50 protein-coding genes (1 of these 50 cut by a window edge) are annotated in these 47,892 nt (G+C 72.4%); 23 read left to right on the top strand and 27 right to left on the bottom strand.

The window, feature by feature from the left end; translation table 11 throughout:
* Positions 1-191: 191 nt before the first annotated feature.
* From ACH4MY_RS35250 to ACH4MY_RS35220, 7 genes are all read right to left on the bottom strand, one after another.
* Positions 192-1,832, bottom strand: coding sequence for a dipeptide ABC transporter ATP-binding protein (locus ACH4MY_RS35250; RefSeq protein ID WP_398008504.1), 1,641 nt, complete (start codon positions 1,830-1,832; stop codon positions 192-194).
* Positions 1,829-2,818, bottom strand: coding sequence for an ABC transporter permease (locus ACH4MY_RS35245; RefSeq protein ID WP_398008502.1), 990 nt, complete (start codon positions 2,816-2,818; stop codon positions 1,829-1,831). The genes ACH4MY_RS35250 and ACH4MY_RS35245 overlap by 4 nt, the downstream gene beginning before the upstream one ends.
* Entirely contained in the window at positions 2,815-3,816 is a 1,002-nt protein-coding gene (locus ACH4MY_RS35240; RefSeq protein ID WP_398008500.1) for an ABC transporter permease, read from the bottom strand. Before ACH4MY_RS35240 ends, ACH4MY_RS35245 begins: the two co-directional genes overlap by 4 nt.
* Positions 3,813-5,543, bottom strand: coding sequence for an ABC transporter substrate-binding protein (locus ACH4MY_RS35235; RefSeq protein ID WP_398008498.1), 1,731 nt, complete (start codon positions 5,541-5,543; stop codon positions 3,813-3,815). The genes ACH4MY_RS35240 and ACH4MY_RS35235 overlap by 4 nt, the downstream gene beginning before the upstream one ends.
* Before the next feature lie 198 nt (positions 5,544-5,741).
* Positions 5,742-5,837 carry an Ms4533A family Cys-rich leader peptide gene (locus ACH4MY_RS35230; protein WP_398008496.1) on the bottom strand — a complete coding sequence of 32 codons (96 nt, stop codon included), beginning with the start codon at positions 5,835-5,837 and terminating at the stop codon, positions 5,742-5,744.
* A gap of 101 nt (positions 5,838-5,938) precedes the next feature.
* Positions 5,939-7,369 (bottom strand): DUF3152 domain-containing protein, encoded by a 1,431-nt coding sequence (locus ACH4MY_RS35225; RefSeq protein ID WP_398008494.1) that lies wholly within the window; start codon positions 7,367-7,369, stop codon positions 5,939-5,941.
* Between the two features lie 8 nt (positions 7,370-7,377).
* On the bottom strand, positions 7,378-8,346 hold the full coding sequence (locus ACH4MY_RS35220) for an alpha/beta fold hydrolase (protein WP_398008492.1): 969 nt from the start codon (positions 8,344-8,346) through the stop codon (positions 7,378-7,380).
* A gap of 142 nt (positions 8,347-8,488) precedes the next feature.
* On the opposite strand from ACH4MY_RS35220, the gene ACH4MY_RS35215 reads away from it, so the two are divergent.
* The 4 genes from ACH4MY_RS35215 (at position 8,489) to ACH4MY_RS35200 (ending at position 10,318) form a co-directional block, all read left to right on the top strand.
* Positions 8,489-8,704: a hypothetical protein gene (locus tag ACH4MY_RS35215; protein ID WP_398008491.1), complete on the top strand. Its 216-nt coding sequence runs from the start codon at positions 8,489-8,491 to the stop codon at positions 8,702-8,704.
* 145 nt (positions 8,705-8,849) lie between these two features.
* Positions 8,850-9,509, top strand: a complete 660-nt coding sequence (locus ACH4MY_RS35210) for a TetR/AcrR family transcriptional regulator (RefSeq protein ID WP_030320731.1) — start codon at positions 8,850-8,852, stop codon at positions 9,507-9,509.
* A 142-nt stretch (positions 9,510-9,651) separates the two neighbouring features.
* Positions 9,652-9,879: a DUF3107 domain-containing protein gene (locus ACH4MY_RS35205; protein WP_015036001.1), complete on the top strand. Its 228-nt coding sequence runs from the start codon at positions 9,652-9,654 to the stop codon at positions 9,877-9,879.
* A 166-nt stretch (positions 9,880-10,045) separates the two neighbouring features.
* Positions 10,046-10,318 carry a hypothetical protein gene (locus ACH4MY_RS35200; protein ID WP_398008488.1) on the top strand — a complete coding sequence of 91 codons (273 nt, stop codon included), beginning with the start codon at positions 10,046-10,048 and terminating at the stop codon, positions 10,316-10,318.
* Between the two features lie 36 nt (positions 10,319-10,354).
* Here the strand turns inward: ACH4MY_RS35200 and ACH4MY_RS35195 are convergent, their stop codons facing one another.
* A complete protein-coding gene (locus tag ACH4MY_RS35195) occupies positions 10,355-11,077 on the bottom strand; it encodes a ferritin-like fold-containing protein (protein WP_398008486.1) in 723 nt (240 codons plus the stop codon).
* Positions 11,078-11,560: 483 nt separating this feature from the next.
* Between ACH4MY_RS35195 and ACH4MY_RS35190 the strand changes: the two genes are divergently transcribed.
* Positions 11,561-14,119: a DEAD/DEAH box helicase gene (locus ACH4MY_RS35190; protein ID WP_398008484.1), complete on the top strand. Its 2,559-nt coding sequence runs from the start codon at positions 11,561-11,563 to the stop codon at positions 14,117-14,119.
* 129 nt (positions 14,120-14,248) lie between these two features.
* Positions 14,249-15,136 (top strand): alpha/beta fold hydrolase, encoded by an 888-nt coding sequence (locus tag ACH4MY_RS35185; protein ID WP_398008482.1) that lies wholly within the window; start codon positions 14,249-14,251, stop codon positions 15,134-15,136.
* A 9-nt stretch (positions 15,137-15,145) separates the two neighbouring features.
* On the opposite strand, the gene ACH4MY_RS35180 is transcribed toward ACH4MY_RS35185, so the two are convergent.
* Positions 15,146-16,075, bottom strand: a complete 930-nt coding sequence (locus tag ACH4MY_RS35180) for an NYN domain-containing protein (protein WP_398008480.1) — start codon at positions 16,073-16,075, stop codon at positions 15,146-15,148.
* Between the two features lie 175 nt (positions 16,076-16,250).
* Here ACH4MY_RS35180 and ACH4MY_RS35175 point away from each other — a divergent pair, with 175 nt between their 5' ends.
* The gene (locus ACH4MY_RS35175; RefSeq protein WP_362524569.1) at positions 16,251-16,403 is read left to right on the top strand and encodes a hypothetical protein; all 153 of its coding nucleotides are present in this window, start codon (positions 16,251-16,253) and stop codon (positions 16,401-16,403) included.
* A 133-nt stretch (positions 16,404-16,536) separates the two neighbouring features.
* Here the strand turns inward: ACH4MY_RS35175 and ACH4MY_RS35170 are convergent, their stop codons facing one another.
* The 3 genes from ACH4MY_RS35170 to ACH4MY_RS35160 all read right to left on the bottom strand — a co-directional run bounded on the left by ACH4MY_RS35170 (position 16,537) and on the right by ACH4MY_RS35160 (position 19,199).
* Positions 16,537-17,142 carry a MarC family protein gene (locus ACH4MY_RS35170; RefSeq protein ID WP_328942701.1) on the bottom strand — a complete coding sequence of 202 codons (606 nt, stop codon included), beginning with the start codon at positions 17,140-17,142 and terminating at the stop codon, positions 16,537-16,539.
* Between the two features lie 346 nt (positions 17,143-17,488).
* Positions 17,489-18,352 (bottom strand): PHP domain-containing protein, encoded by an 864-nt coding sequence (locus tag ACH4MY_RS35165; protein ID WP_398008477.1) that lies wholly within the window; start codon positions 18,350-18,352, stop codon positions 17,489-17,491.
* Positions 18,353-18,560: 208 nt separating this feature from the next.
* Positions 18,561-19,199 carry a DUF6758 family protein gene (locus tag ACH4MY_RS35160; RefSeq protein ID WP_398008475.1) on the bottom strand — a complete coding sequence of 213 codons (639 nt, stop codon included), beginning with the start codon at positions 19,197-19,199 and terminating at the stop codon, positions 18,561-18,563.
* A 179-nt stretch (positions 19,200-19,378) separates the two neighbouring features.
* Between ACH4MY_RS35160 and ACH4MY_RS35155 the strand changes: the two genes are divergently transcribed.
* The gene (locus ACH4MY_RS35155; protein WP_398008473.1) at positions 19,379-20,608 is read left to right on the top strand and encodes an MFS transporter; all 1,230 of its coding nucleotides are present in this window, start codon (positions 19,379-19,381) and stop codon (positions 20,606-20,608) included.
* A gap of 108 nt (positions 20,609-20,716) precedes the next feature.
* Positions 20,717-20,959 (top strand): hypothetical protein, encoded by a 243-nt coding sequence (locus ACH4MY_RS35150; RefSeq protein WP_398008471.1) that lies wholly within the window; start codon positions 20,717-20,719, stop codon positions 20,957-20,959.
* Between the two features lie 87 nt (positions 20,960-21,046).
* On the opposite strand, the gene ACH4MY_RS35145 is transcribed toward ACH4MY_RS35150, so the two are convergent.
* Complete coding sequence (locus tag ACH4MY_RS35145; RefSeq protein WP_398008470.1) at positions 21,047-21,631, bottom strand: suppressor of fused domain protein; 585 nt, start codon at positions 21,629-21,631, stop codon at positions 21,047-21,049.
* Positions 21,632-22,058: 427 nt separating this feature from the next.
* Here ACH4MY_RS35145 and ACH4MY_RS35140 point away from each other — a divergent pair, with 427 nt between their 5' ends.
* The gene (locus tag ACH4MY_RS35140; protein WP_398008468.1) at positions 22,059-23,186 is read left to right on the top strand and encodes a magnesium and cobalt transport protein CorA; all 1,128 of its coding nucleotides are present in this window, start codon (positions 22,059-22,061) and stop codon (positions 23,184-23,186) included.
* 24 nt (positions 23,187-23,210) lie between these two features.
* A complete protein-coding gene (locus ACH4MY_RS35135) occupies positions 23,211-23,720 on the top strand; it encodes a hypothetical protein (protein ID WP_398008466.1) in 510 nt (169 codons plus the stop codon).
* A gap of 105 nt (positions 23,721-23,825) precedes the next feature.
* Here ACH4MY_RS35135 and ACH4MY_RS35130 read toward each other — a convergent pair whose 3' ends face one another.
* On the bottom strand, positions 23,826-24,542 hold the full coding sequence (locus tag ACH4MY_RS35130) for a hypothetical protein (protein WP_398008554.1): 717 nt from the start codon (positions 24,540-24,542) through the stop codon (positions 23,826-23,828).
* A gap of 404 nt (positions 24,543-24,946) precedes the next feature.
* Between ACH4MY_RS35130 and ACH4MY_RS35125 the strand changes: the two genes are divergently transcribed.
* Genes ACH4MY_RS35125 through ACH4MY_RS35115 form a run of 3 tightly spaced genes read left to right on the top strand, consistent with a single transcriptional unit; the run spans position 24,947 to position 27,961 of the window.
* On the top strand, positions 24,947-26,230 hold the full coding sequence (locus tag ACH4MY_RS35125) for a magnesium transporter MgtE N-terminal domain-containing protein (protein WP_398008464.1): 1,284 nt from the start codon (positions 24,947-24,949) through the stop codon (positions 26,228-26,230).
* Positions 26,220-26,783 (top strand): DUF1003 domain-containing protein, encoded by a 564-nt coding sequence (locus ACH4MY_RS35120; RefSeq protein ID WP_398008462.1) that lies wholly within the window; start codon positions 26,220-26,222, stop codon positions 26,781-26,783. Before ACH4MY_RS35125 ends, ACH4MY_RS35120 begins: the two co-directional genes overlap by 11 nt.
* 44 nt (positions 26,784-26,827) lie before the next feature.
* On the top strand, positions 26,828-27,961 hold the full coding sequence (locus ACH4MY_RS35115) for an Mrp/NBP35 family ATP-binding protein (RefSeq protein WP_398008460.1): 1,134 nt from the start codon (positions 26,828-26,830) through the stop codon (positions 27,959-27,961).
* Positions 27,962-28,088: 127 nt separating this feature from the next.
* Here the strand turns inward: ACH4MY_RS35115 and ACH4MY_RS35110 are convergent, their stop codons facing one another.
* The 5 genes from ACH4MY_RS35110 to sigE form a co-directional block, all read right to left on the bottom strand.
* Positions 28,089-28,715: a hypothetical protein gene (locus tag ACH4MY_RS35110; RefSeq protein WP_398008459.1), complete on the bottom strand. Its 627-nt coding sequence runs from the start codon at positions 28,713-28,715 to the stop codon at positions 28,089-28,091.
* Between the two features lie 74 nt (positions 28,716-28,789).
* Positions 28,790-29,242 carry a sec-independent translocase gene (locus tag ACH4MY_RS35105; protein ID WP_398008457.1) on the bottom strand — a complete coding sequence of 151 codons (453 nt, stop codon included), beginning with the start codon at positions 29,240-29,242 and terminating at the stop codon, positions 28,790-28,792.
* Positions 29,243-29,333: 91 nt separating this feature from the next.
* Positions 29,334-31,160 carry a S1C family serine protease gene (locus tag ACH4MY_RS35100; RefSeq protein WP_398008455.1) on the bottom strand — a complete coding sequence of 609 codons (1,827 nt, stop codon included), beginning with the start codon at positions 31,158-31,160 and terminating at the stop codon, positions 29,334-29,336.
* A 79-nt stretch (positions 31,161-31,239) separates the two neighbouring features.
* Entirely contained in the window at positions 31,240-32,178 is a 939-nt protein-coding gene (locus ACH4MY_RS35095) for an anti-sigma factor family protein (protein WP_398008453.1), read from the bottom strand.
* Entirely contained in the window at positions 32,175-32,933 is a 759-nt protein-coding gene (gene sigE, locus ACH4MY_RS35090; protein WP_078623434.1) for an RNA polymerase sigma factor SigE, read from the bottom strand. Before sigE ends, ACH4MY_RS35095 begins: the two co-directional genes overlap by 4 nt.
* A gap of 142 nt (positions 32,934-33,075) precedes the next feature.
* On the opposite strand from sigE, the gene ACH4MY_RS35085 reads away from it, so the two are divergent.
* Complete coding sequence (locus tag ACH4MY_RS35085) at positions 33,076-33,741, top strand: O-methyltransferase (protein ID WP_398008451.1); 666 nt, start codon at positions 33,076-33,078, stop codon at positions 33,739-33,741.
* Between the two features lie 116 nt (positions 33,742-33,857).
* Here ACH4MY_RS35085 and ACH4MY_RS35080 read toward each other — a convergent pair whose 3' ends face one another.
* Positions 33,858-34,025 carry a DUF3117 domain-containing protein gene (locus ACH4MY_RS35080; RefSeq protein ID WP_009997451.1) on the bottom strand — a complete coding sequence of 56 codons (168 nt, stop codon included), beginning with the start codon at positions 34,023-34,025 and terminating at the stop codon, positions 33,858-33,860.
* Positions 34,026-34,337: 312 nt separating this feature from the next.
* On the opposite strand from ACH4MY_RS35080, the gene ACH4MY_RS35075 reads away from it, so the two are divergent.
* From ACH4MY_RS35075 to ACH4MY_RS35065, 3 genes are all read left to right on the top strand, one after another.
* Positions 34,338-35,141, top strand: a complete 804-nt coding sequence (locus ACH4MY_RS35075) for an enoyl-CoA hydratase/isomerase family protein (protein ID WP_398008448.1) — start codon at positions 34,338-34,340, stop codon at positions 35,139-35,141.
* A 151-nt stretch (positions 35,142-35,292) separates the two neighbouring features.
* Positions 35,293-36,486 (top strand): FG-GAP-like repeat-containing protein, encoded by a 1,194-nt coding sequence (locus ACH4MY_RS35070; RefSeq protein WP_398008446.1) that lies wholly within the window; start codon positions 35,293-35,295, stop codon positions 36,484-36,486.
* 26 nt (positions 36,487-36,512) lie between these two features.
* The gene (locus ACH4MY_RS35065; RefSeq protein WP_398008444.1) at positions 36,513-37,739 is read left to right on the top strand and encodes an FG-GAP-like repeat-containing protein; all 1,227 of its coding nucleotides are present in this window, start codon (positions 36,513-36,515) and stop codon (positions 37,737-37,739) included.
* Between the two features lie 31 nt (positions 37,740-37,770).
* Here the strand turns inward: ACH4MY_RS35065 and ACH4MY_RS35060 are convergent, their stop codons facing one another.
* Both ACH4MY_RS35060 and ACH4MY_RS35055 read right to left on the bottom strand, forming a co-directional pair.
* Positions 37,771-38,373, bottom strand: coding sequence for a DNA-3-methyladenine glycosylase I (locus tag ACH4MY_RS35060; RefSeq protein ID WP_398008442.1), 603 nt, complete (start codon positions 38,371-38,373; stop codon positions 37,771-37,773).
* Positions 38,370-38,696: a hypothetical protein gene (locus tag ACH4MY_RS35055; RefSeq protein ID WP_398008440.1), complete on the bottom strand. Its 327-nt coding sequence runs from the start codon at positions 38,694-38,696 to the stop codon at positions 38,370-38,372. The genes ACH4MY_RS35060 and ACH4MY_RS35055 overlap by 4 nt, the downstream gene beginning before the upstream one ends.
* Before the next feature lie 103 nt (positions 38,697-38,799).
* On the opposite strand from ACH4MY_RS35055, the gene folP reads away from it, so the two are divergent.
* Positions 38,800-39,660 (top strand): dihydropteroate synthase, encoded by an 861-nt coding sequence (gene folP / locus ACH4MY_RS35050; protein ID WP_398008438.1) that lies wholly within the window; start codon positions 38,800-38,802, stop codon positions 39,658-39,660.
* A gap of 99 nt (positions 39,661-39,759) precedes the next feature.
* Here folP and ACH4MY_RS35045 read toward each other — a convergent pair whose 3' ends face one another.
* Complete coding sequence (locus ACH4MY_RS35045; protein ID WP_189835782.1) at positions 39,760-40,509, bottom strand: TIGR00730 family Rossman fold protein; 750 nt, start codon at positions 40,507-40,509, stop codon at positions 39,760-39,762.
* Positions 40,510-40,637: 128 nt separating this feature from the next.
* Positions 40,638-41,732 carry a succinyl-diaminopimelate desuccinylase gene (dapE, locus tag ACH4MY_RS35040; RefSeq protein ID WP_398008436.1) on the bottom strand — a complete coding sequence of 365 codons (1,095 nt, stop codon included), beginning with the start codon at positions 41,730-41,732 and terminating at the stop codon, positions 40,638-40,640.
* Positions 41,733-41,769: 37 nt separating this feature from the next.
* Between dapE and ACH4MY_RS35035 the strand changes: the two genes are divergently transcribed.
* Both ACH4MY_RS35035 and ACH4MY_RS35030 read left to right on the top strand, forming a co-directional pair.
* The gene (locus ACH4MY_RS35035) at positions 41,770-42,753 is read left to right on the top strand and encodes a hypothetical protein (protein WP_398008434.1); all 984 of its coding nucleotides are present in this window, start codon (positions 41,770-41,772) and stop codon (positions 42,751-42,753) included.
* Positions 42,754-43,054: 301 nt separating this feature from the next.
* Positions 43,055-43,516 (top strand): ATP-binding protein, encoded by a 462-nt coding sequence (locus ACH4MY_RS35030; RefSeq protein ID WP_398008432.1) that lies wholly within the window; start codon positions 43,055-43,057, stop codon positions 43,514-43,516.
* A gap of 142 nt (positions 43,517-43,658) precedes the next feature.
* Here ACH4MY_RS35030 and ACH4MY_RS35025 read toward each other — a convergent pair whose 3' ends face one another.
* Together ACH4MY_RS35025 and fdxA are read right to left on the bottom strand one after the other, a co-directional pair.
* On the bottom strand, positions 43,659-44,753 hold the full coding sequence (locus tag ACH4MY_RS35025; RefSeq protein WP_398008430.1) for a bifunctional succinyldiaminopimelate transaminase/glutamate-prephenate aminotransferase: 1,095 nt from the start codon (positions 44,751-44,753) through the stop codon (positions 43,659-43,661).
* A 108-nt stretch (positions 44,754-44,861) separates the two neighbouring features.
* Complete coding sequence (fdxA, locus tag ACH4MY_RS35020; protein ID WP_015035968.1) at positions 44,862-45,182, bottom strand: ferredoxin; 321 nt, start codon at positions 45,180-45,182, stop codon at positions 44,862-44,864.
* Positions 45,183-45,294: 112 nt separating this feature from the next.
* On the opposite strand from fdxA, the gene ACH4MY_RS35015 reads away from it, so the two are divergent.
* Positions 45,295-46,296 (top strand): GNAT family N-acetyltransferase, encoded by a 1,002-nt coding sequence (locus ACH4MY_RS35015; RefSeq protein WP_398008428.1) that lies wholly within the window; start codon positions 45,295-45,297, stop codon positions 46,294-46,296.
* Positions 46,293-47,282 (top strand): tetratricopeptide repeat protein, encoded by a 990-nt coding sequence (locus ACH4MY_RS35010; RefSeq protein WP_398008426.1) that lies wholly within the window; start codon positions 46,293-46,295, stop codon positions 47,280-47,282. Before ACH4MY_RS35015 ends, ACH4MY_RS35010 begins: the two co-directional genes overlap by 4 nt.
* A gap of 168 nt (positions 47,283-47,450) precedes the next feature.
* Here the strand turns inward: ACH4MY_RS35010 and ACH4MY_RS35005 are convergent, their stop codons facing one another.
* On the bottom strand, positions 47,451-47,892 hold the 3' portion of the coding sequence (locus ACH4MY_RS35005; protein WP_398008553.1) for a DNA alkylation repair protein. It continues 197 nt past the right edge of the window; 442 of the gene's 639 nt are visible here — the last part of the coding sequence; its start codon lies off the right edge, out of view — the gene reads right to left on this strand; the stop codon is at positions 47,451-47,453.

The following is a 47,892-nucleotide window of genomic DNA, read 5'->3' as shown; positions in this document are numbered from 1 at the left end:
GCGCCCCCCCACGACCGCGGGGGGGCGGGTTCCGGTGTGGGGGTTGGATGCGCCGGTTGAACCCCGTAAGCTCCTACCCGGGTGGGGGGGGGGGGGCCCCCCCCCCCCCACCACCGGAAGGGGTGAATGCACGTAACTTTCCCACCCCGGTCGCGTTCTGTCGCGCTAAGCGTCAGATCGGTCACGGAGCGTCAGGCGACGGCCAGCTCCTGGCGCCGTTCCCGGCGTTCCGCCGCGCGGAGCGGGTCGAGCGAGGGCACCGCCGCGAGCAGCTGCCGGGTGTACGGGTCCGTGGGCGCGCCGTACACCTCCGCGACCGTGCCCTGCTCGACGATCCGGCCGCCCCGCATGACGGCGACGCGGTCGCTGACCTGCCGGACCACGGCGAGGTCGTGGGCGATGAAGACGAGGCCGAGGCCCAGTTCGGCCTGGAGTTCGGCGAGCAGCGCGGTCACCTGGGCCTGGGTGGTGACGTCGAGCGCGGAGACGGGTTCGTCGCAGACGATCAGCCGGGGCTCGGCGGCGAGCGCCCGGGCGATGCCGACGCGCTGGCGCTGGCCGCCGCTGAACTCGTGCGGGTAGGCCTCGTACCGGTCGGGTTCGAGCCCCACCCGGTCGAGCAGCTCCCGCACCCTCGCCCGGATCCGGGTCTCGTCGCGCTCCCCCGCCACCCGCAGCGGGTCGGCGATCGACTCACCGACGGAGCGGCGCGGGTTGAGGGAGGCGACCGGGTCCTGGAAGACCATCTGGAGCTCGCGGCGGTACGGGCGCAGTTCCCGTTCCGACAGGGAGCCGATGTCCGTGTCCCCGTAGCGGAGCAGGCCGCTCGTGGGGTCGAGGAGCCGCACCAGCATGCGGCCGAGGGTGGTCTTGCCGCTGCCGGACTCCCCGACCAGGCCGAGGGTCTCCCCGGCGTGGACGGTGAGCGAGGCTCCCTGGACGGCGACCGTCGACTTCTTCCCCCTCCCGAACTCCCGCCGCAGGTCGCGCGCCTCCAGCAGCACCTCTCCCCGCGCCGGGCCGTCCACGGACTCGCGGACCGGCCCGTCGAGCCGGGGCACGGCGGCGAGCAGCCTCCGCGTGTACGGCTCGACCGGCGTCCCCAGCACCCCGTCCACGGGACCGCGTTCGACCTCCCGGCCGGCGCGCATGACGAGCACCTCGTCGACGCTCTCGGCGGCCACGCCCACGTCGTGGGTGACCAGGAGCAGCGCGGTGCCGGTCTCGCGCCGCAGCTCGTGCAGCAGGTCGAGGATCTGGGCCTGCACGGTGACGTCGAGGGCGGTGGTCGGTTCGTCGGCGACCAGGAGGCGGGGCTCGCAGGCGAGGGCCATCGCGAGCAGGGCGCGCTGCCGCATGCCGCCGCTGAACTCGTGCGGGCGGGAGCGGGAGCGGCGTGCCGCGTCGGGGATGCCGACCCGGCCGAGGACCTCGACGGCGCGGGCGCGGGCGGCGCGGCGCGAGCCTCCGGCGTGGACGCGGTACACCTCGGCGATCTGGTCGCCGACGGCGTAGTAGGGGTCGAGCGCGGACAGCGGGTCCTGGAAGACCATGGCGGCGACTCCGCCGCGCAGTCGCCGCAGCTCGGCCGGTCCGGCGGCGCCGACGTCGATGCCGCCGACCCGTACGGTGCCGCCGACCTTCGCTCCCGTACCCCGGTGGAGGCCGAGGAGAGCGCCGGCGACGGTGGACTTGCCGCTGCCGGACTCGCCGACGAGCGCGAGGGCGCGGCCCTCCTCCAGGGTGAGGGAGAGGCCGTCGACGGCCTTCACCGGGTCGCCGGAGCGGGCGAACTCGACCGTGAGGTCAAGGACTTCGACGAGCGGGGTCACGTCAGGACCACCCTTCGGTCGGCGACGGCGTAGAGCAGGTCGGCGACGACGTTGGCGAGGACGACGAAGGTGCCGGTCACCATGACGACGCCCACCACCACGGGCAGGTCGATCTCGCGCACCCCGTCGATGAGGGTCTTGCCGAGGCCGGGGATGCCGAAGAGGGACTCGGTGAGGACGGCCCCGCCGAACATCGAGCCGAGGTCGACGGCGCTGACCGCGATCACCGGCGGGACGGCGCCGCGCAGCGCGTGGCGGGTGACGACGGACCGCTCCCCCACCCCGTAGGCGCGGAAGGTCCGGATGTGGTCCTCGGCGAGCGTCTCCAGGGTGGAACCGCGGGTGAGGCGGGCGTACTTGGCGGATTCGAAGAAGCCGAGGGTGAGCCAGGGAAGCAGCATGTTCCAGGCCCACTGCTCGGGGTCCTCGCCGAGCGGTACGTAGCTGGGGAAGGGCAGCCACTGGAGGTAGGCGCAGACGGCCATGAGGAGCAGCAGCCCGAGGATGAAGACGGGGGTGCCGGTTCCGGCGAGGGTGATCAGGGTCAGGATCCGCTCGGTGGGGCCGCCCCGGCGCAGCGCCGAGAGCAGTCCGGTGCCGACGCCGACGACGAGCCAGACGGCCATGGCGCCGAGGGTGAGCGAGGCCGTGGCGGGGAGCCGTTCCAGGACGAGCCGGGTGACCTGCTGGTCACTCTGGTACGAGAGGCCGAGGCAGGGCGCGTCGCAGTGCACGACGGAGGTGCCGGTCGAGTAGTCGCGGCCGGCGAAGACGCCCTGGAGGAAGTGCAGGTACTGGGTGAACATGCCGTCGTTCAGGCCGAGTTGTTCACGGACCTGGGCGATCTGCTGAGGGTTGCAGCGCTCGCCGCAGGCGAGCCGCGCGGGGTCGCCCGGCGCCAGGTAGAACAGCGCGTACACGAGGACCGAGAGCGCCAGCAGGACGAGCACGGCACCCGCGAGCCGCTTGAGGACGAAGCGGGTCATCGGGAGGCCTCCTTACGGGAGTCCCGACGGGACTCCTTACGGGTGCCCACGCCCAGCCGGCTCGCCTCGCGCGGGTCGAGGGCCGTGCGGACCGCGTCGCCGAGGACGGTGAAGGCGAGGACGGTGACGAAGAGCAGTCCCGCGGGCAGCAGGACGTACGAGGGGTCGGCCCGGAACCAGGTCTGCGCGGTCGACAGCATCTGCCCCCAGGACGGGGTCGGCGGGGTGACGCCCACCCCGAGGAAGGAGAGCGAGGCCTCGACGACGATGTTGGTGGGGACGAGGATCGCCGCGTAGGTGATGACGGGGGCGGCCAGGGAGGGCAGGAGTTCGCGGCGGGCGGTCCGCCACGGCCCGGAGCCCGCGAGCCGGGAGGCGGCGACGAAGTCGAGACTCTTCAGGGTGAGGGTCTGGGCGCGCACGATCCGGGAGGTCCCGGCCCAGCCGAGGAAGCCGATGACGAGGATCAGCAGCAGGGGCCGGGGGAAGCCGTGCGGGACGACGGCGGTCAGCGCGACGGCGAGGACCAGCATGGGGAGGGCGACGAGGACGTCGGTGACCCGGCCGAGGACGCCGTCGACCCAGCGGTTGCCGAGTCCGGCGGCGAGTCCGACGAGGACACCGATGAGGACCTGGACGGCGGTCGCGCCGACGGCGACGAGGAGCGAGATCCGGGCGCCGTAGAGGAGCCGGACGAACAGGTCGCGGCCGGTGCCGGGTTCGACGCCGAGCCAGTGGTCGGCGCTCGCCCCGCCGAAGGAGCCGTACGGGACGCCGCCGCGGGCCGAGTCGACGAGGTCGTCGTGGTAGGTGGTCGCGTCCTGGCCCTCCAGGGCGGCGAGCAGCGGTGCGGCGAGGGCGAGGAGGACGAGCAGGAGGAGGACGGCGGCGGAGACGAGGGCGGCGGGGCGGGTGCGGAGCCGTCGCCACACCTGCCGGGCGGCGCCCGTGGCGGGGATGCCCGCCACGGGCGCCGTCGTGTCGGTCAGGGCGGTCACTTGACCGAGACCTGCGAGATGTCGAGGACGCCGGTCCAGTCGCTGATCACGACGTTCTTGACGTTCTTGCCGACGAGCCGCTTGTAGACGGGGTGGAAGAGCGGCACGTCGAGCGCCTGCTCGCCGATCTTCTTGTCGAGGGCGCCCCAGCGGGCCGCGGCGGCCTTGAGGTCGGTCAGCTTGTTGATCTCGTCGATCTCCTTGTTGACCGCGGGGTCGTTCAGCTGCGCGTGGTTGTAGTTGGAGCCGTTGGCGACGATCTGGCGGCCGTCGAAGATCGGCGCGAGGAACGGGCCGCCGGCCGGCCAGTCGGCACCCCAGCGGGAGAGGAAGAAGCCGGGCGCGTCCTTGACGCTCCAGCGCTTCTCGTTGAAGGCGTTGGGCTCCTGGCCGTCGAGCTCGACGGTGATGCCGGCCTTGCCGAGCGCCTCCTGGACGGCGGTGGCGATCTCGGGGCTGGTGGCGCGGTTCTGGGCGGTGGAGTGCAGCAGGGTGACCTTGAGGCCGTCGGGGAAGCCGGCCTCCTTCAGGAGCTGCCTGGCCTTCTCCGGGTTGCCCGTCCGGCCGGCCGGGAAGTGGTCGTACGGCGCGAAGCCGAAGGACTTCTGCTCGGGCAGGAAGGTGGTGGCGGGCTCGGCGAGGGCGGAGCCGCCGGCGGCGTTGACGACGCTGGTGCGGTTGATCGCGTACGAGATCGCCTGGCGCACCTTCGGGTTGTCGAAGGGCTTCACCTTGGGGTTGAAGGCGATGTAGTTGGTGAAGCCGAAGTGGCCGGTGCCGACGCGGGCGGCGAGGGCCTTGTCGGAGCCGACCTGGGCGAGTTCGGCCGGGCCGAGGTTGGTGTCGGTGGTGACGGCGGCGGCGTCGACGCCGGAGGAGGTGGCGAGGCGCTGGTTGATGACGGCCTCGTCGAGGCCGGACCTGACGTCGATCCTGTCGGGGTAGGCCTTGCGCTCCTCGTCGGTCCCGGGGTCCCAGTGCTCGTTGCGTTCCAGGACGAGGCGTTCGCCGTCGTTCTCGTTCTTGACGACCTTGTACGGGCCGGAGGAGACGGGGTGCTCCTCGTACTTCGCGCCGTCGTCCTTGGCCTTGGGGACGGGGGTGAACTGGGTCTGGGTGGCGACGAAGGGGAACTCGCCCTCGGGCTTCCTCAGCTTGAAGACGATGGTCCTCGCGTCGGGCGTGACGATGGACGCGAGACCCTTCTTGTCCTTGTACGGGCCCTGGTACGTGTCGCCGCCGATCAGCCAGTCACGCAGGTACGGGGCTCCGCCGGAGAGTTCGGCGGCGAAGGAGCGCTCGATGCCGTACTTGACGTCGGCGCTGGTGATGGGCGTGCCGTCCTCGAACTTCAGGCCCTCCTTCAGCGTGTACGTCCACTCCGTGGCGTCCTTGTTGGGGCGGCCGGTGTCGGTGGCGAGATCGGGGACGACCTCGGTGCCGGCGGCGCCCGCCTCGCGGTTGCGGGTGGTGAGCGTACGGAAGACGAGGGAGGGGACGTTGCCGCCGCCGGAGGTGTAGAGGCGGGCGGGGTCGAAGTCGGTCTGGGCGTCGGCGTTGAGGACGGTGAGCGTGCCGCCCTTCCGCGGGGCGCCCGCGGCCTTGCCGGAGGTTCCGCCCTTGGCGCCGGTGTCCTCGGGTCCCGCGCAGGCGGCGGCGCCCGAGGCCAGGACGAGACTGACGGCGGCCGCTGCCACGCGGCGCGAAATGACGGACGATCGACGCATCGGAAAAGACCTCTCGGAGGACTGCGGTGGCGGGAAGGGAATTCCACGCAGGCAGCGGCGAGTGGCGGCATCCGTAGGGAATGGCCGTGCACGGAGAAGCAGAGGAGAAAGCCGCGCCTGCGGGGGTGCGAAACACCCGGGCGCGGAAATGCGTCGGCGGTACGGAAAAGAAAAGGCCGACGTGCGCTCGGGCAGGCGTCAGCTACAGAGAATGTCGGCGACGGAATGTCCGGCCACGCCGATGAGCGCCAGCTCGAAGGCGGCGCGATCGGAGGTGACATGACGGTTCGACATGCCGAGAAATATGAACGAACGCGCGAACGATGTCAACGCGGTTCGACGTTTTCCTGAGACACGGATCTCAGGATGTGATCACTCGGCGAACGGAGGCGCCGTCAACTGCCCGGGTACACCCAGGGGTTGGGGCGGCACTTGATTCCGTCGATGTTCAGGGACTTCGTCTGCTGCTGCATCACGGGCGCGAGCGCGCCGGGAGTGCCACAGATCACATGGCCGTGCCCCAGCCGGTGTCCGACCTCGTGATTGATGAGCATCTGGCGATAGGCGAACATCGCCTTGGGTCCGAAGGTCTCCGACCCCTGCGCCCAGCGGAATGCGTTGATCATCACGCGGTCCGTCTGGGCCGAGTCGCAGGAGACGTTCTCTTCGGTCGTGTCGAGTCCCGACTTCGCACACCACACTCCGGTGGTGCCGGGACTCGCGAGCGTGATGACGAACTCGGGTTCCCCGCTGGAGACCCGCTCGAAGGTCATCTCACCCTTGCCCGCCCAACTGCGCCGGTCGTTCAGGGTCTTGAAGACGGTCGCGGCGAACAGGTCGTGGTCGAGACCGAGCCCCTCCTCGACGTCGATCCGGTACCGGATCAGACGCCCCTTGCCGGGCGCCTTCTGGAAGCCGGGGACCGCCTTGAACTTCCCGGAGCCCCTGAGCTTCGGATCGATCGGGTACTGGCGGGCGATCAGCTGCTCGTACGTCGGCGGCGGCGGAGTGGTGGCGGGCGCCGGGCTCGACGGGGCCTCCCGCTCGTCGGAGCGGGAGGCGGAGGTGTCGTCCGCGGCCCGGTCTGCGGGCTGTTCCGCGGCGTGGGCGGCGGCCGGGGACTCGCCGCCCTCGGTGACCTGTCCGGCGACGACGAAGGCGAGGACGGTGGCGACGGCGGCGGCCGCGACACCGGTCAGGGTCCGGCCGAGACCGCTCCGGCCGCCCGGAGTGTCGCCCTCGGGCTCGCTCTCGCGACGCTGTCCGGGGATGAACGGCCCCTGGGGAGAGGCCTGTTCGGTCTCGTCGGTCCGGGGAGAACCGTGCCGGGGCCCGGGCCGGGTGCCGTACCGCTCGGGCCGGGGCGCGAGGCCCTCGTCGTGCTGCGGATGGCCGCCCCGTACGGGAGTCCCGTAGACGGGGACACCGTGCGCCGGGGTCCCGGGAGTGCCGTGCGCCGGGGTGTCGTAGGCCCCGCCGCCGAACCCGGAGGGACGGTACGAGGGGGTGCCGTGCGCGGGAGTCCCGTAGCCGGGGGTGCCGTGCGCGGGAGTCCCGTACAGCGGAGTGCCGTGGGCCGGGGTGCCCTGGGCGGCAGTCCCGTAGCCGGGTGCGCCGTGGACGGGGATCCCGTGCGCCGGGGTGCCGGCCGGGTCCTGGCCGTCGCCCCTGCGGCGGCGCCCCGTGCCGGGCGCACGCCCGGCCGGCGGCCCCTGCTGTGTCTGTGCCCCCGGGGCCCCCGGCGCCCCCGGTGTCTGTTTCGCTGCCGCCTGCGGCCCGGTGTCCGCCACCGAGGACGCGGAGCCCTTACGACTGTGCCGTCCCACGCCCCGGATCAGCTCCCACCGTGATCGACGATCAGGTCCCGGGCGGCCTGGGCGACCGTCTCGGGGTACTCCATCATCGCCACGTGCCCCGCGTCGGGAAGGGTCAGCAGGCGCGAGCCGCGGAAGGCGGCGGCGGCCCTCCTGGCCATCCGGTACGAGACGAGCCGGTCGCGCCCGCCGTACACGAGCAACGTCGGGGCGAGGACCCGTTCGGCCTGCCGCCAGAGCCCGTGCTGGCCGCCGAGCGTATACGCGTCGACGATGCCGCGCGAGGAGCGGGCCATGGCGTCCCAGAAGTAAGGGAGCTCCAGACGGCGCTCCATCTCCTCGACGGCGTGCCGCAGCCCCTCGTCGGAGACCCGGCCGGGGTCTCCGTAACAGAGCGAGAGGACACCGCGGACCCGCTGCTCGGCCGTCCAGTCCTTGCTGAGCTTCGCGAAGGCCGAGGCGACGCCCGGCACGGCGAGCAGCACCGTGGGCCAGGCCGTGCGCTGGGCGCGCAGCTCGGGGAGGGCCGGTGAGACGAGGGTGAGGGTGCGGACCAGGTCGGGCCTGGCCGCGGCGACCCGGGTGGCGACGGCGCCGCCCAGCGAGTTGCCGAAGAGATGGACCGGACCGCGCTCCGTGGAGTCGAGGAACCGGATGACGGCGCGGGCGTGCCCGGTGACCGAGTAGTTGCCGTCGTCGGGCGGCGGGGAGTCGCCGAAGCCGGGCAGGTCGACGGCCTCGCCGTCGACGAGGTCCGCGAGCAGCGGCATCAGGGCGGACCAGTTCTGCGAGGAACCGCCGAGGCCGTGGACGTACAGCGCGGGCGGCAGGCCGGGCTCGGCGCCCGGCCGGGAGCGCACGGTGAGGGTGAGCCCGGGCAGCGACACGGAGCGGAGCTCCTCGCCGTCGGCGACCCGTACGGCGCGGGTGGTGCGCGACGCCGGTGGCGCGGCGGCGGTCCGGGTTTCCGGCAGCTCGGTCGACGACATGGCCGCAATATTACGAGACGATCACGCGGCGACGCGTGTGGGTGCCGTCACAGGTGCGTGTGCGGCGAGGCGCGTGTGCTCCTAGGCTCGGAGAGAGGGCCATCGGAGACGACCGCGACCCGCATGCTCCGGAAGGAACCTCATGACTGTCGATCCGACCGAGCCGGACACATTCGCCGAGGAAGAGGACGTCGTGCTGGACCAGGAAATCCCGGAGGCCGACGCCGCCGAGCAGCACACCGAACTGCGGCAACGCGAGGACGAGCCGCTCACCCATGTCGAGCGCGACTCGGCGAACGAGGCCGACTCGTCCGAACAGGCCCGTGTGGTCACCCTGGACGAGGACGACTACCGCTGATTTGTTCGGTTTAATCTTGAATCGACTGTCGACCCGGACGTCCGGTCCGTGAAATTCTGCGTTCGCACCGCGCACAGCCGGGTTACCCAAAAGTACGATGGCGACGCGGGCGACAGCGCGCATGGATCGATTTTTGGGAGGCCGCGTGAGCGCCATCGAGCAGACAGAGGCAGCACGCCCTCGGGGCACGCGCCTGCCGCGACGTGCCCGACGGAACCAGCTCCTCGGCGCGGCCCAGGAGGTCTTCGTCGCCCAGGGGTACCACTCCGCCGCGATGGACGACATCGCCGAGCGCGCGGGAGTCAGCAAGCCGGTGCTCTACCAGCACTTCCCCGGGAAGCTGGAGCTGTACCTGGCCCTGCTCGACCAGCACTGCGAGTCCCTCCTGCTGGCGGTGCGCACGGCCCTGGCCTCCACCACGGACAACAAGCTCCGGGTCGCGGCCACGATGGACGCCTACTTCGCGTACGTCGAGGACGAGGGCGGCGCCTTCCGGCTCGTCTTCGAGTCCGACCTGACCAACGAGCCCGCCGTACGCGAGCGCGTGGACCGGGTCAGCCTCCAGTGCGCCGAGGCGATCTCCGACGTGATCGCCGAGGACACCGGCCTGTCCAAGGACGAGTCGATGCTGCTCGCCGTGGGTCTCGGCGGCGTCTCCCAGGTCGTCGCCCGCTACTGGCTGTCGAGCGGATCCGCCATCCCGCGCGACAAGGCCGTCGGCCTGCTGACCTCGCTCGCCTGGCGCGGCATCGCCGGCTTCCCGCTGCACGCGGTGGACGGCCAGCTGAGCGCCGAGGGCCACTGACCGGGGGTCCGTACCGGACCTACGGCGCGTGTTCGCTCCTGGCGTGCCGCCGCTGAGCCGTACGCGTCCCCTCACCGGGCTAATGTGTGCAGCGTACGGCGCGGGTAATCGCGCAACGCTGACCGTTCGGAGGGACATAGCCGTGGAGGTCAAGATCGGCGTGCAGCACGCACCCCGGGAGATCGTTCTGGAGAGCGGGCAGTCCGCCGAGGAGGTGGAGCGCGCCGTGGCCGACGCTCTGGCCGGCAAGGCGCAGCTGCTCAGCCTCTCGGACGAGAAGGGCCGCAAGGTCCTGATCCCGGCCGAGAAGATCGCGTACGTGGAGCTCGGCGAGCCTGCCGTTCGCCGCGTGGGTTTCGGCGCGCTCTGAGCCCAGGATCTACGGGAGAGGCCCGGTGGACCGTCTCGGTCCACCGGGCCTTTCGTATGCCCGTATGTCCACGTCAGGGCGTACGGGAGGATTGCGTTCCGCGGGCCTGGGGTAGGAGGGTCCTCGACCGCACCGCCCGCCCCGCACCCCTCGCGAGGTGATCCGCTTGTTCCTGGAAGCCCTCGGTTCAGCCCTGCTCGGTTTCGCCCTGGCCTGGGCCGCCGTGCACCGGCTGCCCGACCGCCTCCCCGTCCGGGTGCTCGTCCTCGCCACCGGCACGCTGGGCGGCGTCTTCGGCGCACTCGTCACCCACGGGGCGCTCGGCCCCGGTCACTTCCTCGCCACCCTGATCGGTGCGGTGGCGGTGGCGGCGGTGCTGCTCTCGCTGCTGATCCGGCCGGCCTCGCGACGACGGCTGCGGCGATCAGCGGCGGCGTGAACAGCGCCGCTCACCCCCTCCTCGTACGGAAGATCCTCAGGCGGCCAGGCCCAGCGCGGCCATGCGCTTGGTGTGCGCCTCGGTGATCCGGGAGAACATCCGGCCGACCTCCGCGAGGTCGAAGCCGTCCGCGACACCGCCGACCAGCATGGTCGACAGGGCGTCGCGCTCGGCGACCACACGCTGGGCCTGCGAGAGCGCCTCGCCCATCAGACGGCGCGCCCAGAGCGCGAGCCGGCCGCCGACCCGCGGGTCGGCGTCGATCGCCGCGCGGACCTTCTCCACGGCGAAGTTGCCGTGGCCGGTGTCGTCGAGCACCGAGAGGACGAGCCCGCGCGTGTCGGAGTCCAGACGGGCCGCGACCTCACGGTAGAAGTCACTGGCGATCGAGTCGCCGACGTACGCCTTGACCAGACCCTCCAGCCAGTCCGACGGCGCGGTCAGGCGGTGGAAGTCGTCGAGCGCCTTGGCGAAGGGCTCCATGGCCGCGGTCGGCTCGGCGTCGACGGCGGCCAGGCGGTCCCGCAGCCGCTCGAAGTGCTGGAACTCGGCCGAGGCCATCTTCGCCAGCTCCGCCTTGTCCGCGAGGGTCGGCGCCAGCTTGGCGTCCTCGGCGAGCCGCTCGAAGGCCGCGAGCTCTCCGTAGGCGAGGGCGCCGAGGAGGTCGATCACGGCGGCGCGGTACTGCGGCTCGGCGGAAGCCGTCGCCCAGTCCTTGGCGGCGATCCCGGTGGGCGTGGCGTTGTCAGGCGTCTCCATGGAGCGCACAATAGCCCGCTCGCGCACCCGGGGAAGGCGCTGGTCAGTCAGTGTGACCGTGCCCTCATCACCATTTCTCCCAACACACATGCGCGATTCCGGGGTACAGTGATAAGGCGCCTGCTGAGTATGCGGACATGTTTTCGCACGTTCGGACGTATTCGGTGGGCCGACTCATGAATGAGGATGCCCGGTCGGTGGCCCGATCGGCTCCGGCCCGACAGCCCTTCCGGCGGACCCGCGGAAGGGTCACCTCAGCGGTACGACGCTCGAGCGACGGCAGTGGTCCCGCGCCACCCGGCAGCGATCTTTCCGATCCCGCCGGCAGTTCCCGGCACGGTACGACCCCCTTCGTTCGCCTCGGACCGCGTCCACAGAAGAGGCAGCACCCTGACTACGACTTTCCGAGACCTCGGAATCCTTCCCGAGACGGCCGAAGCCCTTGAGGCCGTCGGCATCGTCACCCCCTTCCCCATCCAGGAGATGACCCTCCCGGTAGCCCTGACCGGCACCGATGTCATCGGCCAGGCCAAGACCGGCACGGGCAAGACCCTCGGTTTCGGTCTGCCGATCCTGGAGCGCGTCACCGTCCCCATGGACGTCGAGGCCGGCCGGGCGAAGCCCGAGCAGCTGACCGACACCCCGCAGGCGCTCGTCGTCGTCCCCACCCGCGAGCTGTGCCAGCAGGTCACCAACGACCTGCTCACCGCCGGCAAGGTGCGTAACGTCCGCGTGCTCGCCATCTACGGCGGCCGGGCGTACGAGCCCCAGGTCGAGGCGCTGAAGAAGGGCGTCGACGTCGTCGTCGGCACCCCCGGCCGTCTGCTCGACCTGGCCGGCCAGCGCAAGCTCGACCTGTCGCACGTGAAGGTCCTCGTCCTCGACGAGGCCGACGAGATGCTCGACCTGGGCTTCCTGCCCGACGTCGAGAAGATCATCAACATGCTTCCGGCGTCCCGCCAGACCATGCTGTTCTCGGCGACCATGCCGGGAGCGGTCATCGGCCTGGCCCGCCGCTACATGTCGCAGCCGACGCACATCCGCGCCACCTCGCCCGACGGCGAGGGCGTGACCGTCGCCAACATCAAGCAGCACGTCTACCGTGCGCACAACATGGACAAGCCGGAGATGGTCTCCCGCATCCTGCAGGCCAACGGCCGCGGGCTCGCGATGATCTTCTGCCGCACCAAGCGCACGGCGGCCGACATCGCCGAGCAGCTGGAGCGTCGCGGCTTCGCCTCCGGCGCGGTCCACGGCGACCTCGGCCAGGGCGCCCGCGAGCAGGCGCTGCGCGCCTTCCGCAACGGCAAGGTCGACGTGCTCGTCTGCACCGACGTCGCCGCGCGCGGCATCGACGTCGAGGGCGTCACCCACGTCATCAACTACCAGTCCCCCGAGGACGAGAAGACCTTCCTCCACCGTGTGGGCCGCACCGGCCGCGCGGGGAACAAGGGCACGGCGGTGACGCTGGTCGACTGGGACGACATCCCGCGCTGGCAGCTCATCAACAAGGCCCTGGAGCTGGACTTCCACGAGCCGGTCGAGACGTACTCCTCGTCCCCGCACCTCTTCGAGGAGCTGGACATCCCGGTGGGCACCAAGGGCATCCTGCCCCGCGCCGAGCGGACCCGTGCGGGTCTGGGCGCGGAGGAGCTGGAGGACCTGGGCGAGCCCGGCGGACGTCGTGGCCGCGGCCCGAAGACCGACAAGGTCGAGCGGACCGAGGAGCGCCCGGAGCGGACGCGGACCCCGCGTCAGCGCCGGCGTACCCGTGGCGGCGACGCCGAAGCCCCGGTGTCGGCGGCCCCGGCCGTCGAGACGGTGACGGACGAGGCACAGGCCGAGTCCGGCCCGCGCACCCCGCGCCGTCGTCGTCGCACCCGTGTCGGCGTCCCCGGCTCCGCGCCGGTCGCCCAGACGGCTCCGGTCGCCCAGACGGCGGCCCCGGTGGCCCAGGCCGCTCCGGTCGCCCAGGCGACCCGGGTCGTGGTCGAGGCCGCGCCCGCCCCCGTCGTCGCGGCGCCCGTCGTCGAGGCCCCGGTGGCCGAGCCGAAGGCCCCGCGCCGCCGTAGCCGTACCGCCGCCCGTCCGGAGGCCGTGAAGGCCGCGCCCGTCTCCCCGGCCCCCGCGGTCCAGGAGTCGGCTCCGGCGCCGCGTCGCCGCCGTGCCCGTATCCGTCCGGTCGAGGACGGCGTCTCGTTCCAGACGGTCGAGACCGCCGCCGCCGCCCTGCGTGCCGCGCCGGTCGCTCCGGTCGTCGAGGCCGCTCCGGCGCCCGTCGCCGAGGCCCCGGTCGAGGAGCCCAGGAAGGCCCCCCGCCGCCGGGCGCCCAGGAAGGCCGTCGCGGAGCCGGTCGCCGAGACCGTCGTCGCCGCTCCGGTGGTGGCCGAGCCGGTCGTGGCCGTCGCTCCGGTCGTGACCGAGCCGGTCGCGCCCGTCGCCGAGGCCCCGGCCACGGTCGAGGTTCCCGCGCCGCGTCGTCGCCGTGTGGTGCGCAAGGCCGCCGGTTCGCCGGTGACCTCCACCCCGGTCGTCGAGGCGATCGTCGAGCCGGCGCCCGCGCCGGTCGTCGAGGAGGAGCCCAAGAAGCCCGCGCGTCGCCGTGTGGTCCGCAAGGCCGCCGGTTCGCCGGCGACCTCCACCTCGGCCGAGACCGTGATCGTCACGGCGCCCGTCGCCGCCGCCCCGGTCGTCGAGGCCGCGCCGGCCCCGGTCGTCGAGGCCCCGGTCTCCGAGGTCCCGGTCGAGGAGCCCAAGAAGGCTCCCCGCCGCCGGGCGGCCAAGAAGGCCGTCGCGGAGCCGGTCGCCGAGACCGTCGAGGCTCCGGCCGCCGAGGAGGCCCCGAAGGCTCCCCGTCGCCGCGCGGCCAAGAAGACGGTCGCCGCCGAGGCCCCCGACGCCTCGGAGCCGAAGACGCCGACGCGTCGCCGTACGACGAAGAAGGCCGCCGCCGAGCCGGTCGCCGAGGCCGCCGAGGCCGAGGCCCCGAAGGCCCCGCGCCGTCGCACCACCAAGAAGGCGGCGGCTCAGCCGGAGAGCTGATCCCGTCCCCCTCACGACCGCGGCCCGACCCCTCCCCGGGGCCGGGCCGCGGTCGTGTCGTCGACCGGTGCGGACGGCCCCGCGGGGAGCGCCCGAGCCGCCTCCGGTCCGCGCGGTTACAGTCCAGACATGAGCAAGCCCCGGTCCCTCGTCCTGCCTCCCGGCACCCGTGCCCGCCTCCTGGTGACCGCGCGGGGCGACTTCGCCGTACTCGACACGGAGCCGCGCGGCGAGCGGCGCGGGACGGTCCTGCTGCTGCCCGGGTACACCGGCAGCAAGGAGGACTTCCTGGCCCTGCTGGGGCCGCTGAGCGAGGCCGGGTACCGGGCCGTGGCGGTGGACGGGCGCGGTCAGTACCAGTCGCCGGGCCCCCGGGGCCGGGCCGGCTACCGGCGCAGGGCGCTGGCGCTGGACGCGGTGGCGCAGGCCTCGGCCCTCGGGGACGGTCCGGTCCATCTGCTCGGGCACTCGTTCGGGGGCCTGGTGGCCCGTGCGGCGGCGTCGCTCGCCCCGGCCGCGTTCCGTTCCCTCACCCTGCTCTCCTCGGGCCCCGGCCGGGTCGCCCGGCCGCAGCGGATCCGGGTGCGGGTGCTGCGCGGCGCGCTCGCGCTGCTGCCGAAGGAGCGCGTGTGGCAGGCGATGTGCTGGCTGGACAGCCGGGGCGAGGAGCCGGACACGGACGACGCTCCGCAGCTCGCGGGTTTTCTGCGGCGGCGCTGGATGCGGACCCGGATCGCGCAACTGGCGGGCGCGGGGAGGCTGCTGCTCAGCCGTCAGGACGGTACGGCGGAGCTGGCCGGGCTGCGGATGCCGCTGCACATCGCGTACGGGGCGGACGAGATGGTCTGGCCCACGGCGGCCCTCGCCGCGGCGGCCGCGAGCACCGGCGCGCACCACACCGTGGTGGCGGGCGCCGGCCACTCCCCCAATGTCTCGCACCCGAGGGAGCTGACGGACCGGCTCACCGGCTTCTGGGAGCGGGCGGCCGCCCCGACCGGGGTCGGGACGGCCCGGTGAGACCCGGGGTCAGAACTGCGCCTTGAGGTGCTGCCAGAAGCCGTCCCGCAGGGCGCGCCGGAGCGAGGCGTGGCCGCGCAGGGAGCGGCTGAGCAGGCGCTCCGCGTCGACGAGCAGGTCCTGGTCGACCGGCCCCGGCAGATAGGGCGCGCCGGGCAGGAGCTCGGAGAGCCGGTCGCGGCCGCGCTCGCCGAGCCAGGTCGCCGCGATCTGGGCGCCGACGAAGCGCACCTCCTCGCGGGAGGGCGGCGGCTCGCCCTCGTTCTCGTACGTGGTGACGGGGCGGCGGGTCACGTAGGGGCGGCAGAACTCGAGCTCGAAGGTGCGCTGGCTGTCGACCTCCCAGAGGAGCGCCTCGGCCTGGTTGCGTCCCTCGGCCGCCTCGATGCCCCAGAGGTGGACGCGGGCGCCGTAGCCCTGGGCGGCCTCGACGGCCGAGACGAGGTCCTCGTCGCCGCCGACGAGGGCGGCGTCGCTGATGGCGCGGTGGCGGGCGAGTGACTCCAGGTCCGTGCGGATGAGGGAGTCGACGCCCTTCTGCTGGTTGTTGGCGTTGAGGTTGCCGAGGCGCACCTTGACGTCGGGGAGTTCGGCGATGGCCTGCTGCTCGGGCGTGTGGATACGGCGTCTGGCCCCGTCGTACCAGTAGACGCGGAGCAGTCTGCTGTCGGCGAAGATCGTGCGGGCCTTGTCGATGAAGGCCTCGATGAGCCCTTCGGCGTCGAGGTCGAAGGAGCGCCGGTCCTCGGTTCCCGTCACCAGCAACCCGGCCGCAGCATGGACGTAACCTGCGTCGACGAAGATGGCGTGGGTGGAGGGCGTCTTGGCGACCTCGGCCAGCATCCGCTGGAGGAGCTCATTGGTGCGCTCCAGGCGCGCGTCGAGGGCGCGCATGCGGGAGTCGGTCTCGGTCACCTGAGTGGTGTCTGCGTCGTTCATACGGGGCTCATTGTCCGCCGCTCCGGGCCCGGCCGCCACACCCTCCTACCGGTCAGTAGTTAGACATCCGAAAATTTTCCTTAGCGTAAGGAATGTTTGCAGGATGCATGTCGTTGGACCCATACGTAACGCAGTTCTCCACCAGGAGGATCAACTCAGACGAAGGGAGAAGCCTGTGCGCTTCGAAATCCTGCGACTCGACGACATCGACGGTACGCCCGTCGACCGGACCGTCGTGGACGCCGCCTCCGTCAACCGGATCGTGCAGCAGGCCGCCTCGATCGGCCAGCGCATCTGGATCCGCCCCGCCGAGAGCTCGGCCTCGTAACAGGTCGGGTCCACACCACGCACCGCGCCCCCGCACGGACTTCGCAAGAGCGGAATCCGTACGGGGGCGCAGTGGCGTCCGGGCACCCCCCGGGCGCGGCGGGGCACTGCCCGGCGCGGGGACCCCCGGCGCGTCAGGCGTTCTGGATCACCTGGGTGATGCCGTTGATGATCTGCTGCACCGCGATGGCGGAGAGCATCATGCCGGCGAGCCGGGTCACCAGGACCACGCCGCCGTCCTTGATGACCCGGATGATCAGCAGCGAGTACCGCATGGTCAGCCAGAGCACGACGTGCATGGCGACGATGGCGGCCCAGACGGAGACCTGCGCGGCCGCGCCGTCGGCGTTCTGCACGGCGAGGATGACCGAGACGATCGCACCGGGTCCCGCGAGCAGCGGCATGCCGAGCGGGACGAGGGCGACGTTCACGTCCTTGGTCTGCTTGGGCTCGTCGGTCTTGCCGGTGAGCAGGTCGAGCGCGATGAGCAGCAGCAGGAGACCGCCCGCGATCATCAGCGCGGGGACGGAGACATGCAGATAGTCCAGGATCTGCTGGCCGAGCAGACCGAAGACGGTGATGACGCCGAAGGCCACGGCGACGGCCTGCCAGGCCATCCGGCGCTGCACCTTGGCCGGACGGCCGGAGGTGAGGGCGAGGAAGATCGGGGTGATCCCGGGGGGATCCATGATCACGAAGAGGGTCAGGAACAGCGAGCCGAAGACGGCGACGTCGAACACGGTGAGGTGCCTTGCGGGAGATGCGAACGGTGGGGTGTGGCCCGTGCGGGGCGGAATGTGGAATTCCGGAGGCAGGGCAGGAAGAGCGCCGCCCCGCGCACGGCTCGGAGCCGTACGGCGGCGGACCAGGAGGAAGAGGACCCGGCGGGCGGGCGCGGGACAGACCGCGCGTCCGCGTCGGCGAACCGGGGCGCGGAGCGGGCGGACGGACCGGCCGACCGGGGAACGGCCGGGAGACGGGTCCCGCGAGAGGTCCGACCCGCGAGGGGCCGGAGGCCGGGGCCTAGGGTCTGTCGTCACATTCCCGTCGTCGCCCGCGGGGCAGACGGGAATGTGACGACAGGCCCTAGGCGGCGGGTCCCCCCGCGCCGGGGACCGGGAAGGCCCCCGCGGCACGGCGGGTGATCTCGCCGAAGATCTCGGGGTCGGTCGTGTACTCGCCGAGGCGGCAGGTCTTGCGGCTGCCGTGGTAGTCGCTGGACCCCGTGGTCAGCAGACCGAGCTCCTTCGCGAGACCGCGCAGCCGCGCCCGCGTCGCCTCGTCGTGGTCCATGTGGTCGACCTCGATGCCGTCGAGTCCGGCCTCGGCGAGCCGGGCTATCGAAGCCTCGGGCAGCACCTGTCCGCGCTTGACGGCGAGCGGGTGCGCGAAGACCGTGACCCCACCGGCCGCCTTGACCAGGCGGATCGCGTCGATCGGGTCCAGCTCGTGCTTCTCGACGTACGCCCGGCCGCCGTCGGCGAGCCACTCGGGCGTGAACGCCCCCGACACGTCCGGCACGACCCCGAGCTCGACGAGCGCCTCGGCGATGTGGGGGCGGCCCAGGGAGCCGTCGCCCGCGATCCTGGCCACCTGCTCCCAGGTGACGGGAACGCCCAGCTCCTGGAGCTTGCCGACCATGGCCCGCGCGCGCGGCACCCGGTCGTCCCGGACGAGCTCGCGCTCGGCGAGGAGCGCGGGCTCCTCGGGGTCGAAGAGGTACGCGAGCATGTGCAGGCCGATGCCGTCGACGCGGCAGGACAGCTCGGCGCCGGTGACGAGGGTCAGCCCCTCGGGGAGCGCCGCGATCGCCTCGGCGTGGCCGCGGGTGGTGTCGTGGTCCGTCAGGGCGACGACGTCGAGCCCGGCGGCGGCCGCGTTGCGGACGAGCTCGGCCGGGGAGTCCGTACCGTCGGAGGCCGTGGAGTGGGTGTGCAGGTCGATGCGCACGACGCGTTGCTCCAGGAACTCGGCACGGACGAGGGACGCTCCAGCATAACGGGCGAATCGAACACGCCCGTACGGAACGAGCGGGCCCGCACCCCCTGACACCGGGTCACGGAAGCCGGCTCACCGGCGCACGGGACGCGGGCCTCGGCGACGCGCGGAACCCCGCGCACCGGGGCGCGGGACCCGGCCCACCGGGGCACGGCACTCCTCAGCTCAGCAGCCTCGGCGTCAGCGCTCCGCACGGCAGCAGTTCGACCTCGGCCCCGGCGTCCCGGAGATCCGTCAGGACCAGCTCGTCGTACATCAGCAGGCCGGACTGCTCGGGCCAGACGATCGCCCACAGCCAGAGGCCGCGCGCCTCCCCCGCGAAGACCGCGCGGTCCTGCGGGGCGCCGTTGACATGCCAGAGCGGGGTGGGGCGTCCGGCGGCGAGCACCTTCGTCTGCGGAGGTTTCTCGATGGCCATGCCGGCGCCGGGGTCGGGGCCGTCGATGCCGGCGTACCGGGCGCCGAGACCGACGCCGAGTTCCTCGGCGATCAGGAGCAGCTCGCCGATGCCGCCGAGCGGTCCGGGGCCCGAGCAGGCGACGGCGGTCGCACGTCCACCACTGCGGTCGTCCCCGGCGTACGCGACGCCGGTGAAGAGCCAGCCGACGGGCAGGGGCCACGGCATCCACACCGGCACCTGGGACCGGTGCACCACGACACCGAGGGCCTCGACGCTGGGCGGGATCACGGGCTGGAGCGGGTGCACCGAGCCGTGCACATCACACTGCCAGGAGTCGGCGAACAGACCGGGCGCCCTGACCCGGCCACCGCACTTCGGACAACTGGGTTCGCCCCTCATAGGGCTCAACGGTCCTACCCCCGGGGCCCCGCGTCAAGGACGATCACCGACGATCACCCGTCCGGCCCGTGCCGTTCGTCCGGAGCCCCACGCACCATATAGATGTAGCTTGCACTTATTAGTGCGTCTAACTTATTCTGTGTATATCGCAACCATCTCGACGCGGAGGAGCGGCACCCATGGAGAGAGCAGAAGAGAACGGCGGCGGAGGCGGCATCCCGCGTCAGCCGCCGGCCGTCTGGGCCACGGCCGGCGCCTCCGTCGTCGCCTTCATGGGCATCGGCCTCGTCGACCCGATCCTGCCGTCGATCGCCCAGGGCCTGGACGCGACGGCCGGCCAGGTGTCGCTGCTCTTCACCTCGTACTTCCTCATCACCGCCGTCGCGATGCTGGTGACCGGCTTCGTCTCCAGCCGCATCGGCGGACGCAGGACCCTGCTCGCCGGACTCGCGCTCGTCGTCGTCTTCGCCGCCCTCGCCGGCACCTCCGACACGGTCGGCCAGCTCGTCGGCTTCCGGGCCGGCTGGGGGCTCGGCAACGCGCTCTTCGTCTCGACCTCGCTCGCCGTGATCGTCGGCGCCGCGGCCGGCGGCAGCGCGGCGGCGATCCTGCTGTACGAGTCGGCGCTCGGCCTCGGCATGGCCTGCGGACCGCTCCTCGGCGCCGTGCTCGGCAACGCCAGCTGGCGCTACCCCTTCTTCGGCACGGCGGCGCTGATGGCGATCGGCTTCCTGTGCATCGCGGTCTTCCTCGAGGAACAGCCGAAGCCGGCCCGCAGGACCTCGCTGCTCGACCCCATCAGGGCCCTCGGCCACGGCGGTCTCGCCTCGGCCGCGGCCGCCGCGTTCTTCTACAACTACGCGTTCTTCACGGTGCTCGCCTTCACCCCGTTCGTGCTGGACATGACGCCCTACAAGTCCGGCGCGGTGTTCTTCGGGTGGGGCCTGCTGCTCGCCGTCTTCTCGGTCCTGGTCGCACCCCGGCTCCAGCGGCGCCTCGGCTCGCTCACGGTGCTCGGCGGCTCGCTGGTGCTGCTCGCGGCCGACGTGGTGGTGCTCGGTTACGGCGACCACACCACCGCGATCGTCTGCACGGTCCTGTCGGGCGCGTTCATCGGCGTCAACAACACCGTCTTCACCGAGCTGGCCCTCGGCGTCTCGGACGCCCCGCGCCCGGTGGCGAGCGCGGGCTACAACTTCGTCCGCTGGTTCGCCGCGGCGGCCGCCCCGTACCTCGCCCCGAAGATCGAGGAGTGGAGCGACGTCCACATGCCGTTCGTGGTGGCGGGCGCGGCCGCGCTGATCGGCGCCGCCATCGTCCGGGTCCGCCGCACCTCCCTCACCCACGAGGCCGAGGAACTGGCCCCGCGGCACGCGACGGAGGACGGCGTCGGCGTCCTCGCCGGCTGAGGGTCCCGAACCGGTCCGCGGAGGGGACGGACCCGCCGCGGCCGGTTTCACCCCTGGGGCTCGGGCAACACGGAGTGCATGAGAGGCATCGACTCCGTCATAAGAACCGTGGCCCACGCCCTCGCGGGCGTCCTGGTCCTGTGGATCGTCCTGGACCTGCTCGACGCCAATCGGGGAAACACCGTCGTCAGCTGGTTCCACAGCGCCGCCGACTGGCTCGCCGGCTGGTCGATCGGGCTCTTCAGCGTCTCCCAGCACACCCTTCAGGTGCTGCTCGACTACGGCATTCCGGCGATCGTCTACGTGGTGATGGCCAACCTCGTCGCCGCCCGGACCGTCGCCCGGACCTGAACCGGAGCACCCCCGGCGAACGGAACGCCCTCCGGGAGCCCGGCGAACGGGACGCCTCCGGCGCCGCGGATGCCGCCCGGAGTCCCGTCAGTCCAGGTTCACGGACCTGCGCAGCGGATCGCGCAGGTCCGTGCCCTGCGTCAGCCAGCGTTCCTCCAGGGCCTGCGCCCCGTGCACCCGCTTCCACGCGGCCTCGTTCGAGGTCATCGGGAGCAGCGGCAGAAAGCGCACCGGGTCCATCGGCTCGCCGAGCTCCAGGTCCTCGACCAGGCCGCCGGACTCGGCGACCAGGACCGAGCTGAAGGACGCGCCCGGCCAGAGCGGGTCGCCGACGTCCAGCGAGGCGCCCGCGGCCACGATCACCCCCTCGACCTGCGGGGTCGCGGCGAGGACGGCGAGCGGACGCAGCACCTTGTCGGTGTCGGCGAGTCCGGCCCGTACGGTCAGGACGAGCTCCGCGCGCGGGCCCTTGACGGGGTCGGCGAGCGCGGCGGTCGGGTCCGCCATCGGCTGCGCGGACATGCCGAGGGTCGCGTACCGCACGAGGTCCCCGTCAATGAAGCGGAGTACCTCGATCCGGTCCGTGCCGAGGAACGTCACCGCGGCGCGCGCGTCCGGTTCTCCGAGAGCCGTCCGCAGACGGGCCTCGACCAGAGCAAGAACTTCTCCCATGGGTTGAGCATAAAGCGCGTATGGAACGGGCAAAGGAAGGGATTGACCCTCTGTCGGCTGATAGTCTTGGCCGCTGGTCGGGAGTCCCGAACTCCCGACTACTCGTCACAAGTCATCCCTCACGAGGGACCGGCCGGAGGAGGTGGGGCTGCGATGGACCGAAGTCGATCGGGCAGTACCAGCCGCTCTTCCGCCCCGCACCCGAGCCCGGTGCGTACGTACCTCCGGTGATTCCCGGCCCGTATCGCTACGGACCCGCCTCCCCGGCATCTCGCACGACGGAAGAGCATCTCGCCTTTGCCTGTCTGTAGCGAACGCCGTCACCGCGACCTCTCGGTGCCGCCCGCTTTGTGGACGACTCAGCTCCACGTCCCCATTCCGGGCTGTGCCACGCTCGCCGACGGCCTCTCCGTGAAGGAGCATGCCCATGTCGATGATCCGTGACCTGCGCGCCGCCGTCCGCCCGAGCCTTCGGCACCCCCTGCGCAAGACGCCGACCACGTACACCTCGTACGACCCCACCCGCGACCACACGGCCTCCAGCGCCGTGGTCGACTGCGCCGTCTACCGCGATGGACGCCGCGTCGACGACCGCGAATGCCTCACCCCGCGCGGCGCCATGAGCCAGGTGCGGGAGAGCGGCGGCTTCGCCTGGATCGGACTGCACGAGCCGACCGAGGCCGAATTCGCCGGTATCGCCGCCGAGTTCGGGCTGCACCCGCTCGCCGTCGAGGACGCCGTCCACGCCCACCAGCGGCCCAAGCTGGAGCGGTACGACGACACCCTCTTCACCGTCTTCAAGACGATCCACTACGTCGAGCACGCCGCACTCACCGCGACCAGCGAGGTCGTCGAGACCGGCGAGGTGATGTGCTTCACCGGCCCCGACTTCGTCATCACCGTCCGGCACGGCGGCCAGGGCTCCCTGCGCAACCTCCGGCACCGCCTCCAGGGCGAGCCGGAGCTGCTCGCCAAGGGCCCCTCGGCCGTGCTGCACGCCCTCTCCGACCATGTCGTCGACGGCTACATCGCGGTCGCCGACGCGGTCGAACTCGACATCGACCAGCTGGAGATCGACGTCTTCTCGCCGGCCGCGAAGGGTTCGACGCGCGGTACGGACACCGGCCGGATCTACCAGCTGAAGCGTGAGGTACTGGAGTTCAAGCGGGCCGTCACACCGCTGCTCCGTCCGATGCAGCTGCTCTCCGAGCGGCCGATGCGGCTCGTCGACCCCGACATCCAGAAGTACTTCCGGGACGTCGCCGACCACCTCGCCCGCGTCCAGGAGCAGGTCGTCGGCTTCGACGAACTCCTCAACTCGATCCTCCAGGCCAACCTGGCGCAGGCGACCGTCGCGCAGAACGAGGACATGCGCAAGATCACCTCGTGGGCGGCGATCGTCGCCGTCCCCACGGCGGTCTGCGGCGTGTACGGCATGAACTTCGACCACATGCCCGAGCTGCACTGGAAGTACGGCTACCCGATGGTGCTGACCGGCATCGTCGCGATCTGCTTCACCATCCACCGCACGCTCAAGCGCAACGGCTGGCTGTGACGGCCTGCGGCTAGGCTTCGGGCCATGACTGAAGAGCTGCTCGGGTCCGCCCTCGTCGAGGAGGCCACCAAGAAGTCCGGCCTGGTGTGGGTCCGCGGCACCGGCCCGGCGCGCGCGCTCTGGCACGTCTGGTCCGACGGCGCCGCGTTCGTCGTCGGCGACGGCCCCGGCGAGCAGCCGCTGCCCGGCCTGGTGGACGGCGGGACGGCCGAGGTGACCGTCCGCAGCAAGGACAAGGGCGGCCGGCTCGTCGTCTGGACGGCCGCCGTGCGCGAGCTCGCCCACGGCACCGAGGAGTGGGACACGGCGGTCGCCGAACTGAAGGGCAAGCGGCTCAACGCGCCCGACGGCGAGGCCATGACGGGCCGCTGGGGGCGCGAGTGCCGCGTCCTGCGGCTCGACCCCCGGTCGTCGACCACGGAGCTGCCGGACGGCTCCCTGGCGGCCGTACCGCTGCCCTCGGGGGCCACGACCCGCGACCCCGTGCCGTCCGGCCTCCCGAAGCTGCTGCTCAAGCGCCGCAAGCGCCGCTGAATCCGGGACCGGACCCCGGGCGCCCGCCCGCCGTACCGGGTCGGACCCCGGGCGCCCGCCCGCCGTACCGGACCCGGATCCCGGGCGCCCGCTCGCCGTACCGGCTCAGGTCCGGGGCAGCTGCTTTCCGTAGTCGAGCGTCTCCTCCTTGGACGGCGCGACGAGCGGGAAGTCCTTGTTCCACTCGGAGAGCACCACGATGCCCGCGCCTCCGCCCCGCGCGAACTGCAGCGGGTACGGGATGCCCTCCAGGGCCACGTCGAGCGTGCCGCCCTCGCCGTCCGCGCCGCCCCTGACCTTGACCGTCTTGACCCCGCCGATCTGGTCCCGGTCGCCCTTGACCTTCTCGCCGTGCAGACCGATCAGCCCGCCGAGCAGCGGTCCCATGTCGGTGAAGCCGCGCAGCTGCTTGTACGAGGGGTCGCCCTGCGGCACCTTCACGTACATGTCGTCGAGCTTGTCGGCGGCCTCGGCGTCCGCCTCCGTCGGCTTGTCGCTGCCCTGTGTGTCGTGGGACCAGAAGCCCGCGTCGGCCTTCAGATAGAGCGCGTCGCCGATCCGCAGCAGCTCGAAGGTGCTGTTCTTCGTGGTCACCGAGCCGGTGGCGCCGTCCTGCTTGAGGCGCATGTTCAGCTTGAAGGTGCCGCCCTTGCTGACCAGGGTGCCGGAGAGCCGTACCGCCTTCGCCGTGTCCGCGACGGACCGCGCCTTGCCCTCGATCTCGGGCGCGGAGAGCCTCCCGACCCCGTTCGTCCCCTCGTCCGGGTCGGCGGCGCAGGCGGTGAGGCCGACGGCGAGACCGGCGCAGAGCGCGAGCGGCAGGACGACTCCGCGGAGGCGGGCGGCCGGAGTGCGGTGGACCGCAGCCGTACGGGCCGACGACGGCGTACGGGCCTCCTCGGGCGTACGGGGCGACGGGACACGTGCTGCTGACGGAGTACGCGATGACGGGGTGCGAACGGTCACCTGCGATGCCTCTCGGGATCGTGGGGGCTGCCGGGCCGCGGCCCGACCGTGAGGGCGGGGCGGCGGCCGTCTGTTCTGCCGGGCGGGAGGGCCGGCGTGCCGGTGGGGACGGCAGACCGCAGCGTACCCGGCACGCGTGACGGACCCGGCGGCAGCCGTACGGAGGCGCTGCCGGGGCGGGGCGGAACGGCACGGGCTAGCCTGAACCCGGCAAAGCTCTGCAATGACTCGAATCGTGCGACACCGAGGAGGCGCGTGGCATGGCGGCAGGCGCCCCCCGGATCTTCGTCTCCCACCTCGCGGGGGTCCCGGTCTTCGACCCCGTCGGCGACCAGGTCGGCCGGGTCAGCGACCTGGTGGCCATACTGCGGGTCGGCCGGCGGCCGCCCCGGCTCCTCGGCATGGTCGTGGAGGTCCTCAGCCGCCGTCGGGTGTTCGTCCCGATGACCCGGATCACGGGCGTCGAGTCCGGCCAGGTCATCACCACCGGCGTCGTCAACATGCGCCGTTTCGAACAGCGGCCCACCGAGCGGCTCGTCCTCGGCGAGCTCCTCGACCGGCGCGTCCGGCTGGTGGGCCCCGGCGGCCAGGAGGGCGAGGAGGTCACCGTCCTCGACGTCGCCATCCAGCAGCTGCCCGCCCGCCGCGACTGGGAGATCGGCAAGGTCTTCGTCCGCAAGGGGAAGGGCGGGGTGCTGAGCCGCAAGGGCGAGACGCTGACCGTCGAGTGGTCGGCGGTCACCGGCTTCTCCCTGGAGGAGCAGGGGCAGGGCGCCGAGAGCCTGCTCGCCACCTTCGAGAAGCTGCGCCCCGCCGACCTCGCCAACGCGCTGCACCACCTCTCCCCCAAGCGGCGCGCCGAGGTGGCGGCGGCGCTCGACGACGACCGGCTCGCCGACGTCCTGGAGGAGCTGCCGGAGGACGACCAGGTCGAGATCATCGGCAAGCTCAAGGAGGAGCGGGCGGCCGACGTCCTGGAGGCGATGGACCCCGACGACGCGGCGGACCTGCTCTCCGAGCTGCCCGAGGAGGACCAGGAGCGGCTGCTGACCCTGATGCAGCCGGACGACGCGGCCGATGTCCGCCGGCTCCTGGCGTACGAGGAGCGCACGGCGGGCGGTCTGATGACGACCGAGCCGATCGTGCTGCGGCCGGACGCCACGGTCGCGGACGCGCTGGCCCGGGTGCGGCAGCAGGACCTGTCCCCGGCGCTCGCCGCGCAGGTGTACGTGTGCCGGCCGCCGGACGAGACGCCGACGGGGAAGTACCTGGGCACGGTGCACTTCCAGCGGCTCCTCCGCGATCCGCCGTTCACGCTCGTCAGCTCGCTCGTGGACAGCGACCTGCCGCCGCTCGGCCCGGACACCCCGCTGCCCGCGGTCACCAGCTATCTCGCCGCGTACAACATGGTCGCGGCGCCCGTGGTGGACGAGAGCGGTTCGCTGCTCGGCGCGGTCACCGTCGACGACGTGCTCGACCATCTGCTGCCGGAGGACTGGCGGGAGACCGAGTTCCACGAGGAGGGGCCGGGGCATGGTGGCTGAGCGCACACAGGACCGTGAGCGGGAGCGCGAGCGGACGGGGCCCCGCATCCGGCTCGATCTGCCCCGCGAGCGGCGCGCCCGGCTGCTGCCGGAGTACGACCCCGAGGCGTTCGGCCGGCTCTCGGAGCGGATCGCCCGCTTCCTGGGGACGGGGCGGTTCCTCGTCTGGATGACCCTGACGATCATCGTCTGGGTCGTGTGGAACATCTTCGCGCCGGGCTCGCTCAAGTTCGACGAATACCCCTTCATCTTCCTGACGCTGGCGCTGTCCCTCCAGGCCTCGTACGCGGCGCCGCTGATCCTGCTCGCCCAGAACCGCCAGGACGACCGGGACCGGGTCAATCTCGAACAGGACCGGAAGCAGAACGAGCGGTCCATCGCGGACACCGAGTACCTGACCCGGGAGATCGCCGCGCTGCGGATGGGACTCGGCGAGGTCGCCACCCGCGACTGGATCCGCTCCGAACTCCAGGACCTGATCAAGGAGCTGGAGGAGCGCCGGGATCTATTCCCGTCGGCCGACACCCACCGAAGTGACGTACCCGACCGTTGACAGGCCTTTCATGGGCCGGTGGTCGGCGCCGTACCATCGTCGGTATGGCTATGGAAGACGCGGTGCTCGAAGCACTGGCGACGGTGAACGACCCCGAGATCAACAAACCGATCACTGAGCTCGGCATGGTCAAGTCGGTGGAGATCGAACCGGACGGCAAGGTCGCCGTCACGGTCTACCTGACCGTCTCCGGCTGCCCGATGCGCGAGACCATCACCCAGCGGGTGACCGACGCGGTCTCCGGCGTCGAGGGCGTCACGGGCGTCGACGTCTCGCTGGACGTGATGAGCGACGAGCAGCGCAAGGAGCTCGCGGCGGCGCTGCGCGGCACGAGCGCCGAGCGCGAGGTGCCGTTCGCGAAGCCGGGCTCGCTGACCCGGGTGTACGCGGTCGCCTCCGGCAAGGGTGGCGTCGGCAAGTCCTCCGTCACCGTGAACCTGGCCGCGGCGATGGCCGCCGACGGCCTGAAGGTCGGCGTCGTCGACGCCGACATCTACGGTCACAGCGTGCCGCGGATGCTGGGCGCGGACGGCCGTCCGACCCAGGTCGAGAACATGATCATGCCGCCGTCGGCGCACGGCGTGAAGGTCATCTCCATCGGCATGTTCACCCCGGGCAACGCCCCGGTGGTGTGGCGCGGCCCGATGCTGCACCGCGCGCTCCAGCAGTTCCTGGCAGACGTGTACTGGGGCGACCTGGACGTCCTGCTGCTCGACCTGCCCCCGGGCACCGGCGACATCGCGATCTCGGTCGCGCAGCTCGTCCCGAACGCGGAGATCCTCGTCGTCACGACCCCGCAGCAGGCGGCGGCCGAGGTCGCCGAGCGGGCCGGTTCGATCGCCGTGCAGACCCACCAGAAGATCGTCGGTGTCGTCGAGAACATGGCGGGTCTGCCCTGCCCGCACTGCGACGAGATGGTCGACGTGTTCGGCACGGGCGGCGGCCAGCGGGTCGCCGACGGCCTGACGCAGACCACGGGCGCGACGGTCCCGGTCCTCGGCTCGATCCCGATCGACGTACGGCTCCGCGAGGGCGGCGACGAGGGCCGGCCGGTCGTCCTCTCCGACCCGGACTCCCCGGCGGGCGCGGCCCTCCGCGCGATCGCCGGCAAGCTCGGCGGCCGCCAGCGCGGCCTCTCGGGCATGAGCCTCGGCATCACCCCGCGCAACAAGTTCTGAGAACCCGCGCGACGGGTTCCGCGAGGCTCGACGAGTTCCGCGGAACCCGACAGGTTCGGCGAGAAGGGCGCCCCCGAGGGGGCGCCCTTCTCGTTCGCGCTCGGCGGGTGTTCCCGCCGCTGGTTCCCTAGGCGTACCCGTCCAGGTCCTTGATCTGCGAGAACCCGAGTCCGTACGCGCTCATCCCGCGCCCGTACGCGCCGATGTGGACCCCCGCCGCGGACCCCGCGAGGACCCAGCCGAACTCCGACTCTCGGTAGTGGAACGGCATCGGCACCCCGTCCACCGGCAGCGACAGCGTCGACCACTCCGGCCCGTCGAGGTCGTCGGCCAGCTCGAAGGCCGTCTCGGTCTGCTGGTCCAGCCAGTTGTCCCGCGTCGCGTGGTCCAGCGAGGCGGGCCAGGTGTGGACGAGCAGCCCGGAGCCGGCCAGCCAGGCGGCCGAGGAGACGGTGGTGGCGTCGAGGACGCCCGTGCCGTCACCGGTCCGCCGCACGGGGCTCGCGGCCACCGTCACGACCACCGCGAACCGCTCCTTCTCCGCGGCGGTCGCGTCCGACTTTATGGTCGGCGTGTCACCGTGCCCGGTCGACCCGTGCTGGACGCTGCCGTCCGCCGCCGTGCCCACCTGCATCAGCCAGCGCGGCCCGGTGAAGGCCTCGTCGAGGCCGTACCAGGCGAAGGGCGCCCGCAGATAGCCCTCGGCGGTCCGCCGGGCCGTGGGTACGCCCTCCACCCGACTCGTGGTCTCCATCTCGGCCGCCTCCTCGTTGCGTCAACAGAGGGAGGATAGCCACCGGGACGCGTCCGGTCGGTGACAGCCCGTCGTCAGGTCGCGTCGGAGTCGTACGGCGGACGCTCGCCGGTGTCCGGCTTGTCCTGCTTCTTCAGCAGGTCCGGGGTGCCGTTGACGGCGGGGACGGTGCCCGGGGAGCCGTTGACGGCCGAGGGCTCGCGGCTGTGCACCGCGTCGGCGACGTCGTTCATCTCCTTCTTGAGGTCGAAGCTGCCGCGCAGCTCCTTGAGCTCCCGGAGGTCCTCGTTCTGCTCCATCTGCTTGCGCAGGAAGGTCTTGGGGTTGAGGTCCTCGAACTCGAAGTCCTTGAAGTCCGGGCCCAGCTCGCTGCGGATGTCCTCCTTCGCGCTGTCGGAGAAGTCACGGACCTTCCGAATGAAGCGCGAGACGTCCTGGATGACCTTCGGGAGCTTGTCCGGCCCGAAGACGAGCACGGCGAGGACCACGAGCGTCACCAGCTCGAGTGCGCCTATGTCGCTGAACACCTAGTAGCTCCTTCATGCCGGTCAAGGGCCCGGTCCAAGGTACCCGCCGAAACTGCCGGACGGGTACCTCCCGGTGTCCGCCACATGGCACTCAGGTGCCCTGGGAAGAACCGAGCGTCAACGTCTTTGTCAGCTCTTTGCCGTTGCGGGTCAGGGTCAGTTCCAGCTTGTCCCCGGGGCGGTGGGCGCGGATCTTCACGATCAGTTCCTCGCCGTTGTGCACCCGCTGGCCGTCGACCTTGGTGATGACGTCGCCGGGCCGGAGCCCCGCCTTCGCGGCCGGGCCGCCGGACGTGACGGAGGCCGAGCCGTCCTTGCCCTTCTCGCCGACCCGGGCGCCGTCGCCGTTGAACTGCATGTCGAGGCTCACACCGATGACCGGGTGGGTGGCCTTGCCGGTGTTGATGAGCTCCTCGGCGACGCGCTTGCCCTGGTTGATCGGTATGGCGAAGCCGAGGCCGATGGAGCCGGGCTGGGAGGCGCTGCCGCCCTCGCCGTCACCGGAGCCGCCGCCGGCCGCGCGGATCGCGCTGTTGATGCCGATGACCCGGCCCTTGGAGTCGAGGAGCGGGCCGCCGGAGTTGCCGGGGTTGATGGGGGCGTCGGTCTGGAGGGCGTCGACATAGCTGATGTCGCTGCCGTCGCCCTTCTCGCCGCCGGCCGTGATCGGGCGCTCCTTGGCGCTGATGATGCCGGAGGTGACCGTGTTGGAGAGGTCGAAGGGCGCGCCGATGGCGACGACGGGGTCACCGACGCGGACGTTGTCGGAGTTGCCCAGCGGCAGCGGCTTGAGGCCGGAGACTCCGGTGACCTGGACGACCGCCAGGTCGTAACCGGTGTCCTTGCCGACGACCTTGGCGCGGGCGGTCTCGCCGCTGGAGAAGGTCACCGTGATGTCCTCGGAGGACTCGGCGGCGTCGACCACGTGGTTGTTGGTGAGGATGTGGCCCTTGGCGTCCAGCACGAAGCCGGTGCCGGTGCCGGACGAACCGCTGCCCTTGACGTGCAGGGTGACGACACCGGGCAGCGCGCTGGCCGCGATCCCGGCCACGCTGTCCGGGGCACGGTCGGTGTCCCCGCCGTCCGCCTGTGGCAGCTCCACGGTGGTGAGGCCGCCGTTGCGCTCGACGTACGCGCCGATGCCGCCGCCGATGACACCGGTGACGAGCGCGAAGACGAGCGCTCCCGCGACGGCGAGCCCCTTGCGGGACTTCTTCGCGGGCGCGGGCGGCAGTCCGGCGCCGCCCGCGCCCCAGGGGTCGTACTGCGTCCAGGGCGCACCGGCCTGCGGCGGCAGGCCTGCGCCCTGACCGTGCGGCTGGGGGTGCGGCTGGGGGTGCGGCGGTACGGGAGGCACATGGGCCTGCTGCGGCGGTACGGGCGCCGGGTGGCGCTGTACGGGCGGCGCGGGCGCCCAGGGTCCGGGCTCGCCGTAGGGCGGCGTCCGGTACTCGTCGGGGGCGTGCAGGGGCTGCGGCGCGGGCTGCGCGGCCTGCGCGGTGCCGGCCGCGTGGGCTTCGGGCACCGGGGCGGGAGGAACGTCGGCCGGAGGCGCCGCGGCCGCGTGGCCGTCGGTGGCCGGATGGCCGTCGGTCACCGGCAGGTGCGCCCTCGGCGCCTCGTCCGCCGGGATCCGGTCCGCCGGGGCGGGAGGCTCGCTCTTGGTCAGCAGCACGGCGGGCGCGGTCTGGGCCGCGGGCGCGTCGGCGGCCTCGGACCCCGCCGCCCCGTCCGCCGGATCCGTCAGGTCCCTCCCGTCGGCCCCGGCCGCCGGCTGCGGCGCGGGCAGGGGAAAGTCACCGTCGCCGTCGGCCGTGACATCGTCGGCGACGTCGCCGGACGGAGGCGGCGAGGGTATCCGCGCCGCCTCCGGTGTGCTCGAAGGCCGACTCCACCAGTTCGGCTTCCCGTTGCTCATGCTCTCCCCGCACCCCGCTGACCCGTCCGCGCCCCTTGGGTCGGGCGCGCCCTGTCCCTGGATTCAACCAGGTCGCGGGTCAGCGGTGGGAGCCGAGCGATGCCGTCGTCGGGCTCGGCGCCGGGCTGGGCCCCGGACCGAGCGCCAGCTGAAGGGCCGGACCCGTCGGCCGTATGAACGGCGAGAGGGCGAGCAGCGACTGCGCGGCCGGGTTCTGGAGGCGTACCGCGACCAGCGGAGCCGCGGCGGAGCGCACCGCGTCGGGCGGGACCGCTCCCGCCGGGACCGTGCCGTGGCCCACCGCCGCCACCGGCCCGTGCGGCAACGCCGTCGGAGCCCCGGGAGAGAGCGGAGCGCCCGCCGTCACCTGCGAGCCGTCGAAGGACTGGGCGCCGCGCTCGCCGGAGCGCGTGCCCCGGGTGACGGCCGTGCCGCCGCCGGGGCCCGTGGAGGTGGCGCGCAGCGGGGTGACCGCGGTGCCGCTGCCCTGGGCGCCGCGTCCGCTCGCGTTCACCGAGGCTTCCAGGGGCAGGGTGCCGCCGAGGGCGATCGCCGCGAACGAGACGGCGCTGGCCGCGGCGAAGGCGAAGCGCCGACCGCGCCAGGACGTCCCCGACCCGCGGTCGCCGACGTCGTGGATGCGGAAACCGGTGTGCGGGGGGTGCGGGGTGACGACGGCCGCCGTGGCGAAGCCGTCGGACTTCACTCCGCCCGCGCCGAGGAGTTCTTCCAGGGGGCCTCTGGGTCCGCCGGGGCCTCCGGGGTCACCAGGGCCCCCGGGTAGTCCCTGGAGCCGGGCGAGGAAGCCCTCCGAGGGCGAGGGGGGCGCGGCGGACGCGAAGACGCTCTTGAGGGAGCGCTGTGCGTCGGCCTCCGCCTTGCAACGGGCGCAGGTCGCGAGATGGGCGAGGACCCGCTCGCGGGCGTCATGACCGAGTTCGCCGTCGACGAGCGCGGCCAGCCGGTCCCCGAGGTGGTGCTCCGCGGGGGTCTGCGACGAGGGACGTGTGCCGCTCACGCTGTCCCTGCCTCCCATCCGACGGAGGCCAGGGCACGCTCCGCCCGTGCCTCGGGCGAGCGGTGCTTCAGGGCCTTGCGCAGGTGGGAACGCCCGCGGTGGATCCGGCTGCGGACGGTGCCGAGCTTCACGCCGAGGGTCGCGGCGATCTCCTCGTACGACAGTCCTTCGATGTCGCAGAGGACGACCGCGGCGCGGAACTCGGGCGCGAGGGTGTCGAGGGCCTGCTGCACGTCGGCGTCGAAGTGGGTGTCGTTGAACACCTGCTGCGGCGAGGGCTCACGGCTGGGCAGCCGCTCGGCGGCGTCGTCGGCGAGCGCGTCGAATCGGATGCGCTGCTTGCGGCGGACCATGTCGAGGAAGAGATTGGTGGTGATGCGGTGGAGCCAGCCCTCGAAGGTGCCCGGCGTGTACGTCGACAGCGAGCGGAAGACGCGGACGAAGACCTCCTGGGTCAGGTCCTCGGCGTCGTGCTGGTTGCCCGTGAGGCGGTAGGCGAGGCGGTAGACCCGGCCACTGTGCGTGCTGACGATCTCCTCCCAGGTGGGCGGAGTCCACGCCTGCGATTCCGCATCCGATGCGAAGGTCGCGGTGGTGGGAGCGGAGTCGGTGGTGCGGAAACGGTCAGCTGTGTCGGTCACGGATTTCGGCTCACCCGCCGACCTGAGAAGACGCCGAAGCACTCCTCCCCGATCCACAGGCGCAGCCGCACCTCCCCTGTCGGCTCTGGTGGTGTCCAGCGGAGCCCCTACCATAGCCACCTCGCCCGTTAGCTCCGGATAAGAATCTTTACGCGAATTTGGAACCCGGTCGCCCGGCTGTCCCCTGTCGCGTCCTTCCCCTGGTGAACGCCCGGTCCCATCTGCGGGTTCCCGCTGACAGCGGATACAGTCACCGTTGCGTCAACTACGGGGACAGGAGAGGGCCATTACCGCCAACCGGCAGACGAGCTGGTCGTTCGCCGACGCCTTTGTCGCCGAGGACGAAGCTCTGCGCTGGGCCCGAGAGCGGGCCCGGGAGGCAGGGCTGCCCTCGGTGTCCCCGGGAACCGGCGGTGCGCTGCGCCTGCTCGCGGCCACGGCGGACGCGAAGGCGGTGGCGGAGATCGGGACCGGCACGGGCGTGTCGGGCATCTATCTGCTGCTCGGGATGCGGCCGGACGGCGTCCTGACGACGGTGGACCTCCAGCCGGAGCGGCAGCAGTTCGCCAAGACGGCGTTCCGTGCGGCGGGCTTCGCGGGCAACCGGGCGCGCTTCATCCCAGGCCGGGCCCTGGACGTGCTGCCGCGGCTCGCGGACGGCGGATACGACCTCGTGTTCTGCGACGGCGACCGGCTCGAGTACCTGGACTACCTCGCTGAATCGTTGCGCCTGCTGCGACCGGGGGGTCTCGTCTGCTTCGAGGGCGTCTTCGCGGACGGCCGCACGGTCGACTCGGCGGCCCAGCCGGCCGAGGTCCAGCGCATCCGTGAACTGCTGCGCACGGTGCGGGAGAGCCAGGAGCTCGTCCCCTCCCTGCTGCCGGTCGGCGACGGCCTTCTCTGCGCGGTACGCCGGGGCTGAACCGCCGCCCCGCCACCCGTACGCCCGCCCACGCCCTCCATCCGCCCTCCGTACGCACCACTGCCCCGGCACGGGCGAGCCGTACCGGGGCAGTGGTCAGGATGCGAGGGAAGGGGTCAGCCGACGACCTTCTTCAGGGCGTCGCCCAGTGCCTCGGCCTCGTCGGGAGTCAGCTCGACGACAAGCCGACCGCCGCCTTCGAGCGGAACGCGCATGACGATGCCCCGCCCCTCCTTGGTCACCTCGAGCGGGCCGTCACCCGTCCGCGGCTTCATGGCCGCCATGCTTGTTCCCCTTCCTGAAACCAGCTCATTGTCAGCCGGGCAGCTCCAATGTGCGGAGCACGCGTCACCGGCTTCGAACACATTGCTTCCAGGTCATTATCCCGCATGGCAGGACCCGATGACCAACATCGAATGGCATCGCTTGCGCAACGCGCTCTCTCAAAACCCCACATTTCGGCGATCGGCCTGCGATACTTCGCCGCTCGGCGTCCGGCCGGCCCCCTCCAATCTTTGACGCAGCTCACATGGGCGGCGCGAGTGATGTCCGCCATGCTGTGCTGGTCAACCACGCAAAGACGCGAAGGGAACCCCATGGCCGACACGGTGCTGTACGAGGTGCGCGACGGACTCGCCACCATCACGCTCAACCGCCCCGAGGCCATGAACGCCATGAACGTGGCGACGAAGGTCGCCCTCCGGGACGCGGCGGAGACGGCCTCGGCGGACCCCGCCGTACGAGCGGTGCTGCTCACCGCGGCCGGCGAGCGGGCGTTCTGTGTGGGCCAGGACCTCAAGGAGCACGTGGGTCTGCTCATGGCGGACCACGAGAACGGCACCCGCGAGACCATGAACACGGTCCGGGACCACTACAACCCGATCACCAAGGCGCTGGCCGGGATGCGGAAGCCCGTGGTGGCGGGCGTGAACGGCGTCGCGGCGGGTGCCGGCTTCGGTTTCGCGCTCGCGGCGGACTACCGGGTGGTCGCGGACACCGCCTCGTTCAACACCTCCTTCGCGGGGGTCGCGCTGACCGCCGACTCGGGCGTGTCCTGGACGCTGCCCCGGCTGATCGGCGCGAGCCGGGCGTCCGACCTGCTGCTCTTCCCGCGCTCGATCGGCGCCCAGGAGGCGTACGAGCTCGGCATCGCGAACCGGCTGGTCCCGGCCGCCGACCTCGCCGCCGAGGCCGAGAAGGTGGCCCGCACCCTCGCGGAGGGCCCGACCGTGGCGTACGCGGCCCTGAAGGAGTCCCTCGCCTACGGGGCCGACCACTCCCTCGCCGAGGCCCTCGACAAGGAGGAGGAACTCCAGAGCCTGGCGGGCTCCTCCGAGGACCACACGATCGCGGTCCGCGCCTTCATCGCCAAGGAGAAGCCGAAGTACCTGGGCCGCTGACGGACCCGGGTGCCCGGCGGGAGCGGAACCCGCTCGTACGAGTGGTGGGCGGGTCTATAAGATCCGCTCACCATTCGTACGCACATACCTGGGGGGTTCCGTGCGTCCTTCTCCTTCCGCGCGCCTTCTTCGCGGCGCGCTCACGACGGCTGTGACCCTCGGACTGTCCGCCACCGTCCTGTCGCAGCCGTCCTTCGCCGCCGACGGCTGGGACCGGTGCCCCGACAACGCCGTGTGCGGCTTCAGCCGGCCGCTGTACCAGGGCGACATGATCGTGATCCGGAAGCCGATGCTGTCGCTCGGCTCCTGGGACAACCGCATCCGGTCGTACGTCGTCAAGCTGCCCGGGTACAGCAGCGCCATCTGCCTGCACCCCGAGCCGGGACTCGACCCGGAGGGCGCGACCCACTCCTACTTCTCGGAGTCCCTGGACGAGAGCTCCCACCCCGAGCTGGACCGGGCCGTCAGCTCCGTCGACATCGGCCCCGAGGCCGACGACTTCTGCGGCACCGAGAGCCGCTACCCGAACCTGTGGGACGCCGTGAGGAAGCGGCCGGCGGCACAGCCCGCCGCCGGGGCCTTCGGCGACATCGACCGCGACGGGTACGCCGACGTCCTCGGCCGCAACATGGTCGGCCAGCTGTGGACGGCCCATGCCTACACCAGCCCCGGCCGGACCCTGCTCGTCGGCGGCGGCTGGGACACCATGACCAAGCTGACCCGCCACGGGGACTTCGACGGCGACCTGAACGAGGACGTCCTCGCCCGCGACAAGGCCGGTGTCCTCTGGCTCTACCCCGGCAACGGCAAGGGCTGGTTCAAGCCCCGCGTCGAGATCGGCGGCGGCTGGAACACCATGCGGGACCTGACCGCGGCCGGCGATCTCACCGGCGACGGCAAGACCGATCTGCTCGCCTCCGACAGCGCGGGCGTCCTGTGGACGTACCCGGGCAACGGCAAGGGCTGGTTCGGCGCCCGCAAGCAGGTCGGCGGCGGCTGGAAGTCGATCAACGAACTCGTCGGCGCCGGGGACATGAACTCCGACGGCAGGGCCGACCTGGTCGCCCGCGACACGGCGGGCAAGCTCTGGCTCTACCCGGGCAACGGCCGCGGCTGGTTCGGCGCCCGCAAGCTCATCGGCACCGGCGGCTGGAACGGCCACAAGGAGCTCGCCGGCCTCGGCGACGTGACCGGCGACGGCCGCCCCGACCTGGTCGCCCACGCCTGGGGAAGCTACGCCGGAGAGGGGCACTACCGTCTCCGCGTCTACCCCGGCACCGCCGACGGGCGCCTCCAGGCGCCCCGCGACCTCGCCCGGGTCCGTTCCACGCACTTCGTCTTCTGACCCTCCTCACGAACGGATTCGCTTTCATGATCCGCACCGTCCGGGGCCGCCGCGCCCTGGCCGCGGCCGTGACCACGGCGGCCTCCCTGGCGACGCTGATGACCGCCGCTCCCCCCGCCGCCGCGGGCGAGGAGCGCTGCCCCTCGGGCCGGCTCTGCGTCTTCCAGTACCACGATTTCAAGGGCGAGATGAAGATCATCACGTCCAGCCAGGCCTCCCTCGGGGCCTGGGACAACACGATCTCCTCGCTGGTCAACAACTCGGGCCTGCACGCCCTGTTCACCGTCGACCGCGACTACGCCGGCAGCGACTCCCTCGTGGTCGACCCGTACAACCGCGGGAACAGCCTCGACGGCTCGGTGATGGGCCAGCTCGACAACAGGCTCAGCTCGGTCCGCGTGGCCACCACCCACTGGGAGGCGAGCTCGGGCATCCCGTACATGGACTGGTGGCCGCAGCAGAAGCGCCCCGCCGGCCTCCCCGCCGCCGCGCAGTTCGGCGACCTGAACAACGACTCCCGGCCCGACCTCCTGGAGCGGGCCGACGACGGCCGGCTGTGGTACCTGCACGGCTACAGCTCCCGCTACGACACCGCGCCCAAGGCCGTGCTGATCGGCGGCGGCTGGAACGCCATGACGCAGATCGTCCGGCACGGCGACTACGACGGCGACCGCAACGAGGACGTCTTCGCCCGCGACCGGGCCGGTGTCCTCTGGCTCTACCCCGGCAACGGCAAGGGCTGGTTCAAGCCCCGCGTCAAGATCGGCGGCGGCTGGAACTTCATGAAGGAGCTCAAGGCGGTCGGCGACATCACCGGCGACGGCCGCCGCGACCTGGTCGCGCGCGACACGGCGGGCGTGCTCTGGACCTACCCGGGCAACGGCCACGGCTGGTTCGGCGCCCGCAAGAAGGTCGGCGGCGGCTGGAACGCCATGAACCGGCTCGTGGCGCCCGGTGACATGAACGGCGACGGCAGGTCCGACCTCGTCGCGCGGGACGGCTCGCGCGGACTCTGGCTCTACCCGGGCAACGGCCGGGGCGCCTTCGGCGCCCGCACCAAGCTGCCGTACGCCTGGCCGTCGGACGCGCCCGTCTTCTCCGTCGGAGACGTGACCGGCGACGGCACGTCGGACGTGATGCGGCCGATCGACTGGAACCAGCTGTACGTCTACGCCGGCAACGGCCGCGGCGGCGTCGGCAGCCCGCAGGCCGACATGGGCTGGGACACCGCCGACCGGGTCCACGTCTTCTAGTCCGGCCGGTTCCGCTTCCGGTCCTGCGGGATCAGTGGTCCGGGGTCGCTCCGCCGCCCCGGGCCACGCACCCCTCCACGTGGTCGTCGACCAGCCCGCACGCCTGCATCAGCGCGTAGGCCGTGGTGGGGCCGATGAAGCGGAGGCCCCGCTTCTTCAGGGCCTTCGAGAGGGCCGTCGACTCGTCCGTGACCGCCGGGACGTCCGTGACCGTACGCGGGACCGGGCGGTCCGCCGGATCGGGGGCGTACGACCAGATCAGGGTGTCGAGTTCGCCCGGGGACCAGCCCGCGAGCAGTTTCGCGTTGGCGAGGGTCGCGTCGATCTTGGCCCGGTTGCGGATGATGCCCTCGTCGAGGAGGAGCCGCTCGCGGTCCTCCTCGACGAAGGCGGCCACGGAGGCGATGGCGAAGCCCTCGAAGGCGGTACGGAAGGTCTCGCGGCGGCGCAGGATCGTGATCCACGACAGGCCCGACTGGAAGGCCTCCAGACACAGCCGCTCGAAGAGCGCGTCGTCGCCGTGGACCGGGCGGCCCCACTCCTCGTCGTGGTACGCCACGTAGTCCTCGGTCGACAGGCCCCAGGGGCAGCGCAGCCGCCCGTCCGGGCCCGGGACCGCCCCGCCGGCGCTCACTCCCGGCCGTCCTCTCCGTCACCGCCGGCGGCCGCCCCCGCGAGGGCCTCCTCCAGCTCGGTGATCCGGGCGTCCCGCTCGGCGAGTTCGACGCCGAGGCGGACCAGGACGTCGTCCACGTCCGCCATGCGGTAGCCGCGGACCGCGACGGGAAGGCGGAGCGCCTCGACGTCCGCGCGGTCGACCGGACGGGCGGCCGGGAGGGGGTCGACGAGCTGCTCGGGCGCCACGTCGGGCAACACCTCGCTGTCGCCGCCGCCGACCACCGCCAGGGTCACCGCGGCCACGACCACGACCATCGTGATGAGCAGAAACCAGAACACCTGCGCGCCTCTCCCCTGAGTGGAAATCGTCCCGTGCCGATCGTGCCATGCGCCACCGACAGCTAGGGTCGCAGGCGAACGGACACGAGGGAGGACAAAAGGGATGCTGCGCTTGGGACGGCGTGAATTCGGGCCGCACGAGCCGGTGATCATGGCGATCGTGAACCGGACGCCGGACTCCTTCTACGACCAGGGCGCCACCTTCCGGGACGAGCCGGCGCTCGCCCGGGTCGAGCGGGCCGTGGCCGAAGGGGCCGCGATCATCGACATCGGCGGGGTGAAGGCGGGCCCCGGCGAGGAGGTGACGGCCGAGGAGGAGGCGCGGCGCACGGTGGGCTTCGTCGCGGAGGTCCGCAGGCGCCATCCCGACGTGGTCATCAGTGTGGACACCTGGCGGGCGGACGTCGGCGAGGCGGTCTGCGAGGCCGGCGCGGACGTCCTGAACGACGCCTGGGGCGGGGTCGACCCCGGGCTCGCCGAGGTCGCCGCGAAGTACGGAGCGGGGCTCGTGTGCACGCACGCGGGCGGCGCCGAACCGCGGACGCGCCCGCACCGGGTCGCGTACGAGGACGTGATGGCCGACATCCTGCGGGTCACCGTGGGGCTCGCCGAGCGGGCGGCCTCGCTGGGGGTCCGCCGCGACGCCATCATGATCGACCCGGGCCACGACTTCGGGAAGAACACCCGGCACAGCCTGGAGGCGACGCGCCGGCTCGGGGAGATGGCGGAGACGGGGTGGCCGGTGCTGGTGTCCCTCTCCAACAAGGACTTCGTCGGGGAGACGCTGGACCGGCCGGTCAAGGAACGGGTCCTCGGGACGCTCGCGACGACCGCCGTGTCGGCCTGGCTGGGGGCGCGGGTGTACCGGGTGCACGAGGTCGCCGAGACCCGGCAGGTGCTGGACATGGTGGCGTCCATCGCGGGCCACCGGGCGCCCGCCGTGGCCCGGCGCGGGCTGGCGTAGCCGGGCGACGGACGGAGCTCGCGGGGAGGGAACTCGCGGCGACGGGACGACGGACGGGGCGGGGGCGACGGAAGACCGTCGCCCCCGCCCCGTGGACCGCTACTTGCCCGTCTCCTTCGTCACCAGCGCGACCGCCTCGTCCACGTCGTCCGTGACGTGGAAGAGGAGCAGGTCGCGCTCCGAGGCCTTGCCGCCCGCGACGACCGAGTCGCGGAGCCAGTCGACGAGGCCCTTCCAGTACTCCGTGCCGAAGAGGACGATCGGGAAGCGGGTGACCTTGCGGGTCTGGACCAGGGTCAGCGCCTCGAAGAGCTCGTCGAGGGTGCCGAGGCCGCCGGGCAGGACGACGAAGCCCTGCGCGTACTTCACGAACATCGTCTTGCGGACGAAGAAGTAGCGGAAGTTCACGCCGATGTCGACGTGCGGGTTGAGCCCCTGCTCGAAGGGGAGCTCGATGCCGAGGCCGACCGAGACGCCCTTGGCCTCCCTGGCCCCCTTGTTGGCCGCCTCCATGGCGCCGGGACCGCCGCCCGTGATGACCGCGAAGCCGGCCTCGACGAGCGCCCTGCCGATCCGTACGCCCGCCTCGTACTCGGGCGAGTCCGGCTTCGTGCGGGCCGAGCCGAAGACGCTGATCGCGCTCGGCAGTTCGGCGAGGGCGCCGAAGCCCTCGACGAACTCGGACTGGATGCGCATGACCCGCCAGGGGTCGGTGTGCACCCATTCCGAGTCGCCCTCGGTGTCGAGCAGCCGCTGGTCCGTGGTGCCCGGCTGGACCTGGTCCCGCCGCCTGAGCACCGGGCCGAGTCGCTGTTCCTCGGGCTTCGCCATTCCCTCCGGAATGCCCATGGCCTGCTCCCTCCGTCGATCGGCGGTCCGTTGTCGACCGCCAACTGATCTTCTGGTCCGGTCAGCGTAGGACCACAGAGGTGACGAAACGCGAAATTACGGAAGTCAGGACGGGAGAAGTCCGGCGGTCAGGCGGTCAGCCAGTCACGGAGCCGTGCCTCGCAGTGGTGGATCCGGTCGACGGGAACGTGCTCGTCCCGCTTGTGCGCGTAGATGGGGTCGCCGGGGCCGTAGTTGACCGCGGGCACGCCGAGGGCGCTGAAGCGGGACACGTCGGTCCAGCCGAACTTGGGCTGGGCACTTCCGCCGACGGCCTTCATGAAGGCCTCCGCGGCCGGGTGGGAGAGGCCGGGCAGGGCGCCGGGGCTCTCGTCGTCGACGACGAACTCGGCGATGTCGCAGTCGGCGAAGACCTCCCGTACGTACTCCAGGGCCTCGGCCGGGGAGCGGTCGGGGGCGTACCGGTAGTTGACGGTGACCGTGCAGGCGTCGGGGATGACGTTGGTGGCGACGCCGCCCTGGATCGCCACGGCGTTGAGGCCCTCGTGGTACTCCAGGCCGTCGATGACCGGCTTGCGCGGCTCGTACGAGGCGAGGCGGGCGAGGATCGGGGCGGCGGTGTGGATGGCGTTGGAGCCCATCCAGGAGCGCGCGGAGTGGGCGCGCTCACCCGCGGTGTGCAGGATGACGCGCAGCGTGCCCTGGCAGCCGCCCTCGACCTGGGCGTCGGAGGGCTCCAGGAGGACGGCGAAGTCGCCCTCCAGCCAGTCGGGGTGCGCGGCGGCGATCTTCCCGAGGCCGTTGAGGTCGGCGGCGACCTCCTCGTTGTCGTAGAAGACGAAGGTGAGGTCGCGGTTGGGCTCGGGGACGGTGGCGGCGATCCGCAGCTGGACGGCGACCCCGGACTTCATGTCGGAGGTGCCGCAGCCCCACAGGATGCCGTTCTCGTCGAGCCGCGAGGGCACGTTGTCGGCGATCGGCACGGTGTCGATGTGGCCGGCGAGGACGACCCGCTCGCCGCGGCCGAGCCGGGTGCGGGCGACGACGTTGTTGCCGTACCGGTCGACGGTGAGGTGCGGCAGGGTGCGCAGCGCCGTCTCGATGGCGTCGGCGAGCGGCTGCTCGGTGCCGCTGACGGACGGGAAGTCGACGAGGGCCGCGGTCAGCGCGGCTCCGTCCCGGGACAGGTCGAGGGGCGTCTCGCGCGGGGTGATGTCAGCCATGTGCCGACCCTAACGCGGCCTCCAGTACGGTGGGCCCGTGTCCGAGCCCACCCGCCCCGCCCGTCGCGGCCGCCTCGCCCGCTCCGCGGCCGCCTTCGCCGCGCTCCTCGGCCTCGCCTCGTACGTGGCCTTCCACCAGATGACGGGGAGCACCGGCACGCCCCGGTGCAGTGTGGGCACCGGGGACAACCGGTACGAGTTCACTCCGGAGCAGGCGTCGAACGCCGCGACGATCTCCGCCGTGGGGACGACCCGGGGCCTGCCGGAGCGTGCGGTGACGATCGCGCTCGCGACGGCGCTCCAGGAGTCGGCGCTGCGGAACATCGAGCACGGCGACCGGGACTCGCTCGGTCTCTTCCAGCAGCGGCCCTCGATGGGCTGGGGGACGCCGGCGCAGATCATGGACCCGGTGTACTCGGCGGGGAAGTTCTACGAGGGCCTGGAGAAGGTCCGGGGGTACTCGCGGCTGCCGCTGACGGTGGCGGCGCAGAAGGTGCAGAAGAGCGGTTTCCCGCAGGCGTACGCGAAGCACGAGCCGGACGCCACGCTGCTGTCGGCCGCCCTGACGGGCCGGTCCCCCGCCGCGCTCTCCTGTACGACCGGCACGGCGGAGGGCCTGCCGGGCGATCCGGAGAAGGTCCGCGCGGAGCTGGTGCGCGCCTTCGGCGAGAAGGCGGCGCCGAAGGCCGTGACGGGCGGCCCGAGCGCGGGCCGTTCGGCGGGCGGGCCGCCGGTGCTCGTGGTGCCGGTACGGACGGCGGCCGGGACGGCGACCGGCGCGGCGGCCGAGGCGGACGAGCGGCACGGCTGGGAGCTGGCGCAGTGGGCGGTGGCGCGGGCGGAGACGCTGCGCGTCACCGAGGTCGCGTACCGGGACCGGGTGTGGCGCGCGGGCGAGTCCGGCGGCGGCTGGTCGAAGGTCTCGGGGGCGAGGGCCTCCGGCTCGCCGAAGGGGGCCCCGGAGTCCTCGGGCGCGTCTGCCGCGGGCGGCGAGACCGTCCGTATGCGACTCGCGCACTAGCCGATCACCCGTACGGCGGTTCACTCGCCCGTGGCACGACACCGGTGCGTGTCCGGGGAAATTCGCGACCCTTCCGCGCCGTCTTTTCCGCACTGCGCCCCACCCGCCCAATTCCCTTACGGGGCAAGGGAAGTGACGGTTCGGCAGATGCCTGCGCAATGACACGTTCGTCCGTTTTCCTCCCCACCCGACAATACGACGCATTACCAATTCTTTACCTTCGACCTCCGCAACCTCTCCCGCCCCAGGGCCGGTTGTCACTGCGTCCGAACAACACCTCGCACCTCGTCGAAGGAGCACCATGACCCTCCCCCTGACCCGTCGGATCGCCCGCGCCGCCCTCCTCATCGCGGCCGGAGCAGCCCCCGTGGTCGGTGCGGCCGGCTCCGCGAGCGCCCTGGACCACAGCATCGCGCCGACCGGCGCCCTCACCGGCCTCTCCGCCCTCGACGCCGCCGGTGCGGGCACCGCCGTCGACAGCGCCTCGCAGACGGCCACCGACGTCGTCGGCACCACCGGCAGCAAGGCCGTCGGCACGGCCGTCCCCGCCGCCGGCAAGACCGTCGGCGCGGCGGGCAAGACCGCCACCCCGGCCGCCCAGAAGGTCGCCGGGGACACCGCCGGCAGCGCGGGCGAGGTCGTCGGCAAGACGGCCGGCGCCGCCGCGGAGAGCGCGGAGGGCCCGACCGGCGGCGCCCTCGGCGGCGGCCTCGGCGGCCTGCCGACCGGCCAGACGCTCGGCGGTCTGCCGATCGGCGGCTGACCCGCACGCACGGCGCAGGACGAAGGGCCCGGGAAGCGAATGCTTCCCGGGCCCTTCCCCGTGTCACGGACGGCCGGTCACGACGGCCGGTGTCCCGGACGGCCGGTCGCGGACGGCCGGCGTCCCGTGCGGCCGGTGTCGCTCAGCCGAGCCGCTTGACCGCCGCGTCGACGCGCTCGTCCGTCGCCGTGAAGGCCACCCGCACGAACCGCTCCCCCGCCTCGCCGTAGAAGTCGCCCGGGGCCACCAGGACGCCCTTCTCGGCCAGGTACGCCACGGTCTCCCAGCAGGGCTCGTCCCGGGTCGCCCACAGGTACAGGCTGGCCTCGCTGTGCTCGATCCGGAAGCCGTGCGCCTCCAGCGCCGCCCGCAGGGCCGCCCGGCGTGCCGCGTACCGCTCCCGCTGCTCGGCCACGTGCGTGTCGTCGCCGAGCGCGGCGACCGTCGCCGCCTGCACCGGCGCCGCGGTCATCATGCCGCCGTGCTTGCGGATCTGGAGCAGCTCGCCGAGGACGGCCGCGTCGCCCGCGACGAACGCGGCCCGGTAGCCGGCCAGGTTGGAGCGCTTGGACAGCGAGTGGACGGCGACGATGCCCTCGTACGAACCACCGCAGACGTCCGGGTGCAGGACGGAGACCGGGTCGGCCTCCCAGCCCAGCTCCAGGTAGCACTCGTCGGAGAAGACGAGGACACCGTGCTCACGTGCCCAGGCCACGATCCTGGTCAGCTCGTCCTTGGCGAGGACCTTGCCCGTCGGGTTCGACGGGGAGTTGAGCCAGAGCAGCTTCAGACCGGCCGGGTCGAGCTCGGTCGGGTCGTCGTAGACGACGGCCTCCGCGCCGCAGAGCCGCGCGCCGACCTCGTACGTCGGGTACGCGAGCCGCGGGTAGGCCACCCGGTCGCCCGCGCCGAGGCCCAGCTGCGTCGGCAGCCACGCCACCAGCTCCTTGGAGCCCACCACCGGCAGCACGTTCTCGTGCGCGAAGTCCACCGCGCCCAGACGCCGCCCGCACCAGCCGGTGAGCGCGTCCCGCAGCTCCTTCGTCCCCCAGACCGTGGGATAGCCCGGGGAGTCCGCCGCCGCGACCAGGGCCTCCTGGATCAGCGCGGGGACCGGGTCGACGGGCGTGCCGACCGAGAGGTCCACGATCCCGTCCGGGTGCGCCAGGGCCGTCTTCTTGTACGGCTCCAGCTTGTCCCAGGGGAAGACGGGCAGGCGCGAAGAGACTGCGCTCACGGGTTGGCTCTCACTTCCTGTACGTACACGGGGAGGCGTCGGGAAACGCCTCGGTCCCGCACGGCGGCCGACGCCGTACGGGACCGGGATGCGACCTGAAGCGGTCGATCAGCCGTTCTGCGGCGGCAGGGCGGCGATGAAGGGGTGGTCCCGCTCGATCTCGCCGAGCTTGGAGGCACCACCGGGCGAACCGAGCTCGTCGAAGAACTCGACGTTCGCCTTGTAGTAGTCCTTCCACTCCTCCGGGGTGTCGTCCTCGTAGAAGATCGCCTCGACCGGGCAGACCGGCTCACAGGCCCCGCAGTCGACGCATTCGTCCGGGTGGATGTACAAGGACCGCTTGCCCTCGTAGATGCAGTCGACGGGGCACTCCTCGATGCACGCCTTGTCCTTCACGTCGACACAAGGCTGCGCGATGACGTAGGTCACGCTGTCGTTCCTCCTCGATAGGGCTGGTCTGCGCGGGAGCGCGGCGTCGTCGATGCCCGCACCTAGTATCTCCGTTCTTGGGGGCGATCCGAACAGGAGGGGCGGAGAACCTGTGGAATTCACCGGCGGAGGGCGCCTTGAGGTCCGAATCAGCGGCGCTGACGTGGGAAAACGTGTCTCCGTTCGGTACGTGACGGAGTCGGCGGCACCGGGTGCGAGATTCACCGACGCGGTCGGAGTTCTCACATCATGGGACAACTCTGTGCTGCTGATCACACGAAAGAGCGGCGAGAGCGTCCGGATCGCGGAATCCACCCTGGTCGCGGGGAAGGTCGTCCCACCCGCCCCGGCCCGCCGGCGCGGCCCCTCGGCCACCTTCCCCGAGCTGGCGCGGGCCACCGCGCGCGCGTGGCGGCCGGTCGAGAGCGAAGCGCTCGGCGAGTGGACCCTGCGTGCCTCCGACGGATTCACCCGCCGCGCCAACTCCGTGCTTCCGCTCGGTGATCCCGGACTGCCGATCGCCGACGCCCTGACGCACGTACGCGCGTGGTACGCGGCCCGGAGGCTCCCGGCGTACATACAGACCTCCACCGGCGCCGAGGGCACCCAGGAACTGCTCTGCGCGGCCCTCGACCGGCACGGCTGGCGGCGCGAGGTCTCCGCGGAGGTACGGATCGCGGCGCTGGCCCCGATCGGCGACCTGGACGCCGACGTCTCCGCCGTGCGCCTCTCCCGCACCGTCGACGAGTCGTGGCTGGGGCGCTACCAGCGCTTCGGCGAACCGGGTCCGGCGGTACGGGCGGTGCTCGCGTCCGGCCCGAGTGTGTGGTTCGCGTCCGTGGCGGGCACGGGAGAGGTACCCGCGGCGATCGGGCGGTGCGTCGTCGACGGGCGCTGGGCCGGCTTCATGGCCGTCGAGGTCGACCCGGAGCAGCGGCGCCGGGGCCTGGCGACGTCCGTCATGACCGCGCTCGCCCGCCGGGCCCTCGACGAGGGCGCGTCGGCGGCCTGGCTCCAGGTGGAGGCGGACAACGAGGGCGCGCTGGCGCTGTACGACGGGATGGGCTTCGCGCCCCATCACCACTACCACCACTACCGATGGGCGGAGGCGTGACGGAGGACGTACCACCACCGGACGGGCCGGACGGCGGGCCGGGAGACGGGCCGGCAGGCCGAGCGGCGGACGGGCCGGGAGACGGGCCGGCAGGCGAGCCGGCGGACAGGCCGGGAGACGGGCGCGGAGACGACGACGGGGCCGCGGGCGGCTTCGGCGCGGTGGACCCGCCCGACTGGCGGAGGGAGTTCGCGGAGGAGGCGCGGTCGGAGCGGCCCGACCTCGCCCGGCTCTGTCTCCTGATCGGGGCGGTGGCGGACCCCACGGTCACCCGGCACGCCCTCGACGAGGCCGAGATCGAACTCGACCGCCTCGCCGGGCTCGTGCCGTACGCCACCCGGATCACCGGCGACTGGGCCACCGCGCTCGCCGGGCTCCTCGGCCACCGGGAGGGCTTCGAGGGCGTGCCCGCCGACTACCAGCGGCTGGAGTCCTCGCTCCTGCACGAGGTGCTCCGGCGCCGCCGCGGCCTGCCGATCCTGCTCTCCGTCGTCTGGATGGAGGTCGCCCGCCGGGCCGGCGCCCCCGTGTACGGCCTCGGGCTGCCCGGTCACTTCGTCGTGGGTTTCGGCGACCCGGCCGACCTGAACCTCGCCGACCCCTTCGCGGGCGGCCGCGCCATGACCGGCACGGACGCCGAGCTCCTGGTCACGAGCGCGACGGGCGAGGCCCTCGACCGTTCGATGCTCCGGCCCGCCGAGCCCGGCGCGATCGTGCTGCGGGTCCTCAACAACATCCGTGCCTGGGCGGCCCCCCGACCGGAACGCTCCGACGTGGCCCTGTGGGCGGTGGAACTCTCCCTGCTGCTCCCCTCCCACCCGGCGAGGCTCCGCTACGAGCGCGCCGAGCTGCTCGTCCAGCGCGGGCAGTTCCTCACGGGGGCGGCGGAGATGGAGGCGTACGCGCGGGTGATGGACGCGGTGGACCCGGAGTCGGCGACGACGATCCGGCGCCGGGCACAGGCGGCGCGGGCGCGGCTGAACTAGGACGCGGGCCCGGGAGCAGCGAGGAAGGGGGCGGGGCGACCGGATTCGAACCGGCGTCCTCCGAGATGATGTCGCGGCGCACTACCTCTGTGCTACGACCCCGCCCTTGGAAGGGATCCCAGGCAGCGGCGGCGCACGGCGGCGAGCGGATTTCGGCGGAGGGGCGCGCTACCCCCGCCGACCGACCATCTCGGTGATCCAGACGGGTGCGTACGGGGACGTGCAGCCCGGGGACGTCGGGTAGTCCTTGAGCACCTCCAGGCGCTCTCCGATGTCGAGCGCACGGGCGCGCAGCTCGGCGTGCTCGATGCCGATCTGGGCCAGACAGTGGTTCATCGCCCACTGGAGGCGGTCCGGGGCGTCCTTCATCTCCGCCTCGATGACGTCGAGCAGACCCCCGAGGTCGAGGCCCTCGGGCTTCTTCGCCACGCGTTCGGTGGTCAGCGCCCAGCCGGCGCTCGCCACCACCGGATCCGGATCGGCGGACCACGCCACCCGCAGCTCCTCGGCGTGCGGGTTCTTCTTCACCACGTAGTTCACGAGCCAGTCGTGCACCTTGGGGGTGCGGGCCCGGCGGACCATGGCGTCCAGCTCGTCACGGCCGAAGGCC

Source organism: Streptomyces sp. NPDC017246 (genome assembly GCF_044331325.1).
Classification (GTDB): domain Bacteria; phylum Actinomycetota; class Actinomycetes; order Streptomycetales; family Streptomycetaceae; genus Streptomyces.
Note: the sequence above shows the minus strand (reverse complement) of the source record. Positions and strands in the feature narration are given on the sequence as shown.

Coding starts and splice junctions, on each gene's coding strand:
- ACH4MY_RS35115 (WP_398008460.1), top strand. CDS start 26,828: ATGGCTATGGAAGACGCGGTGCTCGAAGCACTGGCGACGGTGAACGAC.
- ACH4MY_RS35195 (WP_398008486.1), bottom strand. CDS start 11,077: ATGGAGACGCCTGACAACGCCACGCCCACCGGGATCGCCGCCAAGGAC.
- ACH4MY_RS35030 (WP_398008432.1), top strand. CDS start 43,055: ATGACCCTCCCCCTGACCCGTCGGATCGCCCGCGCCGCCCTCCTCATC.
- ACH4MY_RS35215 (WP_398008491.1), top strand. CDS start 8,489: ATGACTGTCGATCCGACCGAGCCGGACACATTCGCCGAGGAAGAGGAC.
- dapE (WP_398008436.1), bottom strand. CDS start 41,732: ATGGCTGACATCACCCCGCGCGAGACGCCCCTCGACCTGTCCCGGGAC.
- ACH4MY_RS35120 (WP_398008462.1), top strand. CDS start 26,220: ATGGTGGCTGAGCGCACACAGGACCGTGAGCGGGAGCGCGAGCGGACG.
- ACH4MY_RS35100 (WP_398008455.1), bottom strand. CDS start 31,160: ATGAGCAACGGGAAGCCGAACTGGTGGAGTCGGCCTTCGAGCACACCG.
- ACH4MY_RS35140 (WP_398008468.1), top strand. CDS start 22,059: ATGTCGATGATCCGTGACCTGCGCGCCGCCGTCCGCCCGAGCCTTCGG.
- ACH4MY_RS35110 (WP_398008459.1), bottom strand. CDS start 28,715: ATGGAGACCACGAGTCGGGTGGAGGGCGTACCCACGGCCCGGCGGACC.
- ACH4MY_RS35245 (WP_398008502.1), bottom strand. CDS start 2,818: ATGACCCGCTTCGTCCTCAAGCGGCTCGCGGGTGCCGTGCTCGTCCTG.
- ACH4MY_RS35185 (WP_398008482.1), top strand. CDS start 14,249: ATGAGCAAGCCCCGGTCCCTCGTCCTGCCTCCCGGCACCCGTGCCCGC.
- ACH4MY_RS35235 (WP_398008498.1), bottom strand. CDS start 5,543: ATGCGTCGATCGTCCGTCATTTCGCGCCGCGTGGCAGCGGCCGCCGTC.
- ACH4MY_RS35145 (WP_398008470.1), bottom strand. CDS start 21,631: ATGGGAGAAGTTCTTGCTCTGGTCGAGGCCCGTCTGCGGACGGCTCTC.
- sigE (WP_078623434.1), bottom strand. CDS start 32,933: ATGGTAGGGGCTCCGCTGGACACCACCAGAGCCGACAGGGGAGGTGCG.
- ACH4MY_RS35075 (WP_398008448.1), top strand. CDS start 34,338: ATGGCCGACACGGTGCTGTACGAGGTGCGCGACGGACTCGCCACCATC.
- ACH4MY_RS35230 (WP_398008496.1), bottom strand. CDS start 5,837: ATGTCGAACCGTCATGTCACCTCCGATCGCGCCGCCTTCGAGCTGGCG.
- ACH4MY_RS35190 (WP_398008484.1), top strand. CDS start 11,561: ATGACCCTCCCGGTAGCCCTGACCGGCACCGATGTCATCGGCCAGGCC.
- folP (WP_398008438.1), top strand. CDS start 38,800: ATGCTGCGCTTGGGACGGCGTGAATTCGGGCCGCACGAGCCGGTGATC.
- ACH4MY_RS35155 (WP_398008473.1), top strand. CDS start 19,379: ATGGAGAGAGCAGAAGAGAACGGCGGCGGAGGCGGCATCCCGCGTCAG.
- ACH4MY_RS35180 (WP_398008480.1), bottom strand. CDS start 16,075: ATGAACGACGCAGACACCACTCAGGTGACCGAGACCGACTCCCGCATG.
- ACH4MY_RS35045 (WP_189835782.1), bottom strand. CDS start 40,509: ATGGGCATTCCGGAGGGAATGGCGAAGCCCGAGGAACAGCGACTCGGC.
- ACH4MY_RS35125 (WP_398008464.1), top strand. CDS start 24,947: ATGGCGGCAGGCGCCCCCCGGATCTTCGTCTCCCACCTCGCGGGGGTC.
- ACH4MY_RS35080 (WP_009997451.1), bottom strand. CDS start 34,025: ATGGCGGCCATGAAGCCGCGGACGGGTGACGGCCCGCTCGAGGTGACC.
- ACH4MY_RS35135 (WP_398008466.1), top strand. CDS start 23,211: ATGACTGAAGAGCTGCTCGGGTCCGCCCTCGTCGAGGAGGCCACCAAG.
- ACH4MY_RS35160 (WP_398008475.1), bottom strand. CDS start 19,199: ATGAGGGGCGAACCCAGTTGTCCGAAGTGCGGTGGCCGGGTCAGGGCG.
- ACH4MY_RS35065 (WP_398008444.1), top strand. CDS start 36,513: ATGATCCGCACCGTCCGGGGCCGCCGCGCCCTGGCCGCGGCCGTGACC.
- ACH4MY_RS35220 (WP_398008492.1), bottom strand. CDS start 8,346: ATGTCGTCGACCGAGCTGCCGGAAACCCGGACCGCCGCCGCGCCACCG.